The organism is Afipia sp. GW822-FHT03D08, from assembly GCF_058801645.1.
Map to the genome: position 1 here is coordinate 1 of NZ_JBXANK010000004.1, position 55,854 is coordinate 55,854.

Genomic DNA, 55,854 nt, shown 5'->3' on the forward strand with positions numbered 1-55,854 from the left:
GCATTCGCTGCGGCGAAGATGCGGAAGTGCGGGCCCTTGTCGGAGGGGTTTTCGACGCGGACCAGCCGAGCTTTGACGTTCAAGGTCAGGGTGCGGATGGTGCCCGTGAAGCCGTTGCCGTTCGAGGTGAAGGTGCCGATGTTAGCCATTGTCTCGTTCCCTTGTTTCAGGGCCGCGCCCATCGCGACCCGATGGCGGTCGTGAGGCCGGAGGCGATCGACCCGCACCCGAAGGGCTGCAACGCAGTGGAAGGCGGCCGGAGACGGCTTTTTTGTCTCGCGATGCAAAGCCGAAGGCGGCGGAAAAAAGTCGTCGCAGGACGTTGCGGGGACAAGATCGAGAGGACGCTTGCGTGCTCGTCCTTCGGTCAGACCAGGCCAATCGGGCTCGTGTTGGGGGTGGCTTTCGCAAACACCTCGGGAATGATGACAGGCTCACATATCGACACCGTTATCGCATTCGACGGCAACATCACGGTGCACTTGCCCCTTCAGGCCGGCGTCGATCGCGCCGACCGCAACCGTCTCCGGCAAGGGATCCGCGACCACCCGCCTTCGCGCGAATATCGTGGCACCGCGGCCGCCCGGCGCGCGAGGTCCGGTTCGCACGATTTCTCGGCCGTCCCACTCGACAATCCAGACTCCACACCCACAACACCTGACATGCTGGCCGGATGGCGAAGGCTGGCTCCTGCGTGTCGCTCTGACCCGCCACCTCTACACTTAATCGACGACGGGTCCGCCGAGAGGCGGGGCCTTCACCCGAGGGACGCAAGCGCTTCCTTCCGGATGCGGCAACACCCGGTGCCAGCGCCGACACAATAAGGAGCCTAAGTCACCTCCGCCTCGCGCTGCCGATGGTCGGCTTCGGTGAGCGCCTGAACAAGCCGCAGCTGCGTTTCGCGGCGCTCCCTGCGCGTCAGGATGCAGTGCGCAAGCTCAGCGCGGAGTTCTGCGATTTCGGCGTAGATGTCACGAATGTCTTCCATATGAACCTCCTTCGTCTCGATGACGGAGGCACGCACCAGGTGTTGGAGGGACGGGTCAGGGATTCCGAGGCGACCGGCAGAGCCGGCGCGTGGGGGTGCCGATTTTCTGACGGCGCCCAACGGGCGGCGGCGGAAAATTGGGGGCAACCGCGCGTCCTTGACGCGGCCCGACTGCCGGTATGATCGGCCACCAATGAGAGAGAGAGATGGCCGTGGCTCGACGTTATGGCTGGCCCATTCTTTCTTGGTTCTGCAGCGCGCTGCGGGATCGGCTCTGCCGATAGTCGAGGCGCCGCGCTGCTCGGCGCCAGCGCAACCGGCTCAGTGAGCCGGGCCGCGCTCGTAGGGGTCGAATTCGTGGATCAGTTCGAGATCGTCGGCGTCGTCGAGCTCGTCGGAGGGGAGGGCACCATAGGCATCGCCGGATTTGAAGAGCGTCACCGGGACCATGAGGGTGCGGGCAAGCTGGAACGCGTGATTCTGGGCAAGGGAAAGATCGTGCGACATCTCGAAGGCTCCATCCGGAGCGGGCCAATTCCCGCTCGATGGCTCCTCGATGGACCGCCTCCGGTCGCGATCACCGCGAAGGCGCAGCCGCAGCGGCGGCAGCTTGCTAGCCGACCCCTTGTGGGTTGATCGTGGAGGATCCGGAGGAGGGCCCAGGACGCCATCGCTGAAGAGCGAGATTGGTTCGCGGCGGGCGAGACGACCTGTGTGCTACGTCTTTTCCCTCGCCGGAAGCTGCTGGGAACGCCGCGGCTTCCCGCGATGGGCCGCCGTCCATACTCCGCAGCAATCACCGATCCAGATCGTCCCCGGCCAGCAGGCGGGCTGCCGATCCCAACCGGGCCGCGCGCGGCCAACGCGTTTCAGCCGGCGCTTTCGCGCCTTCGCACTTTAGAGCAGCGCGAGTTGCCCCTCAGAGATTCCGACCGCGTCTTCGAGCGAGGAGACCGTGACGCCGACGAGCCGGATGCCCTTCTCGACCGGAAACAATGGATCGAGCAACGCCCGCGACAGCTCGTCGACTTGCGCCGCGCTCTGAAACGGTTGCGAGACGGTACGGCTTCGCGATATCCGCTGGAAGTCGGCGTACTTCACCTTCAGCGTCACCGTGCGCGCCCGCAGTTGCTTCGCTTCGCAGAGACGCCAAACCTTCGCGACAAGAGCGCTGATTTCAGAATACACGCTCTCGCTGTCGAACAGGTCGGTCTCAAAAGTGTCTTCCGCGCCGATCGACTTGCGCGGCCGATCGGGCTCGACAGGCCGATTGTCGATTCCACGGACAATTCGATAGTACCAGCCTCCCGCTTTTCCGAAGTGTTGCTGCAGGAAGGCGAGCGGTTTCGCCTTGAGATCAGCGCCGGTGAGAATGCCAAGCCGCTCCATCTTCTCCGCCGTCGCAGGCCCAACGCCGTGGAATCTCTTCACCGGCAGCGCCTCGACGAAAGATGGGCCTTTGCTGGGTGTGATGACGGCCTGGCCGTTCGGCTTGTTGAGGTCGCTCGCCATCTTCGCAAGGAATTTGCAATATGAAATGCCGGCGGAGGCATTGAGGCCCGTGACCTCCTTGATGCGCGCGCGGATGATGGTCGCGATCTCGCTCGCGATCGCAATGCCGTGCTTGTTCTCCGACACGTCCAGATAGGCTTCGTCGAGTGAGAGCGGCTCGATCAGATCGGTATGTTCGGCGAAGATCTCGCGGATCTGTGCCGACACCGCGCGGTACACATCGAATCTTGGTGGCACGAAGATGAGGTCGGGACAACGGCGCTTGGCCGTTATCGACGCCATCGCCGAGCGAACACCTAAAGCACGCGCTTCGTAGCTCGCTGCCGCGACGACGCCACGCGCCTCCGACCCGCCGACGGCAATGGGTCGTCCGCGCAAGTGTGGATCGTCACGCTGTTCGACCGACGCATAAAAGGCATCCATGTCCACATGGATGATCTTGCGCGGGATGATGTCCGACTCCGTTGCCACGGCACAACGTCGTCAAAACGCGAGCATGGATTGGTCGCGGGCGTGGTGAAAACGAGAGACACGAGAGCTTCCGGCCGGCAGGGGACACAAGATGTCCGCCTCGGGTCGCATAGCATCGAGCCAGCCCATGCGCTCATTTCGACGTAGCACCGCCATCTGGCGGTCGTGATAGGGCGCGATATCGCCGTTCGATTCAATGGTGATAATCGCATAGGCCTCGGGCCAGTCGCGCGTCGCCGGCCGCCAAATTCCGGCAAAATAAAACCAGTCACCATTCGCAAGCCTGAAGCTGTAGTCCTTACCGTTGCTACGATGGCGAAACTCGGTGGCCGGGACGAGGCAGCGATGATTGGGAAAGGTTCGCCCCTCGCCGTGTACGACGGTGCAGGGGCGTGCGCCGGTCTCGCCCGGCTTCAGGCCCCACGGCAGTTCGACCATCTCGACCTGGTCGCCGGAGCGTCGAACGATGACGCGGCGTTCGTCGAGTGGTGCATCAGAATTGAAGGCCTTCACGGTCATGGCATTTTAGAACATAATAGGAACGCCACTCCGGTGCAATGCCAGGAAAGGGGGAGCGATGTGCAATGACTATCGGCTGATGGTGGATGTCGCCTCGATCGTCGAGGACTTCGCCGATCTCAAGATCAAAATCCGGTTCAGCGAAGGCTCGCCGAACATCGAGGCTCGCGAAGATATCAAGGTCACCGACATCGGTCCGATCATCCGCCCGGTCGAAGGCGCGAGCGACGAAGCCGACCTGGTGCAGCGCCGGTGGAGCTGGCCCGGCCAAAACAAGAGACCGGTCTATAATTTCCGCTCGGATGGTCGCGAGTTCACCAGCAACCGCTGTCTCATCGTTGCGGATGGGTTCTACGAGTTCACTGATCCGGCGGAAAAGGGAAAGAAGAAGAAGGACAAATGGCTGTTCACGAAGCGCGACGAGCCGATCTTCTGCATCGCTGGAATCTGGCGTGACACCAAGGATGTCGGCGAGGCCTACACGATGCTGACGATGGAGCCGGGGCCCGATATCAAGCCCTACCACGATCGGCAGATCGTCATTCTTGAGCGCTCCGCGTGGGCTGACTGGCTCAATCCCGCGATCTCGGCGAAGTCGCTGATCAAGCCGCTGCCTGCGGGGACATTGTCTGTCGCACAGGTTGGTTGACGACGCCTCAAGCGCGGACGGGCGTCACGCGCCGACGGGGCGCTGCGCGCCTCGCGGATGTCGTCGCATCCGCAAGCTCGATCCAGACGGGGGCGTGATCGCTGCTCTTTTCCCATCCGCGTACCGCAACGTCGACCTGAGCGTCGACGAGGCGTTCGGCAAGCGGCGGGCTGAGCAGCAGATGATCGATGCGCAGCCCGGCATTTCGTGCAAACGCATTTCGAAAATAATCCCAGAAGGTGTAGATGGCCTCGTCGGGATGGAGCGTACGGAGCGCGTCGGTCCAACCTTGTTCGAGTAGCCGGAAATAGGCTGCGCGCGCTTCGGGAGCGAAGAGAGCGTCGTCGAGCCAGCGCTCGGGCTTGTAGACGTCGAGATCGGTCGGCATCACGTTGAAGTCGCCTGCGAGCATCACCGGCTGGCCCGTGGCGAGAAGTTCGCCGGCATGCGCGATCAACCGGTCGAACCAGCGAAGTTTGTAATCGAATTTCGGACCGGGCTTTGGATTGCCATTCGGCAGATAGAGTCCGCCGATCAGGATGCCGTTGACGGCTGCCTCGATATAGCGGCTGTGGCTGTCGTCGGGATCGCCGGGAAGGCCGCGGCGGGTTTCGTGGATCTGTCCGACGCGGCTGAGAATGGCGACGCCATTCCAGCTCTTCTGCCCCTGCCAGATCGCGTCGTAGCCGAGATCGCGGATCGGTTTGTCCGGAAATTTCTCCTGCGGCGCCTTCAGCTCTTGGAGGCAGACGATATCGGGTTGCGATTCTGCGAGCCATCGCAGGAGAACGGGGAGGCGGCCATTGATGCCATTGACGTTGTAGGTCGCGATTTTCATGGATTAGATATCGGGCAAAACTTGTTCGGCACGGCCCCAGCCTGCCAGGGTTTTGGAGCTCGTGCGGCGCACCAGCTCCGGTGCATCGCCGATGTGAAAATGCGCCGGCGAGTCGATGGTCTTCATCTCGCCCCAGCTTATCGGCGCGGCAACCGAGGCGCCGGCGCGCGTGCGGGCGCTGTAGGGCATGACCGCTGTCGCGCCGCGCTGGTTGCGCAGATAGTCGACGAAGATGCGCCCCTTGCGCCGGGCCTTTGCAAGCGCCGCAGTGAAATGCTTCGGATCGTTCTGCGCGACCGCCTGCGCGAGGCGATAGGCGAAGTCCTTGACTTGCGGCCATTCGGCTTTCGGCGTGAGCGGCGCGATGACATGCACGCCCTTGCCGCCGGTCACCATCGGAAACGTCTCGAGGCCCATCGATTTCAGGATGTCGCGGAATTGGAAGGCAGCCTCGCGAACCGCCTCGAAATCGAGCCCTTCATCGGGGTCGAGATCGAAGATCAGCCGATCCGCCTTCTCGACATCTTCGATACGCGCGCCCCAGCCATGGAATTCGATCGTTCCCATCTGCACGCAGGTCATGAGCCCATCGGCATCGTCGATATAGAGATAGGGCTCTTCGTGGCCATCCTTCTCGACAATCCCGATGTGGTGAACCGCCTCGCCGAAGCTTCCGGCATCGTGCTTCTGGAAGAAACATTGCTTTGCGCGGCCCTGTGGGCAGCGGACAAGGCTGATCGGCCGGCTGCCGATCCAGGGCAGCATGATCTCGGCGACCGCCGCATAGTGGTCGGCGAGCTGGCCTTTGGTGATATTGGCTTCCGGATAAATGACGCGGTCGCGGCTTGTGATGACGACCGTGCTTGTCGCCGGCGCCGGCCGTTCAGCGGCGTGATGCTCAGTCTCGAGCACGACGGCCTCGGGCTTCTTGTCCTCGCGCAGCGCGAGATAGCTGGGGTGACGAAGCGTTCCCTCGTTGGTCATCTCGGTATAGGCGATCTCGGCCACGAGCCTCGGCCGCAGCCAATGCGCGCCGCGGACCTCGGCGCGTGGTGCCTCGACCGTCGCTGCCTTCTGTTCGAGTGGCGCCATGATCTTCATCAGGCGCGCGAGTTCGGCCGCATCGAAGCCGGTGCCGACCTTTCCGGCGTAGCGCAGCGTGCCGCCGTCATGGACGGCGAGAATGAGCGACCGGAAGGCGCGGCTCTTGTCGGACGGCGTCCAGCCGGCGATTACGAATTCTTGCCGCTTGATGCATTTGGTTTTCACCCAGCTGCCGGCGCGTGCGCCGACATATCGCGAGTTGGCGAGCTTAGAGACGACACCCTCGAGCCCGGCCGCACAAAAGCTCTTGAGCAGCTTCTCGCCGTTTCCCTGGATATGATCCGAGTAGCGAATGTGGGTGCCCTTCGCGGGAAGAATTCCCTTGAGCTTGGTTTTTCGCTCGAGAAGGGGAAGGCTGGTCAGATCATCCCCATTGAGTTCGAGCAGATCGAACGCGAAATAGTCGATGCTCGCCGGAGCGCCCTTCAGCGCGCCCTGCAGCTTCTGGAAGTTCGAGCGCCCCTCGGGATCGAGCACGACCGCCTCGCCGTCGATCAGGGCGGATTGGACCTTGAGTTGACGCGCATCGGCGAGAATCGAGGGAAAGCGGCCGGACCAGTCGAGGCCCGAACGGGTATAGGCACGCGCCTCGCCCCCACCGACGGCGACGAGCGTGCGATAGCCGTCATATTTCATCTCGTGAATCCAGCGGTCGCCGGCCGGAACCGCGTCGACCAGCGTAGCGAGCTGAACGGGACGGAATGCCGGCGCCACCGCGGATGTTCGCGCCGACGAAGACTTCGTCTCGCGTGCGGTCGATCTTGCTTTTGTTTTGGGCGCCGTCGCCATGATCGAACGACCTGTCCTTTGATCGCGCAACTGTCCTGGATGAACAGCCTTAGCCGCGCTGCGTTTATTTCTTCAGCTTTTCGGCGGCTGCGTTGAGTTTGTTGCGATCATTGCCGATCCGCTTGATCAGGCCCTCGGCTTGGTCCTTCGTGATGCCGTGCTTTTTAGCGAAATAACTGACTTCGTAGCCTTCGCCGCCGGCGACGCGCCGACGGTCGGCATTGCCTCGTTTCGATTTGTCGTCGGCCATTTGCATCTCCCTGGGGCTTGATCGGTCCGTCGAGTTGATTTCCGATCCTTATGGTAATTGCAGCGGTATTGTTGATCGGCCTTCGAATGCTTTCAACTGTGAAACGGGTTTAGTTTCGCGGCCGCCGCTAGTGGAAATTCCGCGTTTTCACCTTGATGGTGTCGATATGGAGGTCTGGCACATAGATGTCGCGCGTTCGCACCGCCCTCGGCGGCTGCTCGCGTGGATCGGGGGCCGAACCGCCTTTGCGGACCTGATCGCCGCGACCGTAAAGCAGCGGAAAGCTGGCCTCGCGCTCGCCGACGCTGGCCAGCTCTCCCGACAGGTCGACGATCCGCTGCGCGACCAGATGAACCACCTCGCCCTCGCGTTGGATGCGGCCGTGCACGGCGATCATGCTCGCCGCCATGATGGCGCGGCGATTGGTTTCGAAGACCTTCGGCCAGACGACGAGGTTGGCAATGCCTGTCTCGTCCTCCAATGTGATGAACATCACGCCCTTCGCTGACCCGGGCCGCTGGCGGACCAGGACGATGCCGGCTGCTTCGAGCCGGCGGCCGTCGCGCGATTCCATCGCCTCCGCGCAGGAGACGATGCGCCGACGATGCAGGTCGCTGCGAAGAAACGAGACCGGGTGACTGCGCAATGACAAGCCGACATGCCGGTAGTCTTCGACGACTTCGCCGCCCGTTTTCATCGATCGCAGCGCCACCGCGGGTTCGTTGAGCTCGGCGCTCGGTCCGTGATCGCGCGCCGCGGCGGCCACGAATAACGGCAAAGGTTCGTCCCTGAGAGCCTTGATCGCCCACAGCGCCTCGCGCCGGGCGAGACCGAGGGCCGGCCGAAACGCATCCGCCTCGGCCAGGAGAACGAGTGCGGCTTGCGGCACGTCGGAGCGGCGCCAGAGGTCGTCGACCGAGGCGAAGGGTTGATCGGCGCGGGCCGCAAGGATCCGGGCGGCGTGGCCATTGGCGAGACCGCGAACCATCCGCAGGCCGAGCCTGACCGCAAAGCGGCTTTCGTCGCGGGTTGGCTCCAGCGTGCAATCCCAGCGCGAGGCCGTGACGCAGACCGGGCGCACCTCAATGCTGTGCTCGATCGCGTCTCTTACGATTTGCGCCGGCGCATAAAAACCCATGGGCTGGCTGTTGAGCAAAGCAGCGCAGAAGACATCCGGATGCCAGCATTTAAGCCAAGCGCTGGCGTAGGCGATCAGGGCGAACGACGCGGCATGGCTTTCCGGGAATCCATACGAGCCAAACCCCTCCAATTGCCGAAATGTCTGCGCGGCGAAATCGCGCTCGTATCCGTTGGCGACCATGCCGTCTATCAATTTGGTCTTGAACGATGAGACCCCGCCCGTGAACTTGAACGTGGCCATCGATTTGCGCAGCATATCGGCTTCGCCGGGCGTGAAGCCCGCGCAGGTGATCGCCACCCGCATCGCTTGCTCTTGAAACAGGGGCACGCCCAAGGTTTTTCCGAGCACCTGCTCGAGCTCGGGCTTGGGGTAATGGACGGGCTCGCGTCCTTCGCGGCGGCGAAGATAGGGATGGACCATGTCGCCCTGGATCGGGCCAGGCCGAACGATCGCCACCTGGACGACGAGGTCGTAATAGGTCCTGGGCTTGAGACGGGGGAGCATCGACATCTGCGCGCGGCTTTCGATCTGAAACGTCCCGAGCGTATCGGCCTTCCTGATCATGGCGTAGGTACGAGGATCCTCGGCAGGAATCGTCGCAAGGTCGAGCTCGACGCCCTTGTGCTGCGCGAGCAGATCGAGACCCTTCTTCATGCAGGTGAGCATGCCCAAGGCGAGGACGTCGACCTTCATAAATCGCAACGCGTCGATATCGTCCTTGTCCCACTCGATGACCTGCCGGTCCTTCATGCTCGCCGGTTCGATCGGCACGAGATCGTCGAGCCGATCGTGGGTCAAGACAAAGCCGCCGGGGTGCTGTGAGAGATGTCGTGGCGCGCCCATGAGCTGGCGCGCGAGATCGAGCGTCAATCGCAGCCGTCGATCGGCCAGATTGAGATTGAGCTCCTCGACATGGCGATTTTCAACGCCTTCCTCGGACCAGCCCCAGACCTGGCCCGAGAGCGACGAAATCAGATCTTCGGGCAGGCCGAGCGCCTTGCCGACATCGCGCAATGCGCCTTTCGTGCGATAACGGATCACGGTCGAGCACAGAGCGGCATGATCGCGGCCGTAGGTCTCGAACACCCACTGCATGACGATCTCTCGCCTTTCGTGCTCAAAATCGACGTCGATGTCGGGCGGCTCGCGGCGCTCTTCGCTGACGAAGCGCTCGAACAACAGGTCGTTGCGTCCGGGATCGATCGAGGTGATGCCGAGAACGTAGCAGACGGCGGAATTCGCGGCCGAGCCGCGTCCCTGGCACAGGATGTCGCGTGAGCGCGCGAACCTGACGATGCTGTTGACCGTCAGGAAATACGGCGCGTAGTCGAGTTTGTTGATGAGGCGCAGCTCGTGCTGGAGGACAGCGCGCACCTCGTCGGGCAGCCCTTCGGGATAGCGCGTCGCCGCGCCCTCCCAGGTGAGCTTTTCAAGCGTCTCCTGCGGCGATAGCGAAGGATCGTCGCGTTCCTCCGGATATTGATAGGCGAGCTCGTCGAGCGAGAAACGGCAGCGATCGGCGATTTCAAGCGTGCGCGCCAAAGCGTCGGAGTAACGCGTGAAGAGGCGATGCATCTCCTCGGGCGGCTTGAGAAAGCGATCGGCATGACGCTCGCGCCGATCGCCGAGCGCGTCGATCGTGACGTTGTGCCGGATGCATGTGACGACGTCCTGCAGGATCCGGCGATCGGGCGCGTGGAAGAGGACGTCATTGGTCACGACGGTTCGGACCTTCGCGGCCGCAGCGGCGTTCGAGAGTGCGTGAAGCCGCAGTTGATCGTTCGGCCGGCGCCGGAGCGTGAGCGCCATATAGGCGCGATCGGCGAATGCGTCGTGCAGCTGGCGCAGGTGCAATCGGCAATCATCATCGGCCGTGTCCGGCACGAGCACCGCGATGAGGCCCTCGCCGTAAGCAACGACATCGGCCCATCCGAGGCTGCACTTGCCCTTGCCGGCGCGTCGCTTGCCTAGCGAGAGCAATCGGCAGAGCCGCGAATAAGCGGACCGGTCGCTCGGATAGACCAGGAGCGACATGCCGTCGGAGAGATCGAGGCGGCAGCCGACGATCAGGCGCACGCCGGTTGCCTTCGAAGCTTCGTGTGCGCGCACGATGCCGGCGAGGCTGTTGCGGTCGACGATCGCGAGCGCCTCGATGCCCTGCACCGCCGCCTGGGCGAAGAGCTCGTCGGCCGAGGAGGCTCCGCGCAGGAAGCTGAAGTGCGATGTCGTTTGAAACTCGACATAGCGATGGGTGCTCATCCGAACACCCCGTGCATGAACCAGCGATGCGATCCGGTCGCAGCGTCTTCGCCGTCGCCGGCGCGATACACCCAATATCGCTCGCCGGCCTCGTCCTCGAGCCGGAAATAGTCGCGCACCGCGACGAGTTCGGCATCACGCTTCCACCATTCGCCGAACACGCGCTCGGGCCCGTCGGCCCGTCGCACACGGCGGCGGATACCGCGCCAGGTAAAAGTGACCGGCGGATGGTCGGGCAAGAGCGCGACAGTCTCAATCGGCTCGGGGCGCGGCAGCAGGCGGGCCGGTCGCGGCCAATGGCCCGGCCAGGTGGCGCCGGTATCGGGCGCCATCGCAGGAATTCGAGCGACGGCCCGCTCGGGCACGTCGCTCGATAGCGGCGCCGCGCGGTAGACGGCGCGCTCACCGACGCGGTTGGCCAGCGTGTCGATCAGGTCGGACACATCGGGGATGGCCTCTTCGATGAGCGCGCTGACGGTCTGCTTGCGGACCAATGGTTCGGCGATGCTTGCGACGAGGGTCAGGACTTCAATGCCGAAGCCGGGATCGATCGTCTCGATCCTGTCGCACAAGAGGCGGGTGAGGCGCTTCGCGTCGCGAACGGGCACAGCCATGCCGACGCGGATTGCCTGGCGCTGGTTGTCGACGCGCCGCAGATGAAGATCTAGCCGTCGCGCACCGAGGTCCATTTCCTCAAGGCGTTCGCACAGCGCGACGACGAGCTTGCCGATGTAACGCGCGATGGTCTCGGCGGCGCCGATCGGTCCGGCAAAACTGCGCCGGACCTCGATGAGATCGGCCGGCCGAACCGGATCGATCGGCTCCGCCGCCGCGCCGATCGCCTGATCGAGCCGCCGCCCGAGCTCGGGACCGAAACGAAGCGTCAGCGGCGCACGCGGCTGCAATAGGAGGTCCCCGATCCACTCGAAGCCGAGCACACGCAGATCGTGGGTCGTGGCGGCGGGCAGGCGCAGCGCTTCCAGCGGCAATGGCGAGACCGTCGCCGGCCCATGCCCGGGTGCTGCCACGAAAGCTGGCTGCGCGAGATAGCGGGCGAAGGCGTGCGCAGCGCCCCAGCTGTCGGCGACGGCGGCGCGCGCGGAGATGCCGGACATGGCAAGGCGCCCGATCAGCGCATCGAGCATCGCCTCCTCACCGCCATGGAGATGGTCGGCGCCCGTGGTGTCGATCACGATGCCGTCGTCGCCATCCACCGCGACGATGGGGGCAAAACGTTGCAGCACCCATAAGGCGAGGCGCTCGAGCGCCTCGAAATCTGCGACCGGATCGGCATCCTGGATGAGCAGGTCCCGTACGAGGACCTGCGCCTTCGCGACCGCCATGCCAGGCCGCAGGCCGGCCGCTCGCGCGGCGGCATCCGCTGACACCACCACGCGCCGGCTTCCTTCCCGGCCGATCAGGATGAGCGGGGCCTCAAGCGGAGGCGCCGCGTCGCCGCCCTTCCGCCGCAGCCGGTCGGTCGACCAGCTCGGCAGGAAGAGCGAGACAACCCGTGTCATCGCAAGCCTCCAACTCGAAATCTGCACTCTCGCCCGCGCGGGCGCGGATCAATTCGACGAGCCATCGATGACGGCCCACACCGGGAACCGGAAGCGGCGACGAGGGCAACACCGAAATTCTCCAGCGCGTCACGGCTGCGGTCGGTTGCCCGAAATCGGCTGCCTCGGTCTGGCGCCGCCAGCGCCGGAGCGCGATACCGATCGTACCGGCTCCTTCAGCGGCGAGTTGGAGTCGCCGTGACGCAGTCATCGAGAGACGCGCGACCTCGCCAACGACGGCGCCCAGTCCGCCATGACGAAGACCCTCCTCCATGCAGGCGAGAAGCGACTTGTCGTCACCCGCCTCGACGTAGATCACCCTGTCGGGCGGCAAACCTGCCTGGGCAAGTGCGGGCGCGAAAAGGTCTGGGCGCGTGATGCACCACAGGACCTTGCCTTTCGTCCGCGCTGCGACGCCGCCGGCGAAGAGGGCTGCGGCCGCGCCGTCAACGGCGCCGAATCCGCCGCCCGCCACCTCGTGCAGAGCGCCGAGTGCCAGCCCTCCGCCGGGAAGTCGTGAGTCCACCTCGGCGATTCCGAATGGAAGCACCGATTTCGCGCGCGGGGTTCGACCCTCGATCTTCTCGATTTGCGCGCGCAACGACTCTATGGCGGGCTGCGGCCGCACGTTGATCCTTGACCTCCTGCGATGGCTCTTGCATCATGTTCTCTATTTGTTCTGTGTTGTTGGTGCGAGAGTCAAGAGCGGTTGAGCGAATCGCGTCTGAGGTGAGGCGATCGGGACGCGAGAAGGGCTTTGCCTTTGCGGGCGGGGCTGAGAAAATTGCCGGTGTTCGTTCATCCAGAAGCGTGATGCCGCCGCGGTTGCCCTACGATCTGCCTCGCAGCCTCCAACTGCCACCCCAGAAAAAGGGGTGATGATGCCGGCTCAGCCTTGCGGCAGCTCATCCGGCCATCTTTGGGCGCCGTGCAGGACGCGCAGAATTCGGATCGTCTCAGCGGTCACGGCGTAGGCTGCCACATAGGGCGTGCCGGTGATGACGAGCTCGCGCGTACCGGCGACGCGGCCGGGACGGCCGCTCTCCGGAAAGTCGACCAAGCGGCGCGCTGCGGTGGCGATCCGCTCGTCGACGGCGATCGCCGCGCGCGGATTGTCCGCTTCGATATGGGTGAAGATGCCGTCGCGATCGGCGAGCGCGAACGCCGACCAGACGAGTTTCACGATCCGCCGGCGGCCTTGCGCCGGGCGTCCGCGCGGCGAGCGGCGAAATGCGTCTCGGCCTGCTCGTCAGGCACGTCGGGGCGCGTATCCTGCAGCGCCTCCTGCACCTTCGTCCGGAACCAGGCGTCATGCGCCTCGCTGTTGGTGACGAGTTCCAGCGGAAGCGCGCCTTCATTGGCGGTTCGGGTGAGCAGGATGCGCACGGCGTCCGACACCGTGAGCCCTATGCCCTCGAGCACGGCGGACGCGCGGTCCCGTACGTCAGCGTCGATTCGGGTCTGGACAAGCGCATTTGTGGCCATGATCGCCTCCTTTCCAAGGAAATGTAATGCAATTGAATGACGAATGCCAGCCCCAGTCAAAGGCCGGAGCGGAGAGCATCAGGCCGCCTCCGGCACAGTCTCCGCCTGCGGCTGCAGACCATGCAGATAGGCGCAGGCCCGCTGCGCGTGCGCGGCGGCCGAGAAGATGAAGCGCTTGTCGTTGGCGAGGACCGCGAGCCAGGATGCGAGGTAGCTCGCATGGTCGGCGCGCGGCTCGAGCTCGGGGACGATTCCTAGATCGGCGCTGACGAAACAAGCGCCCAGATCGGCGATCAGCTCCTCGCGGGCGCGTTCGCTGCGATCGCTGTGATAGCGCGAGAGATCGCGGTTGAGCCGATGCTCCGCGCCAGCCCAATGCACGGTCTCATGCGCCAGCGTGGCGTAATAGCTCTCCGGGTCGCGGAACGACTCGAAGGGCGGCATCTGAATGAGATCGAGCAACGGCGCGAAGAACGCCTTGTCGCCGCCGTGCCGGATGACGGCGCCGGTGTTGGCAAAGAATGCGTCGGCATGGGCGATGCGCTGCGCCGCCGCTGCGGGCGCCGCCGGCCGGGCGTATAAGTGCTCCGGCAAGCCGTCGATCTGGTCGACGCAGAAGACCGAATAGGCGCGCAGGAACGGAATCGCGCGCTCCACCTCGTCGCCATGCTCGTCGGTCTCCGTTCTCGTGAGCCGATTGGCATAGACGACGGTCGTGCCGGTCTCACCCTTGCGGACATTGCCGCCGAGCTCAAGGGCCTGCTTGAACGTCATCCAGATCGGCGAGGCGAAGCCCCGCGCCACGGCCTCCGACCAGAGCAGCACGACATTGATGCCCTGATAGGGCAGGCCGTTGTGGCGCAGGGGCCGCGTGATGCGTCCGGCACCATTCGCAGCGCTCCACGGCTGTATCCACGGGCGAACACCGCGTTCCAGGTCGGCGACGATGCGATCTGTGATCCGCGCATAGATGTCGACGCGGGACTTTGTTTGCTTACCAGTCATGATCCGAACCTCCGTTGGAGGCCGCGCCGATCGCGGCCCGTCACGGCGGTCCGCCGCGGAGGCCCGCACGGCCGCGCATCCGGTTGAGGTTCATGAGCGAGATGACTGGCGACGCGCCGGACCGGAACGTCAGTGGAGGACGGCCACGCAGTTGCGCTGCCGCGCAGGCCGGAGCATGGACCGAAAGCCGAGACGGGCGGCGATCGCCGCCCGCATCTCTCCTTCTCCTGCCTTCTTTTCGCGTCCGCGCTGCGCGACATGAAAAAGGCCGGTCCCGAAGGACCGGCCGGAATTGGTCGGAGAGGAAGAAAGGCGGGGCCGAAGCCCCGCCGGCGGCATCACTCGAAGGCCGCCATCTGGACCTCGGCCGCCTTGCGGCTGACGGTCTCGCCGGGATGCTCGGGCTGACGCTCGAACGGCTTCCAGCTCTCGCCGACGACGTGCTCGTAAGCGGCGATCGCGCCTTCGGCCGCCATGCGCAGGGCGTGCGCCTGCACCCCGACTTCGGCGGCGAACTCGCGCTTGCGCTGGGCCGCGGAGTCGAAGCCGACGGGTCCGTCGAGGTCCTCGTCGCGGGCGTCGTTGGCCAATCGCGCCGTCGCCTCGCGGGCGTCGGTCACGGCCCGGCTGTAGAACTGCCCGGCGCCGTGGGCGGAGCCGACATAGGAGCCGACGATGCGCTGCAGGTGGATCTGCATGGCGCGTTCGCTGAGGCCCTCGCCGAGCGCGTCCGCAGTCTCGGTGATGAGCCGCTGATGCAGATCGCGGATGCCGTCGCTGTCGAGGATGGTGAGACCGAAGCTCTCGGCGATGCGGGTGGCTTGCGCGGCGTCGGGGCAGACGAGCCGGATCATTTCGACCGTGGTGCCGCGGCGAAGCTGGACAACGCGGGCGCTGGTGCGGGGTGCGCGAGCGGTCTTGGTCATGGGAGTGTCCTTTCCTGGTTGCACCGTCGGGGTCGATCCGGCCCCTGCCGGACCCCCTTCGGGTGCGGTCGCCCGGCGCCGCCGGCACGAGGGCCGCTTCAAGACCCGGGGGCCGCCAGGCGAGCGAGGTCCGGTTGCGGACAAGCGGGGCTAAAGCCCTGCGCAGGCCGCGGCCGGGCCTTGCCGAGATCGGCGGGCTCCGGCCGCTTGCGGCTTGGTCTTGAAGCGGACCGCCGGGGGCGCAGACCGCAGCAAACCCGAGGGGAGGGCCGACAGGGTGCGGGCCGGGTTGGCGATGCCGGAAAGGACGGACCTGGGCACACCGATCACCACGCTCACGCCACGCTCCGCCGTCCGCATGCGCCTGGCGGCGACGCTCGATGCGGCTAGATCAGACCGCCGCGCTGCTCTCCCGGTCGACAAGCGCGCCTGCCATCCTCGACAGCGGCGGCGTCTGCCGGCTGTGCCGGCCTTAACCCGCATGGCCCGGCGCCGCAGCGTTCGCGCAATGCCTCGATCGCCGCATCCTGCCGGGCGAGCTTACGCGACAGGGCGTCGATCTCCGGCTGGCGCTCGGCCGTGATGGCCGCGAGGTTCGAGCGGTAGCGCTCGAGGAACGCGCTCGGATCGGCGGGCTTGCCGCGGCGATATCCGACACGCTTGCGACCTAGCTGTGGAATCAGCGCCGTCATGCGACGGATGATCTGCCGGTCGATCATGTCGAGCTGGCGCTGCGTCTGGCGGCGCGCCTCCTCCATGCGCGAAAGCTGCGCGATGCGTTGCGGGGAAGGTGTCATCGCGCCCTCCCCTGCCAGCCGATGAAGCTGGACGGGCCGGAATAGTCCCGATGACGCGCCTCATCGACGACGAAGCCGAAGCGTCCGACCTGGTACTCGCCGGACGGCACGAGGAAGCGCCGTTCCTCGGTGCCTGCGCCGCGGCGTCCCCCGGGCGTGGCGACGACTTCGACGGAGCCCGGCTGCTGATCCGATGTGATCGCCGACACGACGATCCAGTCGTCGACGTGCCGCCGCTCGAAGGCGCGGCGATCTTTTTCAAGGGACTCACCGGGCTGGAGGATCGTGCCGAAGATCGCTTCCCAGGCGTCCGGCCAGCTATCCTTGATCGTGCGCTCGGCGCAGCGCCGCTCAAAACTGGTGAAGAGATGCGGGAAGGTGAGCGCGACGATCGCCCAGCCTGCATCTTCCTCGTACCAGCCGCCGCGCGACCGCAGCATAGAATGGACCTTGCGATTACGCTCGGCCGAGAGGTGGAAACCGCCGTGGCCGGCCGTCGAATGACAGACCACGCCCTCGGCATAGACGGTCGCGCCCTGCGAGGCGCCCCACGGCGTGTTCGCCGTGGAGCCGATCTCGCGGCGGCCGAGCGCGCGCTTCTCGCGCTGATGCTCCGCGTTTTCCGCGACCTTGGCGCGGAAGGCCGCCTCGTCGGCGAGCTCGCCGGCATGACCGTAGAAGTCGGAGCGCTTCCATTCGGCCATCGGCCGGCCGATGCGCCAGCCGGTGGTGAGATAGTGCCGGCCGTCGCGCGCCGGCAGCATCGCGAAGGCCGTGTCGGCGACACGGGCGACCAGAATGCCGTCTGCCGTGCGACCGAACGCGATCGGCGGAAATGCGGCCGCAGAATCCGCGATCATCGTGGTGGAGGGTGCGGTCGTGCTCATGCGGCCGTCCTCCCCTCCACGACGGCGGCGGCGACCTCGTCGGCCGAGATCTCGCGCAGGACGGCGTTCGGATAACCATGCCGCGTCAGCCATTCCTGCGCGTCGGCGCGATGGCTGGCGAGATAGACCAGCTCGCCGTCGTCGCCCGGCCGGTCGAGCACCTGGACCGAACCGACCTTCGGTCGTTCGGTCACGACGAACGTCAGGCTGCTGTCGACCGAAAACGTCCGGTGGACGCGGAGCACCACGACGCCGGCGCTGCCATAGTCGCCGGCATGCAAGGTGATGCTTGCGCCAATGACGGTATTGCCGACGCGGCGCTCGGCCTGCTTGCGGATGAGGCGACCGCCGCTGTTGCTGTTCTCCCAGGCGGAGAGCTTCCTGCGATGGCGTTCCGGCGGGCGCGGCGCACCGTCGGAGAAGCGAATGATCGAGCCAAGCAGCGCGAGGTCATAGATCAACTGTGCGGACATGATGTCCTCCTTTGCGGATGGTGGAAATGAAGCCGCCGCCGGCATGGGCCGGCGGCGGCGGTCGTTCGGGAGAGGAGAAGGCCGGCGCTATTCCGCGGCTTCGCGGAAGGCCTCGTCGTCAGCGGCTTCGCCGCCATCCTCGCTGTCGTCGATCGGCTCGTCGGACTCGTCGTCTTCGGCGACGGCGTTCGATGCGATCCAGCTCAGGAGCGCGGTCTTGTCCGGCGCGAACAACGCGGCCGGATGGACGAAGCGGCCGTCCTTGAAGTGCTCGACCAAGGCAGCCCGCGTGTCCTTCACCTTCTGGCGCGGCAGGACCGGCGTATCCTTGCACGAGCCCTCCAGAGCGCCGCGCGACAGGCACGACAGGAAGTCGTCACTGCCCATGTTCGGCAGGAAGTTGTCGGCGCCGACGACATCGCCGGCGACGCGCGCGACGATGCCGCTGTCAGTACGGTTCTCCCGGCACGACAGCACCTCGGCGAGGATCGACCGTGCCGCGACGCGGAGCGTATCCATGTCGAGGACGAGCTGGCCGTCCTGATCGAACAGGTTCACCGCATGGCGAGCGATCCGGCGATTGCCGTAATAGGCCCCGCTGGCGGCGGACGCGACGGAGACGTTCTGACCGGCAAAGGCGAGGATCAGCAGCGCCATCAGCGCGTCATCCTCGATCGGCGCACGGGCGAGCGCCTCGTGCAGCGCGTCGGTGCGGAAGTCGCCGACCATCTCGACGCCCTTGCGCGTCACGTCGGGACGCGGCTTGGAGATCGCGCCGGTCTCATCTGCCGCATCATTGGCGGCGGACGCGCCCTTGCCCTTCGGCTTCTTTGCCGCGGGCATGCGGTAATGCACCGTCTGCACCCGGCCGTCACGGTCGAGATACATGGCCGTGCAATCGCTCTTCGACGGCTTGCCATAGACCCGCTCCGCCTTCGGCGGCAGCTTGACCTCGCCATAGTTCGTCGCTTCGGCGATGATGCCCTTCTTGGGCAGGTTCGCCGCCATCCACTCCTGCTGGGCGCCGAGGAAGGCCTCGACGTCCGTGGTGTAGCGGCTGTCCTCGTCGGCCGGCGCGAACAAGTCCTCGACCCACTGGATGCCGTAGGCCTGCGCCAGGTCGTCGCCGAAGCTCGCATGACGTGCGTACATGCGGGCCTTGGTCAGCGCCTGCGCGACGCTCCACCACGACACCTGCGGATCGGCCTTGGACGGCTTGTGCTTCTTCCAGACCTCCTTCTGCTCGTCGGGCGAGGCCGACGCGATCGTGCGGAGCTGGCGCTCGTCGGGCATGTCGCCCTTGGCCATATGATCGAGCATCGCTGGCAGCACATTTGCGAGCAGGCGGAGCTTCCTGACCTGTCGCACCGGCAGCGTAAGGGCGACGCCGATCGCCTCTTCCGTCCAGCCGAGCGCGACAAGGCGTTCGATGGCGCGCCACTGATCGACCGGGTTCAGCGGCTCGCGCGCGATGTTCTCGACAAAGGAGCGCATGGCGCCGTTGTCGTTCGCGGCATCGTCGACGAGCACGTCGATTTCCTCGAGGCCCGCGGCGATGGCGAGGCGCACGCGGCGCCGGCCGGCGTTGATGAGGAAGCCGTTGCCGCCATCGGCCTGCTGCGACACGACGGGCGGCTGCACGATGCCGACGGCCTTGATCGACGCCAGCAACAGCGCGTCGGCCTGCGGCGTCGACTTGGTCTGGCGCGAATGGTCGGGATTCTCGACGAGCGCGCGCGGATCGACTTTCAAGAGATACATGGGATGCTCCTTTTCGGGGTTGGCGGACCGCGCCTCGCGGCCCTTCCTCGTCTTCTTTCCGAAGACACCCCCCGGCCCGCGGAGCGGTCGGGCCGGCACAACTGCGGCCGAGCAGCCCTGCACGGCCGGACGAGCGGCCCTGCACGGCCGGACGAGCGGGGCTAACAGCCCTGCGAAGGACGACGGGCCGGGCTCGCGCAGGCGGCGGTTGAGCTCAAGCGTTGCCGGCCTGGCCGATCTGCGAGCGGGCCTTTCTCATCATCCTTTTCCTCACGCCGCGGCGGCCTGCTCGCCGCCACCCTCGACATCGCTTGCCAAGGCTTCTTCCACCTCCGCCAATTGCCGGCGCTTTTCCGCCAGCTCACCGGCGAAGGCGAAATTGCCGTTGTCGCGCGACTGGTAAGAGGCGAGCCTGCGGCGGGCATCGGCGAGGCGCTGGCGGTAGCGCTCGCGCTCGCCTTCGAAATCGTCGAGCGCGTGCTCGAGACGCGAGATCGCGCCGAGCGGCGTGACCGTGACGGGCAGCTCGATCTCGTATTCCGATCCGGTGCGGAGCAGCATGGTGCTATAGCGATAGCCGTCGCGGCCGAAGCGCTCGCCGGAATATTCGAGGTCGAAGCCGCCGATCGACGCGATGATGCTCTCGCCCTCCTGCTGAAGCTGGACGAGGGTCAGGATTTCCTTCATCAGCGCGCGGCCGGCGTCCTTGCGCTCGACATGGCGCTTGCCGGCGATCGTCGCCGCGAAGGCCTCGCCGCTCGTCGGTGTGAGGCGCTCAATATCCTCGCCGATCTCGGCGATGCGACGGGTGCAGAATTCGATGTCGCGCTCGGCGTCGCGGAGCTGGCGGCGCACCGCATGCTGATCGTCGATATGCGCGGCGCGGAGCCGTTCGAGCCGCGCGATGTCGGCTTCGAGCCCGGCTTTGAGCATCAGACGCTGGTCGCCCGATGCGATCGCCTTCGCCATCGCGAACTGGTTGGCCTGGCCTTCGCCGAGGTCCTCCAGACGGCGGATCGAGGTGTCGCCCGAAAGCGCGGCCGCGATGAAGCGTGCCTTGCGCTCATTGTTCTGCCACATCGTGGCGTCGAGTGAGCCTTCGGTCGCATAGGCGAAGACGTCGATGACGTCGTGCTGATTGCCCTGGCGCTCGATCCGCCCCTCGCGCTGGGCGATCTGCGAGGGGAGCCAGGGCACGTCGAGGTGATGCAGCGCCTTCAGGCGGAGCTGCGCGTTGACGCCGGTGCCCATCGTATCGGAGGAGCCGATCAGGAAGCGAACCTTGCCGGCGCGCACGTCGCCGAACAGGCGCTGCTTCGCCTCCGACTTCTTGTAGTCCTGCATGAAGGCGATCTCGGACGCCGGCACGCCCATGCGGATCAGCTCGTCCCTGATCCAGCGATAGGCCGAGAAGCCGCGGCTCTTCTCCACGGAAATGGTCCCGAGATCGGAGAAGATCATCTGCGCGGCGCCGGGCAGCTCATAGGGCTTGCCGTCGGCACGCACATAGGCGTTGTCGGCCGTTTCCCGCCAGATGCGCAGCGCATTGCCGATCATCAGGTTCAGCTTGTTGTCCGCCTCGTCGTCATTGTCCGGATCGACAAGGCGAAGGTCGATCGCGGCATGGCGGCCGTCGGTGATGACGGAGAGCAGGATGTCGTCGCCTGGCTCCGGCGGACGGTCGCGCATCTCGATCGCCTTGATGCGCGCATCGAGCTGGACCTGGTAACGCTTGAAGGCGGCCGTCGGCTTCGCCGTCATGATCTGGCGCTTGCCGGTCGAGATCGCCGGAATCTTCACGTATCGGCGCAGGTCCTCCGCCATGACCACGTCGGCGAAGGACCGGAACATGGCGATCAGCTCGGGGACATTGACGAAGGTCGCGAAGCGCGTGACCGGCTTGTATCTGCCGGAGGGCTGAAGCTCGAGCTCGGTCGAGACGTCGCCGAAGGTTGAGGCCCAGGCGTCGAACTCGTGCAAGCCCCGCTCGCGGAGGGCGGCGTAGCCGAGATAGCGCTGCACCGAATACATCTCGCCGAGCGTGTTGGTGATCGGCGTGCCAGACGCCAGCACGAGCGCGCGGCCGGGATTCTTCGTTTCGATGAATCGGGACTTCACATAGAGGTCCCAGGCACGCTGCGAGCCGTTGGGATCGACGCCCTTCAGCGTCGACATATTCGTGGCGAAGGACAGCTTGCGGAATTCCTGCGCCTCGTCGACGATGATCTGGTCGACGCCGATCTCCGAGATGGTGAGGAGATCATCCTTGCGCGTGGCGAGCGACTCCAGGCGCTCTTTCAGACCCTCCTTCAGCCGTTCGAGGCGCTTGCGCGAGACGCGATCGTCGCTTTCGACCTTGGTCAACAGCGTCTCGTAGAGCTCCAGCTCGTCCTGGATCATCTGCTGCTCGAAAGCCGACGGCACGCCGATGAAGCGGAAGGCCGAGTGCGTGATGATGATCGCGTCCCAGGTCGCGGTCGCCGCCCGCGATGAGAAGCGCTGCCGCTTGTCCTTGCTGAAGTTGGTCTCGTCGGCGACGAGGATGCGGGCGTTCGGATAGAGCGCCAGAAATTCGCGCGCGGCCTGCGCCAGGCAATGACCGGGCACCACAAGCATCGCCTTGGCGATCAGGCCAAGCCGGCGCTGCTCCATGATGGCGGCCGCCATCGTCATGGTTTTGCCGGCGCCGACGGCGTGGGCGAGGTAGGTCGCGCCCGCGGCGATGATGCGCCAGATGCCGCGCTTCTGGTGATCGTAGAGCACGAAGGCGCCGGATGCGCCCGGCAGCTTCAGATGCGAGCCGTCGAAGGCGCGCGGCACGATGTTGTTGAAGCGGTCGTTATAGACCCGCGCCAGCCGATCGGTGCGATCGGGGTCGGTCCAGATCCAGGTCTGGAACGCGGTCTTGATCTTCTGCAGCTTCTCTTTCGCCGCCTCGGTGTCGACGACGTTGAGGACGCGGCGCTCGCTGTCGCCGTCTTTGATCGTGTCGAAGATCTGCGGCACGGACGAATTGAGCGCGTCGGAGAGAAGCTGGCCGGCGTGCCGCCGCTCGGTGCCCCATTCCGACGTGCCGGCGGCGATCCAGCCGAGCTGGCGGGCCTCGACCGTCCACGAGGCCAGTTCCGGCATGTGGTGGATCTTGATGTCCGCGCCCATCGTCTCCTTGACGAAGGCGATGATGTCGTCGGCCGGAATCCACGGCGCGCCGAGCCGCGCCGTGATGTCCGAGGGCCTGAGATCGGCGGGCTGCACATCGCGCAGCGCCGCGACATTGCGCTCGTAGGCTGGATCGAGAGCTACCGCGGCCTCGGCCGCGACGAGCTTTGAGCGGACCGCGCCGGAGAGATAGGCGTCGGCGCTCTGCCAGGAGCCGTCCGACGGATCGCGGAAGATGGCGCTGCCGAGCTCGGCGATCACGTCCTCGACATCGCGATGCAGCAGCTCCGCGATGTGGTCGGGATCGACATGGCCGCGCTCGTTGAGCACGACGGCCAGCGCGTCGACCGCGCTGGTGATGACGGGCGGCGCCGGCGGCGCGATCACGCGCTCGGTGAAGATCGGGCCGGGACGCGCTGTGTCGGATTCGAGGTCGTAATCCTCGATCGAGGCCACGAGCCAGCAATCGGGATCGTCGAGGAAGGGCTGTAGATTCGGACGGCGATGCGTCTCCCGCACCTCGCCGGCTTCCGGGTCCTCGATCGTGGAGACGACGGTCGTGTTGATCGGACCGAAGCTGCGCACGAAATTCGACCAGGCGATCCGCAGCCTGACCTGCGCGTCCTTCCACGGCCGGTCGAACTCCTGGCATTTCAGGACCTCGCGCACGGCCTCGCGGATCGGGATCAGCTTGCTGATAATCCGGACGTGCTTTTCCGGAATCCCGTCGGCGCTGCGGCCCTTGCGGATGGTGACGGCGACGGGACTGCCGTCGAGGACCTGCATCAGGCCGTGGCGGGTATCGAGGAGGTAGCTCCCCTCCCGCGCCGTATGGCTTCCGCCGCCGGCCGCCTGCGCTGAGGGCGCCTCGTCCTCCGCATCGAAGTCGACCGGCTCCGGCTCGCCGTCATAGTGGTCATCCGGAAGAGAAGTGATCGCAGCGGCGAGCGCGGATTCGAGATCCGCGCCGGCATTGGGTAGGCAAGTGTAGGTCTCGCCGAACGGACCGGAGGTCAGCGCGTGTGCGCCGAGCACCATGTCGGTATGGCGGGCGAACCAGCGATTGACGCGGATGGCGCCCTCGTCCGCGGTCGCGGCGCGCACCTCATCGAGATCGAGCCAGGAGAGGTCGCCCTCCGCTTCGCCATGCTTGCGCCGGCGGAAGAACAGCACGTCGACCACGACGTCGGTGCCGGCGTCGGCGCGGAAGCTGCCCTCGGGCAGGCGGATCGCGCCGATGAGATCGGCGTGCTTCGCGATCTCCTCGCGCGCGCCGCTATCGGCCTTGTCCATCGTGCCGTGCGAGGTGACGAAGGCCGCGAGCGCGCCCGGCTTCAGCAGCCGGATAGCCTTGACGATGAAATAGTCGTGGAGGCGCAGGCCGAGGGAGCGCAGCGCGCGATCCGAGCGCACGGTGCGATTGGAGAACGGCGGGTTGCCGACGACAAGATCGAACCGCGCCGGCAGCTCCGTGCGCGCGAAGTCGCCGGTGACGATCCGCGCGCGCGGCTGCAGAAGTCGGGCGATACGCGCGGTGACGGGATCGAGCTCAACGCCGGTGACATGGCTGAGGTCACGCAGCTCCTCCGGCATGAGCGCGGGAAACAGGCCGGTGCCGATGCCAGGCTCGAGCACGCGGCCGCCACGCCAGCCGAACCGCTGCACGCCCGCCCAGATGGCGCGGACGATGAACTCCGGCGTGAAATGGGCATACTGCGTGCAGCGCGCCAGCGAGGCGTAGTCGGCATCGTCGACGGCATCCTGCAGCTCGGCGCCGATCTCGTCCCAGCCTTTCGCGAAGGCGGTCTCGCCCGGGTGGCGGAAGACGCCATTGGCGAGCTCGGAGGCGCCGAAGCCGGTGAAGCGGATCAGCCGCTCCTGCTCATCGCGGGTGGCGGGCCGTTCAGCGGCCTCGATCTCTGCGGCGAGGCGCACCGCCACGATGCTGTCGCGGGCGCGCTGCTTCCAGCCCCTCGCGAGGCCGCGGTCGCCGGCGAGATGAAAATTGGCGCCCCGATTGCGTGAACCGGATCGAGCGGGCCGCGCCGGTGCGGCCGCCGGCGCCGCAGGGGACAGCGGCGGCGGATCGTCGTCGGGATCGTCATCGCCGGTGATGTCGGCGGCGAAGGCGGTGACGCCGAGGCCGAGGCCCGACGACAGCGCCGTGTTTCCGAAGAGGTCGAGGGTGAAGGGGTCGTCCTGCGCCATTGGGAAAGTCCTTTTGCTGGGCGCGCGCGACCGCGCCGCCGACGCGGAGCGCGGCGGACGGGGCGGCGTTGCGGGATTGACGGGAGGGGCCGGCGCGAGCGGCCGGCTGCGGAAATGCGGAGCCCGGCGCGCGGCCGGGCTGTTCGCAGGTCGAGGGTGGCGGCGCGGGGCTAAGCCGCGATCGTCTCGGGCAGATGCCGGAGCTGAACCGGCAGCTTCGCCGCGATCTCGGCGTCGCTGAGCTCGTCGAGCAGCTTCAGCACGGTGCCGTGCCGGCCGGCATAGACGAGCATGGTGCGGCGGCCGCGCATGGCGGCGGGCCAGCGTTCGCCGGCATAGCCGCGATAGTCGTCATGCGTGCTCGACCAGATGTGCTCGAGCCGTTCTTCGCGCGTCATGGCGCGGACCGGCCGCGACTCGCGCTCGATGATCGCGGCCTTCATCCGGTCGGGCGACGCGCGGTCGGAGAGGTCGCAATAGCCGTGAAACCAGCGAAGGCGACCGTCGATGACAAGCGCGAAGAAGATGCTGGTCACGCTGTCCGTCATGAACTCGCGCAGCGCGAACAGATCGGCGCGCATGAACAGCGGCGGCAGGATCTCGAGCATGTAGTCGTGCTCGGCTTCGGCGATCTCGAACCACTCTCCAGCGAAGAGCTGTGCGCATTCACCTGCGCCATAGGCGGGATCGCCGCGATGGCGGTTGAACATGCGGTACATCTCATGGCGCGTGGCGACGCCCTGGAAGACCTTGCGGATTGTCGGGACGGCGTGCATGGTGGCTCCTTTCAGCCTTGCGGGCCGAAGCGCGAGCGATCGCCTGATCCCTCATCATTTCAGCCCTTCATCACGCCTTCCCGCGGGCCGCCTCTCCGGTCCGGCGGGTCAAGGGCCGCGGCACGCGGGCGAAGCCTCCCTTGACGCGCCGGCCGGGCATGCGGCATCGCGCCTTCATTCCTCTTCTTTCCTCCCTTCTTTTTCCTCCTCCGCGAGACGCCGCTCGGCATTGCCGATCGCGCCGAGCGCGGCCTTGAAGAGCGCCGAGCCTCGTTCCTCCGCGAGATCCGTGGCGGCCACGGCGGCGAGGCTCGCGGCGTGGATGTCGTCGTCGCTCACCGCATCCGGCGACAGGCGCGTCAGCGCACCGTCATAGGCGATGACCTCGCCGATCATCGTGCGCACTTCGGCTTCGTCGAAACGCAGGAGCACATGACTGGGCGGCGCGGCCGCCGCGGCGGCTTCGTCGCGGAATTGCGTGATCATCTCGTCGGTCGCGCAGGATCGGATCGCGTCGGCGGTGATGAGGGTGGCCATGCCGCCGAATCCGTCCGGACGCATCCGCGAGCAGGTGAACGCCGACGTCACGACGATTTCCCCGAGCGTTGGCGATCGCCGCACGATGTCCTGGAAGATCGTCGCCCATGACGTCATGGATAGGTCGAGCTCGATGTGGGTGTCGGCATCGGCGGTCTCCGCCAGGCGCTCTGCGGCGATGGAGTCGAGAACGCAGTCGACGCCGGCCGAATCCCGGTGCGCGGCGCGCAGCTCGGCTGGGTCGACCTCGATGCACTCGGCGGGGCTTTCCTCGGCGAAGAAATAGAGCCCGTCGCCGTCAGGCTCGGCCTCGAAGATGTGCGAGAGCACGAGCCGCTCGAGCGGCGTCATGTCGGGGTTGGAAATCGTCGTCTGCAAGACGGTCGGCACGAAGTAGCTGGCCATGTCGGCCTCCTGAAAATGACAAAGCCCGGCAGGGCCGGGCGTGATTGCGGGGATGGTGGATGCCGGCGCCGGATCAGTCCGGATCGCGGGCGCCGGCGAGGATGGCTTCGGCCTTGGCGATCGCGGACACGGCGCGGTCCTGCCAATAGGCGCGATCCGACGCCTCGGCGCCGCTCAGCACCTTCACCAGGCCGAGCAGCACCTCGAAGTGATCGGCCTTGCGCTGCACGGTCTCGCGATAGTGCGATGGGACCGGCACGGACGGGCCCCTATAGGCGCTATCGCGGCCTTCCCAGACGCCGGTGACATAGGTCTCGCCGGCGGTCTCGTAGTCGTGCTTCTCGTTGTCCCAGTCGTCGTCCTCGACGGCGAGCCGGCAGGCCTCGGCGAGGCTCTCCGCCTCGTAATTGCGCTGCCGATAGACCGGCAGGCGATAGGTGGTTTCGATCGTGAAGATGGGCATCGGAGTCGTCCTTCCCTTCGGGTGTTGAAGACACCCTCGGGGCGGCCGCCTCTCCGGTCCGGCGGGTCAAGGGCCGCTGGCCAAGCGGGCGAAGCCCCCCTTGACGCGCCGGCCGGGCATGCGGCAGCGACGCCATTCCCTCTTTCCGCCGATACCCTCTTGCCCGCTTCGTCGACCCTTCGAGCGGTAGGGTTGAGAGCGGGTCGTCAGCCGGCGGCCGCAAGCGGCTCAGCGAGCCGGGCGAGCAGCAAGTTCAGGTCCTCGTTCCAATCGCCGGCGCGCGGTCGCGCGCGTGCATAGGTCGCGCTCGTCTGGGCCGCGATCGCCTGGACGCGCTCGGCATAGACATCACCCTGGCGATTGTTGTCGGTCGCCGCGACGAGATGCGTGTTCGGTCGTGCCGCCAAGCGGCGGATCGAATCCTCACTTGCAGGAGACCAGCCGCCGCCGGTGCTGACGTAGAGCGTATCGTGCCGCATGACCTGGATCGCGGCGAGACTCATGGCATCGATCGCCGCTTCAGTGATGCAGACGCGCGCGGCGGCCGACGGGCCGAGCCGGAACAGCTCTTTGGCCCCGCCGGTCGCATATCCGCGCCATTGGGGGCCGCGCTCCTCCCAGCCGACCACGATGCCGTTCTCGCTGCGATGAGCCGCCCACATGCTGCCATGCGGCCCCTCGCGGACCATGCCTTGGCCGACCGCCACGGCGACGATCGTATCGGGAAGCCCGCGTGTCTCGGTGAGATAGCGCCAGGTCGCCGAGCCTGACCGCGGCAGACTCCGACGCGCCCAGCGGTCGGCGATGGAGCTAAGCGGGGAGGACCGGACCTCGCGCTGCCACGCGAGCGGGGTGGGCACGAACCCGACCAGGGACGCGACCCATGCGCAGGCTTCGGGAAAGCCCTGCGCACCGAGATGCTCGGCGAGATCAAACACGTCGCCTTTCGCGGTCGACAACGGGTCAAACCAGCCGCGATCGTTGTGAATGACGATAATGATATTGGCATCGCGGCGGAATTTCACGGCGCGCCGCGTGCTCTCCTTTAGATCGATTTTCCAGCCGTCCTGTTGAAGCAGCGCGGCGCAACCGACCTTGCTTCGCAGTTCTTCGATTTCCCTTTTCTCCATCGCCTTCACCGGGCGCGCATCGCACATACCCCGGTCCCTTCTTCGGTTGACCTGCCTCGCCTTATCCCGAGGGCACGGCGCCCGTCTGCCGCGAAGCGTGCCGGATGCAAGGGCGCGCTGGCAAGCCGTCGCGGCCCGAGATCTCGACCGCGGCGAAGCCTCCCTTGCATCCAGCAACGCGCCAGCGGCATCGATCACCAATTCGACAAAACGGGCACCACGTACTTTGCCGGCAACCTGCGCTCTGGTCGGAATTGGCATGCGGAATGAGAAGCCGAGATCAGCGAAGCCCGGCGGCCTTTTGGGTGGAGGCGAGCGAACGGGCGTCTGGTGTGGTGACGAAGTCGGCGAACGCGGTAGGTCCGCGGCCTATATTCGCCCTCGCTCGCCAGCGGCGGCGACGGAGATCACACACAATCGACGAATTCAAGCTTCAGACTCATCGGACGACGCGAGCGCTCCTTGCCTGGCAATCGATGGTTTACCGAAATTGATCTAGAAGCCGAGCGAACGAACGGTTATGAGTCGAGTGGGGCAGTACGCGCTGCCCTGGGGCGTCGAAACCCCTGCTAGCGGTTGGTGCCGGCCGACACGGCACCGCACTCCTTGACCTTATGGTCGGGGAGCCTGTGGCGTATGCAACAGGTTCACCCGAACTAAAGGCCACAGGGCCGTCTAGCACGGTTTCGAACTCCCCGATCACCAAGAGTCAGAGAGGGTTCGTTTGCGGGGGCGTACCGCAGGCACCTCCCCACGGAGGATCGAGTGATCAGGGCCAAGGCGCGAGGGCGCACTTCTCTTGAATCGCGCACGATTGAGGCTCATCGCGCCTATGTGCAGGCGTTGGTGGAGTGGGAACGGGTTTTTCACCTCGGCACCTGCTCGGTCTGCCGCCCCGAGGGTCTCACCGACGAAGAGCACGGCATTCAGTGCGAATTGGCCGAGGCGCAAAAGGAGCGGCGGCGGATGACTTTTCGGGAACGCTGCGACGAATTGGGCTACATGCCGTCAGGGGCAAAAACCTCGCTTCCTCTTCACGCGTCTTGTGGAGCGGTTCCGCGAAGACGAAAAAATTGATTGGCGCAAAGAACCGGGCCGTGGTGCAAAATCTGGTTTTGCGATGCCCCGGCGTAGCGTTATTGGCTAGCGCCGTGTTTATTCGGCGGGTTTCAGGGTCAAAATCTTAGCACGACCAGAAGCGGATCAAGAACAAAGGCAGATGACCTGGCGACCTTTATAGCGATGATAGTGTCGCCGCGATCGCACCTGAGCTAAGTCCGCCGAAGAGTTGCCGTACTAATAGGCGTTTCGTTTTTTCACTTATTGAAATATCTCCAAGAACGGACAACGCGCGCGCTAGTCTGATTGCAATGGACCTTTGTGCCCATACCGCGCTGGCGATGGACATGACCAACTCGGCTCTGTCATCTGGTCGAGGTGCATTTCATGCTGATGGTCATTCCAGGCTCGGACGTCGGTCGATACGAGACATTGATGGACCGCGCCTTTCGGTTTCGGCATTCAATTTTTGTCGAAGAAAAGGGCTGGGAGGAACTGCGCCAGCCGGGCGGTCGCGAGCGCGATCGATTCGACGATCGGCATGCAATCCATCACATCTGTCTGCGCGACGAGGAGATCGTCGGCTATCAGCGGCTGTTACCAACCACTCGCCCGCATTTATTGAGCGATGTGTTGACGGATCTGTGCCGGCACACGCCGCCACGCGGCGAACATGTGTTCGAGTGGACACGCTTCAGCGTTGCGCGTAGCTATCGCGAACACCGACCGCGAGGTGACAGTCCCTTTCTCGAACTCGCCCAAGGCGTCGTCGAATGGGGCATTGAGCATCAGGTTGACACAGTCACGGTCGCGATCGACTGGCGGTTGATGCTAATCGCGATGCAATTGCGGTTCTTCGTCCGATCACTCGGTTTTCCCCAGCGTATTGGCCGCGACGAAGTTGTTGCCCTGCGCATGTCCTTCAACCGCGAGACCCTTGAAACAATCCGGGCCGCGCGAGGCTCCAACGAGTCGGTGCTGCCGATGTCTAACTGGCCGTCAGTTGCCTGATGGTCCGTATCAGCATGGAGTTATTCTATGATAAGAACTGCGGATACCAAGATCATCGCTCACGAACTTCACGCCCGCTATGAACATTCGCGGGCAGTGACGCTGATCGGTCGCACCTTGCAAAAAGCTCTGTTCGCCGGGCGCTCCGACGAGGTTGTGTTTTGGGCCCTGGTTCATGCTCATTATCGTGGCGGAGATCTCTGTTCGTCGACCGAGGAGGAACTCAATTATTTTGCTCCCTGGATCATCCGCGACCCTTCCGAGAAAAACTGATTTGGGCGGTACCTAGACGTCTGTCGGATTGACGATGATCGACGCTGTCGATGGCGGTGGCGGATTGGCGGCTATACCGGTCGAGGTCGGAAAATCGCCCGGCCCGGTCGGCGTCTGCTGGCAAACCGCCGACTGGTCTCCGGTGAAGCAGGAGGCGTCATATCCGGCGCCGCGGATGAGGTAGCTGCATACGCTTACCCCGTTGCCATCCTTGACGTTGCGGGCATTGCAATCGCCGCTCGCAGCGTAGTTTGCGAGCTTCCCGCGCTGGCCGCAGCCGAACTGGCAGGCCATGAGGATGGAAGATTGGTCGATCGTGGCGCAGCGGCCGCCGTAACATACCTGCTGTCCGATCAGCGAGGTCATGCCGTTACTCTGCGCCTTCGACCACTCATTCTGTTCGTACCGGGTCCAGGCGGCGACTTGGGCGGAGGGGTCGTTGAGAAAGCTTTGCGCGCTGCCGCTGTAATAGCGTTCGAAGGTGCCGGGGCAAAATTGGAATGCTCCGAGGCAGCCGAACTGATTTGTGGTGCCGAAATTTCCTTCGCTGCTGGACACTTTCGCAGCGAAATCCGCACAGTTCGACGGGATGCCCGCCGCAGTAAGATTGGCGGCTGATTCTCCGGCGAACGCTGCCGCCCCCGACAGACACAGCAGGAGACCCGCATCGGCCAGGATGCCGCGAACGGCGCGCGCTGTCATGGCTTGCCCTCCGGAATCGCAAAGGTGAAATCGCCGTTGACGAGCGTCTTCCCGTCGTCGGTCAACGCGAAGGGACGCTGTGCGAACGCCGCCTGCGCCTGGTCGGCGGCCATCGCGGCGAAGCGCGGATCATCAGGAGGCACGATCTGATGCATCATATCGTTGACCAGGACGGTCGGCTGCTGATGGGGGGCGACGCGCACAAGGCGGGTAGGGCAGGTGCCGGATGTGCAGTCGTCGTTCCAAATCTGCGAGATCAAGAAGTCGCCGCGCGGCGTGCGCAATTCATATTCGTGAATGGTCACGGTGCCGGACGAGCCGGCCGCGAGCGCATCACCCGTCCAGACCTTGTCGGGGTCCTGGGTCACGTTGCGATACGAGGTCTTGTATCTGAAAGCCGCGTCGGCCGCGGCTGCTGGCACCGCGCCGACAAGGGCGGTCGCAGCAAGCAGACAGATCATCCGAGAGTGCATTTTCTATTGTTCTCCTCAATCCGCGTCGCGGCGGTTCAGCGGCACATCCAGCGAGCAGCCGTCGACAGCCTTATGGTTGACGATCATGCCCGTCTTCAACGTCCGGTTCGGAACGTCGTAGGATGCATAGGCCGCGGACACCGTCGGATCAGGCGATGCGCCTGGCTCAAGCTCAAGGAAGCAAGCGCGGCCGCCCTCGAGAGTGCGCACCTGGATCCCCTCGTAAATCGCAATCCGCATGGGGCAGAGCTTCACCGTCGCACGCGCCTGCGGCACCGCGGTCTTGATCGTGCATCCAATCGCCGTGTTGAGGATACTGAGGACAACGGAACGACCGCGGCTCCAGATGACGAAATGGGCTTCGGTGACGGGCGCATTGCCGCCCGCGAAGCGATGATCCCCACGCTGCCGATAGCCTTGGTTGTTGCGTTCGATCGCGTCCTTCCAGATGTCGGTGTAGGTGGCGGTCGCGCGAGAGGGCAGCTGAAGATCCGCATATGCCATCGGTCGCCACGTCCCCGGATCGGGCGTCACCGTTTGCGCGCGGGCTTGGGTGTTCATCATCCCTGCGATCTCAATCGCCAGGACAAAAATGGCAGAGCTGCGAAAGGCCGGCGATGTACCTTTAATACAACATCTAATATAATGACTCAACTGCCTTGCCGCGCTCATTGTGCCGCCTGCTATTCGTAGCGGTCGCGGCCGGGCAGCCACCGCCAGAAATCCTTCGGCGAACGCTCCCGATTGCGCCATGGCACCACGCTGCGCGGCGGGTAGACGGGCTGCATGTTCCAGACGTCGCCGTAGTAATAGAAATTTACCGCTTCGCGGCGAAGGCGACGGCCACTGCCGTCCAGAAAATCCGTCGCGCAATGGACGACGGGACCACGGTAGCGGATCACACGGGCGGTTTGTTCGTCCAGCGCGCCCGGCTTGCACCCGAACAGCCACACCGATGCGGGGAAGTTGCCTTCCCTGGCAGAGCCGGCGAGAAGCCGACGATAGGCCGCGTTCGCCTCCGGCTGGGTCGGATAGGGAAAACGCTCGGTAAGGATGGGGGCAAACGTCGACCGATCGGGGGCATATTCCAGACGGCCGGGCTTGACGGCGGCGGGCGTGTACATCGGTTCGCGCGCGGGCGGCCCATAGTCCGTCACCGGCCATGGCTGCGGCGCGGCGCAGGCTGACAGCACGAGCATGATGGGAAGAGAGAGAACGACGGCGATACGGCTCATGGCGTTGTCTCGAACCGGGCGAGCGGCGGCGCGGCCGGGCGTTTGGCACGCCACTCCCAGGGCATCTGGAATGTGCTCGACCAGAGCCCCCGATAGGCTTTGCGCGCGTCCTGCTCGGCTTGGACGTAGGCACGGATCGCCGGGTCCCTGTCCGTTCCGGGGAGCGCTACGGCGATGCCGGCGCGCAACATATCGGCAGCGATGTCGGGATGGCCCGCCGTGGCGCACCGCACCAGGTGCTCTGACGCCTCGTCCCGCAATGTCCTGCAGGCGAGCCAGGCGTTGAGGGTCGCCGTGACGAGCCACGATGTCGCCATCGTGCCGCACGGCCAGCGCTGCCTGCCCAAGCGCGCGGTCTGCTCCGGCGCGCAGGTATCAATGCCGTAGAGCCGGTAGGCCGCGCCCGTCTCGATATCGCGGAACCGCACCCCATCGATGACCTCGACCCGCAGCGGCGGCGATTGAAGCGGCAGCTGCGGCGCGTAAATGCCCTCGTTCCGATCGGCCGGCTGCGCGCCAGCCTCGGTTGTCGTCGCGGTCGCCAGGAGCGAGATGGCGAGAAACACGGTGTCACGCCGCGGCATCGTCGCGCGCACCGAGATCGAGCTTGTGGAAGACGTTGGCGATGATGTCGGTCGTATAGATCGTCTCGCCGTCCTTCTTGTAGGAGCCGTCGGCGATGCGGCATTCGGCATAGACCGGATCGCCTTTCGCGACATTGGCGATGACCCAGGCCGCGGCTTTTTCATTGAGGATGCTGACCGTTACCCAGTCGGTCTCCTCGTGCCGCTCGCCCTTGGCGTCAGTCCACCCGCGGTCGGTCGCGATGTGGACCTTGGCGGCTTTGTTAAACGCCTTCGGCGCCTGCCCGACAAAGCCACGGACGATGAAGAGATTTGTGGTTCGCATGGTCGCTCCTCGTGCTGACGTTGATCCTATGGGGTCGCTGGGTTTGCTCCTGGCATCCCGGACGCGGGAGCAGGCGAAGCCTGCCGCAGGGCGCGCAGAATGATCGCGTTCGGATCGGGGAGGTCGGCGAACGCCCACAATCCCGCCTTGGATCTCTGGGCTACGAGCTGGGCCACGAAGTACGGCGCGTGAACCGGCTGGCCGTCCGGTTTGAGCGCGGCGAAGGCGAAGCCGGTTGAAATCAGAGCTGTGCCGAGATCGATGCGTGAGCCCGCCGCGGCGCCCTTGCTCGGGCTGGCCAGGCAGAACACGAAGACGGTTCGCAGCTGCGGCGATTCGGCCGCGTCGTAGCACTGCGGTCTGAGATCGCGAACCAGTGCGACAAGCATGGCGAGCGAAGCCTCGCCGCAGTCGCGCTTGAGGCCGTGGCCGTTGGTGAAGCTCGTGTCACGCAGGCAGGCCTGGACGCCATAAAGACGATAGGTCACGTCGCCGGCCGACCAGCTGTCGCCTGTCAGATAGATGGCGTCCGCTGGAACTGGAAACCAGGGCGACGCGGATTGCGCCGTCACCATTGTTGCGGTGAGTGGCAGGGCCAGAATCGTGGCCATCAGCCATGCCCGGCCCATTCTAGTAGCCCTGCAGCGAGAAATAGAAGCGCTGCACGCCGTTGGCCGAGCTGATGTCGACGTAGTAGGGCTCGCTGCGGCGCTGGCGCGGCGTCGTCGGATAGGTCGTCGTGCAACCGCCATCGCTTCCTGAGCACACGCGCTCGGGCTTGGACAGATCGGCGCACAACTCTCCGCTGGCGGATGGCGATGTTTCTCCGCCCGGCAAGCCTGCGACCGGTGTTAGGCCTACCGGACAGGCTTCGTAAGGCTCATAGCCCGGGCCGCTGGCATGCCCTTCAGAACAGGTCGGCCAGCCGCCGCCGCGGGCGAGCCGGCGAAACAATTCCTGCATGACCGGCACGCAGTAGGGGATGCTGGACCATCCCGGATTGCTGGCCGCCGCGCACAGCAAGACCTTACACCCGAACGAAGCGTCCTGCGCCGCCGCAGGTGGGGCGGGTTGCACGAGGCCGAGGCTGAGGCCGGCCAGCAGGACTGAGCAGCGTTTCATTCCATCCCTCCGGATCGAGCTGGGGACGTCATTCACTAACCTGTTGCCAAGGTAACAACATCTAATATATTGTCTATTGAAAAGTGGAGAGCCTAGGGGCATGTCAAAGCGAATCGCGGCGATCGGATTGGGGATGATGGTGGCCTGCGCCGGCGCAAACGCTCAGGACGCAGCGAACGTTTCGCACCTCGCGACCGTCGATGCCTCCGGCCGCGTCATTCCACTGGACACGCCGCGATTCCGCCTCGACGCGAATGAAGCGGCGCGGCCGTGCGGCGGCGCGAAGGCGATGGCGCCCGACGACGCGCGAGCGCTGGTGGCACGCATCGCCACAGAGGAGAAGTTCTCGCCCGAATTCGCTCAGTCGGTGGCGAAGAGCGAAAGCCAGTACAACTCGATGGCGCTCTCCGGAAAGGGGGCGTTCGGCCTGATGCAGCTGCTTCCGCAGACCGCGCAGCGCTTCAACGTCGACCTCTGCAGCCCCGCCGATAACGTGCGCGGCGGCATCCGCTTCCTGCGCAGCCTCCAAGACAAATACAAGAACCCGTTCTTTATCCTCGCCGCCTACAACGCCGGCGAGGAAGCCGTCGCCAAGAGCCGTGGTGTTCCTCCCTATCCCGAGACCGTCCGGTTCGTCGCCCAAGTCATCAACGATTTCTACAGCTGGCCGGATCCTCGCGGCGCTGGCGCTCTCGCGTCCGCCCAGCCTGACGTCGTCGAACTCGCCACGCGGCCCGATGCGGCGCGTCCCCAAGCCGGAAGGCATTGGAACGATGGTTTCGTCATGCACGTCGATTGACAGGGAGGACTAGATGACTCGATGGATTTCGCGCACGCCCCTCGCTCTGAGCCTTGTGGCGCTCAGCGTCGTCGACGCCGCGGCACAGTCGGGCGGGACGCTGCAACCCGTGCAATCCACGCTCACGCAGTTGGTTCAGGCTTTGACAGGCCCGATCGCCACCGCGCTGGCGACACTGGCCGTCATCGCGTGCGGTCTGTTCGCCTGGTCCGGCCGTCTGACGTGGGGCATCGCCGGTAGCGTCATTTTCGGCATCGTTCTGGTGTTCGGCTCGGCGCAAATCGTCCAATTCTTCCAGTCGGCGGTCGGCCAATGACCGAAGCCGAGCTCGATGATCCGCTTATCACCCCGCTGGTCAAAGCCCTCACTCGCGCGCCGACGCTGATGGGCGTGCCGTATATGTACTTCATGTTCAACGGCGTGGTCTCGAGCGTGTGCTTCCTTGTCACCCACAATCTCTTCATGCTGCTGGTCGCGATTCCGCTCCATCTGTTCGGCTACGTGATGACTCTTCGCGACGACCGTATCTTCGAGATCCTGTTCGTCCGCTCGACAAGATGTCCGCCCCGCTCGCGCTCCTTCTGGGGCGCCGACAGCTACGCCCCGTGAGGCTGCCATGGTCGCCCGCGCCCTTCTCGACGAGCTCACCTTCGGCGCCGTGTCCCGCCGTGAGCGACCGGTGGCGTCGCACATTCCCTATACCCGCCACGTCGACGATCACATCCTCAAGACGCGAGACGGCCTGCTCCTCACGGTGTTGAAGCTCGACGGCTACTCGTTCGAGACATCCGACATGAGCGAGGTCAACGCCCGTCTGCTCGGCCGCAACGACATCGTCCGCACACTCGCCAACTCGCGCTTCGCGCTCGCCGCGCACATCATCCGGCGCGAGGTGCAACCACGGATCGCGTCGACCTTCGACAACGCGTTGTGCCGCGAGATCGACGAGCGCTACGACGCCTCCCTGTCGAAGCGTCGAATGTTCGTCAACGACATCTATCTCACGATCGTGCGCCGGCCGCTCCAGGGCCAGGCCGGAACCTTCGACGTCCTGATGACGAAGGCTCTCGGCCGCAAGGACGAGGCCGGCGAGTCGGTGGCCATTCAGACCGCCCTCAACGAGCTGCGCGATGCCGCGACGGCGGTTCGCGAGAACCTGGCCGCCTATGGCGCGCGGCAACTCGGCGTGGTCCGGCGCGACGGCATCTGGTTCTCCGAGCCGCTGGAATTCCTCGTGCAGATCGTGAACGGCGGCCTACCGCGGCCGATGCATCTGCCCCGCATGGACCTTGCGGACGCGCTCTCGACGAAGCGTCTCTTCTTCGGCCGCAACGCCATCGAGATCCGCGGCGCCAGCCGCGACGACACGCGCTTCGGCGCGATGATCTCGATCCGCGAATATCCGGCGCAAAGTGGTCCCGGTTCGTTCGACAATCTCCTGCGGGTGCCGCACGAATTTATCGCCACCCAGACCTTCGCCATCGTCGATCGGCCGGTCGCCGCCAAGCAGATCGATCGCGTGTCGCGGCAAGTCGATATGTCCGACGAGGCCGGTTCGATCGTCGCGGAGCATCTTGACGAGGCCCGGGACGAATTGCTGGCTTCCGAGGCGATCTATGGCGAGCACCACATGACGGTGATGTGCCTCGGCCGCGATCTCGCCGAGGTAGGCGCGGCCGTGACAGCGGCCGGTGCCGCGCTGACGGATCGGTCGGTGATCTGGGTGCGCGAAGACCTCAATTGCGAACCGGCGTTCTGGTCGCAGCTGCCGGGCAATTTCGCCTATATCGCCCGCAAGGCTGTGATCTCGTCGAAAAACTTCGCCGGCTTCGCCTCGCTGCACAACTATCCGAGCGGGCGCCCCGACGGCAACCACTGGGGCCCCGCAATCTCGGTCTTCGAGACAACGTCGCAGACGGCCTACTATTACAATCACCACGTTCGTGACATCGGCAACTTCACCGTCGTCGGGCCGACCGGTTCGGGCAAGACCGTGTTTCTATCGTTCATCGCGGCGCAGACGCAGCGCATCCAGCCGCGCCCCAAACTCGTCTTCGTCGACAAGGATCGTGGCGCTGAGATCTTTATTCGCGCTCTCGGCGGTCAATATGAAGCGCTCATTCCCGGCGAGCCCACCGGGTTCAATCCGCTGTCGCTGCCCGACTCGGCAGCGAACCGCGAGTTTCTGTACCAGCTGTTCGCCTTCATGCTGCGTCCGGCCAAGGGCGGCGATCTCAGCGCTTCCGAAGAGCAGGTGATCCGAAACGCAATCGCAGCGGCGCTTTCAGCGGGTCCGGACGGGCGGACGCTGAAGGCGTTCTCGACCTTGCTGCGCGGTCGCATCCGGGCGGGGGAGGGGGATCTCCTCGCGCGCTTGGAAAGCTGGATGCGGCCGGATCAGCGGGGCTGGCTGTTCAACAACGATGAGGACCAGTTCTCGATTTCGAGCATCTTCGGCTTCGACATGACGCGGGTCCTCGACGATCCCGTCATCCGCACCGCCGCGCTCATGTACATCTTCCACCGCACCGAGGAGTTGCTCACGGGCGATCCGGTGATGATCTTTCTTGATGAAGGCTGGCGGCTGCTCGACGACGAGGTCTTTGCCTTCTTCATCCGCGATAAGCTGAAGACGATCCGCAAGCAGAACGGCATCATCGGCTTCGGCACGCAATCTGCGGCCGATATCGTCCGCTCACGCGCGTCCAACACGCTGATCGAGCAGACCAGCACCAACATCTTCTTTCCGAATCCCAAAGCCGACGACGAGAGCTATCGTCAGGCTTTCCGCCTTTCGGGCCGCGAGGTCGACTGGATTCGCAGCACCGTCCCCGAAAGTCGGTCCTTCCTGATCAAGCACGGCCGGGACAGCGTCGTGGCCCGGCTGAACCTGTCGAGCATGCCCGACCTTATCAAGGTGCTGTCCGGTCGGACCGAGACCGTGGCGGAGCTCGACGCGCTGCGCGCGCGCGTTGGCGACGATCCAGCGGTGTGGCTGCCGATCTTCCTGGGGAGAGACCCTTCATGAAGACCATCCTGATCAGTCTCGCCGCGGCGGCGGCGGCGGCTTTGGCCACCCAGGCGCACGCGGCCATCCCGGTCGACGACGCAGCACAGCTCAGCCAACATTCGCTGACAGCCAGCACGACGGTCAAACTCGTACCGGTGACGACGCAGCGCAAGGACGCCAATAGCGGCGTCAAATGCGCGGTGACCACGGGCAAGAAGGCCAACGTCACCGATCCGACCGTGAAGCCGCAGGCGGGCGCCGGCAGCCAGGCCATTCGCTCCTATGCGCCGGACATGCCCGCCGCTCCCGATCCTGGGGCGCAAGGCGGCGCGTTGAACAGCCAGACATTGTTTCAGTCGAGCGGCAATGTGGTTGCCGGTCTCGATGCCAGTCGCTCGACGCTTGGCGCCGCGCAGTCAGGGTTTCAGGTCGCGGGCCAGCAGGTCGGCACGGGCTCGACCGTGATGGCGGCGATGGACATGAACAGCGCGGGGCGGCTGCAGAACAACCTTGCCTGGAACGGCGTCATCGATTCGACGAACCTTTGGGTCACCGCCCTGAACGCGCTCAACCTCGCCAGAACGAGCGACATGAGCCGGGCGGCCGGGGGCATGCGGGCGGCGACGGTGACGGGAGGACGGCCCGCCTCCGGTCCGGTCTGTCCCGTGGGCATGATCGGGACCGGCTCGCCGACTGACCCTTGCCGGACGCCGACGGGATGCTCGACCACACCGCCGGGCACGAACCCCGACCCTGGATGCGTCAGCGCCCGCTACGTCGACACCGACGGCAACGTCATCTTTTACCTCGCACAGGCGCAAGGCACACCGACGAACGACGGCGCTTCGACCGGGCCCGGCTTGACCGTGGCCGACGTCGCCGCGGCGCTGGCCGCGATCAACAACGACACCCGCTAGGGAGGATTTTCATGCGCACCATCCTTGCCCTCATCGCCATCATCGTGACCGCCCAATTGTCGCCAGCGTTGGCGCAAGTCCCGGTAATCGACAACGCCAACCTGCAAAAGGCCCAGGAGATCGCAACCAGCACCCAGAAGATCCTGACCGCCGATCAGCAGATCATGCAGTTCACCCAGAAGACGCTGCAAGCGGTGACGGGCGATCGCTCGTCCCAGGCGCAAGGAACGCTCGCACAAATGGCCCTCGGCGGCGGCTTCTCCATGGCGCAGGCGCCCTCCCTCGGATCGGTGATCTCGGGCGGGGCGCTGTCTTTCGCCGGCATGGGCTCGAACTCGCAGAACATCGTGTCGACTCTGATCAATGGCCTGCAGCTCGTACAGACGATCACCGGTCTCACCAGCGGCCAGAGCCACCCCGTGGACACGGCTTACAAGAGTTCCGTGAACGTCGCCGCTACGCTCTCGGGGCTCATCAACTCGACACAGAGCGCGGTGCAGCAGCGATCGAGCGCTTTCAAGCAGGGCGGCCAGCAGATCGGCCAAGCGCAGGATCTGAAAGGCAGCATCGATCAGAATACCCAGGTGCAGGTTCAGACCGGCCTGACGATCAATGAACTGAACGGGGTTGCGAACAATGCAGCCGCTGCGGCGAACCAGGCCAATCTCGATCGCATCGCGGCGGAGTCGGCCGCGGCGCGCGCCATGAAATTCACTCAGTAGCGGAGCGGGCGGCGAGCCGCGAAAAGCTTTCGCGCACGCCGCGCGGGACGGCGCAACACAACATCTGGGGCCCCCCATGTCGAAGGCCATTGTCATCGCGACAGCCGTGGTTGCGCTCGCCGTGGGCGTCGCGGTCGGACGCTACGCGCTCCGTCCATCCTCATGGCCGGCGACGGGCACCGCTGAAACGTCCCCCAACCGGAACGATGCCGCGGAATCCGCCTCGCGGGCCATGACATTCACGCAACCCAAGGCGCCGCCGCAGTGAGATCGGTATCGCTCCTCATGGCCAGCGCACTACTCACACTCGCGCTCGGCGGCTGTGCCTATAAGCCGCTGAAAGCGCCGTGTTCACCCGACGAGGGCGGCGCGCCGCTGGCCTACGCGCAGCTCCCTCCCGCGCCGCCCGCTCGAGCCGCGGTTGAGGCCGTTGACGCCTGCGGCCCGATGCGGCCGATCTGAGGAGCGCGATGGCCAACAATTTCAATATCACTTCGCTACTGCAATCCGTCGACCAGCTTGGCCAGAATTACGTTTCGACGGCATATCAGGCCCTCGCGAACGCGGCGACATCGGGCGGGACAACCGGCGTCGCCGGTCTACTCCTGACGCTTTACGTAATCTTCTGGGGCGTCGGGATCTGGCAGGGCACGGCCAGCGGCGGCCCGACGGATCATGCCTTCCGGCTCTTTCGCGCGATGATGATCTATGTCCTGGCGACCCGCTGGGGAGAATTCCAAACCTTCGTGTATACGATACTGAATGACGGTCCTTCCGCCATCGGCAACGCGCTGCTGAGCGCCGTCACTTCCGCCAACAATACCGGCACCTCGGCCAATCTCACCTCGGTCAACGCCGTCCAGTCGGCCTTGCAGAACATGTGGGACACGACCAATAGCGCGACCGAGGCGTTTCTACAGAATGCCGGCATTACCAATTGGGGACCCTACATCTTCGCCGCCGTTTTCTACGTTGTCATGGCGATCCTGATCGGTTTCGCCATCTTCCTGATCGTGTTGTCGAAGATGTTCATGTGGCTTCTGCTTGCCCTGGCGCCGCTATTCATCATCCTGCTTATGTTCGGCGTCACGTCGCGGTTCTTCAGCGGCTGGATGAGCTCACTCGCGCAGTATTTCCTTGTGCAGGTGCTCGTATACGCCTTCCTCGCCTTCTATGTCTCGCTGATCCAGCAATCGATCGACACGCTGAACGGCGTCGCCAACAGCAAGTCTGCCACATGGGCAACAATCGGACCGGTGGTGCTGCTCGCCATCATCGGCATCCTCCTGCTGAGCCAGATCAATAACATGGCGGCCGCTATCGCAGGTGGCGTCCCGATCTTCGCGCCCCGGCTCGGCGCGGTCCTGGCCACGGCCTCCGGCTACCGGATGGGGGCGGCCGCCAACCGAGCGCGCCTCGCCTTCCGCAATCCGTTCAACCCCGCTTCGATGTCGCGGCGGGAGGAGCTGGCCGCGCGGCAGAGAGCGCGCGTCGGCCTCCGCGCCGCGAGCTGGACGCAGTCCGCAGAGTTCCGTCGGCTCGCCGACCAACTCCGCAACTCCGGCGCACCGCCGGCGCAGGGCGGGGGAGGAAGACCGTGACGGATACCACGACCCAGTCCGACCGGGTTGATCCGCGCTATTATGCCGACGGCGCAACCTGGGAGCATGATATCGCCCGGCGCAACCGCAACTCGCGCGCGCTAGCCTGGATCGTCGCCACCGTGATGACCGTGGTTGCCGTCACCGCGCTCGCCGTGCTGGCGCTCCTCGTGCCACTCAAGACCTACGAGCCTTATATGGTCGTCGTCGACAAAACGACGGGGTTCGTCGAGGTCAAGCGACCGACCGCGGAGGGACCGCTGACGCAGGACGAGGCGGTGACGATGTTCAATGTCGTGCGCTACATCAAAGCGCGCGAGACCTACGATCCGAAGGCGCTGAAGGATAATTTTGATCTCGCCCAACTCCTCGCCGCCGGAGACGCGGCGCGCGAGCTCACCGAGATTTACTCGCCCGCCAATCCCAATAACCCGGTGAAGATCTACGGGACGAACACCGAGGTCAGCGTCACCATCAAGTCGGTGACTTTTCCGAACAACCGCACCGCTCTGGTCCGCTTCTCCACCGACGAAAAGTCGGCCACCAACATCGTGACTCGGCACTGGGTTTCTCTGGTGCGCTTCCGTTACACGTCCGCGCCCATGCGCAACGAATGGCGTTTCGACAATCCGCTGGGCTTCCAGGTGCTCGAATATCGGCGTGACCAGGAATCGGCGCCATCTCCGCGCAGCGTGGGGCAGCAGCCATGATGCGGCCGTCCGCTCTTGCGCTTCTTACCCTCTTACTGTCGACGGGCGCGGCGCTTGCCGAATCGACGCCGCGTCCCGGCCGCCTCGACCCGCGTGTGCGCGACGTCGTCTACAGCCGGGACAACGTCACCGCAATCGACGCCACCTACGGCACGTCGACGATGATCCAGCTGCAGCCTGACGAAAAGATCGAGACGTTGGCGCTCGGCGATTCCATTGCCTGGCGCGTCGAGCCGAACCGAAAAGGCGACATCATCTTCATCAAACCCGTGGAGAAGAACGCGCAATCCAATCTCAACGTCGTGACCGACAAGCGAGTCTACTCGTTCCTGCTGCGCTCGAACACGCGCCCGCCATCGAATCAGATCTACGCCGTGCGGTTTCGCTTCCCGGATGACGAAGCCAGCGCCCGGCTGCTTGCCGAAGCCAAGGAGCGCGCCGCCAATCCGAACTTGAAAGCGCTCAACATCGCGAACGCCAACAGCAACTACGGCTACAAGGGGTCTTCCACTAACAAGCCGGTCGCCGTCTTCGACGACGGCACCAAGACCTGGTTTCGGTTCGAGGGCGAGACGCCGGCGATCTTCATCGTCGACGCGGATCGCAATGAGAGCCTCGTCAATTTCCGGACAGAGGGACCCTATGTCGTCGTCGACAAGGTCTCCGCGCAATGGACCCTGCGCAACGGCCAGGAATCGACCTGCATCTTCAACCGCCGTCTGACCAACGTGCATGAGCCGACAGGCCTTGAGCCTTACGCGCCGCAGCGCGTGGGCGCGGCCACCGCCTCGGGAGGTTGAGCGCGCATGCCGACGGCCGACGATTATCGTTCACTGGAGCTCGAGGCGGCCGCCGCCAGCTCTGTCGCCCGGGGGCGAACCGCTGTCGGCGGTTTCTTGAAGATCGCCATACCGCTTGGGGCGCTGGCGATTGCCGCCTGGCTCATCTACGGATCGCTGGCCCGCCGGACTCCCACGTTGACGACGCCGGACAAAGAAGAATTCACGACCACCCAGTTTCCGGCGCCGTCGCTTTCGACGCCCCGTCCGCAAACCGATCAGGGCACGATCGTCGTGCCGCCGGCGCCGCCCGAACCCGCTCCGCCTGCTCCTCCGGTCGCACCGCCCCTGGCGCTGCCGCCGCCGCCGGCACCGGAACCGCCCCTTGTCGCGGCACCGCCCAACGATGACGAGGCGCGGCGGCTCGCGGAGCTCGAGCGGCAACGCCAGGAGGAAGAGCGACGGCGCTGGGAGCGGCTGCGCGCGCCACAGGTGATCGCTGATAACGCCTCGGCGGCCGCCGCTACGAATGGCGAGGACGGACCTCGTGGTGCGGCAGGCAACGAAGACGATCCCAATAGGCGCTTCCTCGCATCGGTCTCCGCCGCAGGGGTCGAAGTGGCCCGCGCATCAAAGAACGACCGCATCGACGCGCTGGTGGCGCAGGGCACGCTGATCCGCGGCGTGCTGGAAACGGCCGTACAGAGCGATCTGCCCGGCATGGTGCGGGCTGTCGTGACCGAGAATGTCTGGTCGTTCGACGGCCGACGCGTGCTTATTCCGTCGGGCAGCCGCCTGATCGGCGAGTATCGGTCCGGCATCGCCCAGGGCCAGACCCGGGTCTTCATCGTCTGGACCCGGATGTTGCGGTCCGACGGCGTGTCGGTGCAACTCGGTTCGAACGGCGCCGACGAGCTCGGCCGTGCCGGCAACGCTGGCTTCGTCGACAATCATTATCTCGAGCGCTTCGGCTCGGCGATCGTGCTGTCGCTGGTCGGCGGGGGAGCACAATTCCTCAGCGCATACGGACAGAACACCGACGGCTATGGCAACGGCACGGTCATCACGACCACCGACCCCGTGACCGGCGTCGTGACGCAGACCCAAACCGGCGTGAACCAGAACCAGCTTTCCCTGCAGGCCCGTCAGATCGCCGCACAGAACATCTCCCAAACTTTGACCAACATCGCTCAGGAGGCCCTGCGCAACTCGATCAACATTCCACCGACGATCTACCTCGACCAGGGAACGCGGATCATCGTGTTCGTGCGGCGCGATCTCGATTTCTCGGCATTGTATCCCGATCCGGTCAAGGAAGCCCTCAGGGAGCTGAAGCGTGAGCGTAGTGGCGCGAAGCCTGACGGTCTTCATTGATCGCGCGCTGGAGCCGATCCGACCTTGGCTCGAGGACGATCAGGTCGTCGAGATCTGCGCCAATGGGCCTGGGGAAGTCTGGGTCGAACGGTTTGGACAATCGGCGATGGAAAGGCACGAGGTGCCAGCGCTCAGCGAACACGCGATCCGCCACTTGGCCGAGCGCGTCGCGGGTCATTCGGGGCAAAGCGTCAACGAAGAACATCCGCTTCTGTCCGCGGCCTTGCCAACGGGGGAGCGCTTCCAAGGCGTCATTCCCCCAGCGACGACCTCGGGCGGTGCGTTTGCCATCCGCAAGCAGGTCATCAAGGAGATGCGGCTCGACGATTATCGCCGCATGGGATCGTTCGACAAGGTCGCGATGGCCGAAGAGGGCGCCTTGTCCGACGTCGATCGCCGCCTGTGCGAGCATCTCGACGCAGGCCGCATCGAGGACTTTATCAAGCTGGCCGTTGTCAGTCGATATTCGATCCTGCTTTCGGGAGGGACAAGCTCCGGAAAGACGACGTTCCTGAACGCGATACTCAAGGAAGTGCCGGCCGACGAGCGCATCATCACGATCGAGGACACGCGTGAGGTCAATCCGATCCAGAAGAACTACCTTCCCTTGGTGGCCTCGAAGGGGGACCAGGGCGAAGCGCGAGTTACGGTCGAAATGCTCCTGCAGGCTTCCATGCGGCTGCGTCCGGACCGCATTTTTCTCGGCGAGATCCGCGGCGCCGAAGCCTATTCGTTTCTGCGCGCGATCAATACGGGACATCCCGGCAGCATCACGACGGTCCATGCCGACAGTTCGGCCGGCGCCTTCGAACAGCTGGCGCTGATGGTGATGCAGGCCGGGCTTGGTCTGCGGCGTGACGAGATCATCGCGTACATCAAGTCCGTTCTTCCGATCGTGGTTCAACAAACCAAGGTTGGCGGCTGGCGCGGCACATCCGAGATCTATTTCTCGCGCATGCCCGACTGGCGACGCGAGCACGCCGCGAGGTATGACCGATGAGCCGCATCATCGCATTCCGCATTGGCATCGGGCTTCTCGTGCTTCTGGCGTTCTGCTTGTTCTGGAGCCTGGCGTATGAGGTGGTGGTCGCGCTGCGCTGGGCGCCCCACCGGTTCCCGAGCGAGGGCGCCGGCCGCTGGGCGCTGTTCGCGATGCAGAATGCCGACCGCTCCGCCGACTTTTTTCTGGTGGCATGGCGCCATTTTTATGAGCGGCTGGTCTATCCGCCGACGCGCGCCGAGGCACTCATCCGTGCCGGATACGCCGCCGCCGCAGTGGTCGCCCTTGGCCTCGCCGGCGCGCTCTTCGCCTACATCAACCGTCGACAGATGCCGTACGGAGCGGCTCGCTTCGGCAATCTGATGGAAGCGGCGAAGCGGGGTTTGACCAGCAAACGTGGAATCGTCCTCGGATTGCTCAGTGGTGTCACCATCCGTTCCGACGAACCTGCGCATATCCTCGTGGTCGGACCATCGCGGTCCGGCAAAGGGACGGGCTTCGTCCTGCCCAATGGTTATGTGTGGCAAGGTTCGGCAGTCTTCTTCGACCCGAAGCGCGAGAACTTCGAGGCCCTCGCCAACCATCGCACGGCGATGGGCAATAAGGTTTTCATGTTCTCGCCGGGATCGAACGACACACACCGCTACAATCCTCTCGACTTCGTGCGCCGCGACGAGCGCATGGCTACCGACTGTCTCGTGGTCGCCTCCTTCGTCATTCCAGAAAAGGCCGACGACACTTGGGCCGGCGCCGGTCGGCTCTTGCTCTCCGCCCTGATCGGCTATGTGCTTTCCTCGCCGCTGATCGAGGGCGCTCAGCACATGCGCACGGTGGCCCGTATGACGACCACCGGGAAGGACATCTCGACGGTGCTGCGGGCCATCGTCCGCACCGAGCGACAAAATCTGCCGACATGGGTGGTCGACAGCTTCAATCAATACATCGCGCTCGAGCCGGAGACGCGCAACAGCGCGGTCTTCAACGTCAACATGGCGATGAGCCTTTGGAACAACGGTCTCATCTCGGCCGCGACGGAAACCTCGGACTTCGACATCCGGGAGCTGCGGCGCACGCCGATGACAATCTTCATCGGATGCACGATCGCCGAGCTTTCAATCTTCCGGCCGCTCATTCGCATCTTGTTCCAGCAAATCCACGACCTTCTAATGGTCAAGATTCCCGGCGACGACGAGCCGCATCAGGTTCTGCTGATGCTCGACGAGTTCTATCACGTCGGCCGAATGGATTCGCTGATTTCCAAGATCACGATCAGCGCCGGATATGGCTTCCGGATGGCAATCGTCATGCAGGACCTCGCGCAGCTCGACGAGCTTTACGGCAAGAACACCCGCATCACCACAGTCTCTGGCTCGCAGATCAAGCTGTTCATCCAGATCAACGATCTTGAGACTTCGGACTTCGTTTCCAAAATGCTTGGTGAGACCACGCAGGTCTATAAGACGCCGATCCAGCGGCCGGGCCAGGGCATCTTCGCGCCGCGAGTCTGGTCGCCGCACTACACGCCGCGCCCCCTGCGCAGCCCGCTCGAGCTACGGGAAATGTCGGCGCGCCTGTCCATCCTGATGGTAAAAAATTCCCCGTCGTTCGAGCTGACCAAGATCAGGCACTACTTGGACAAGCCATATCGCGGTTATTACGAGCGCGCGAGAAGCGTCCCGCCGCCTCTGCCCAGATTGCGGGTCTGGCAGGATGAATCCCTTCAGGGAGCGATTAACCCCGGCCCCGACACGTCACATCTGGAGCCAACGGAGGCGGCCGCTGCCCGCGCACCGGCGCGATCTGGCAAAGCCTCGCCCCGCCGGCCGGCTCAAACCAGTGCGCCGAAGGCGAAGAGGCCCAGCGCCGCCGCAAAGGAAGCCCGTGCGCCCCTTGTTCTGACCACGGCGCCGGCGCCGCCGCCGCAGCCCCGCAAGGGTCTCGAGCTCGGCGCTGGACCCCCCGCTCCCTCAGGAGAGACCTGCAATGTGCGGGACATTCTTGCTGCGGCGAGGCGGGACGAGGCTGACGATTTCGCGGCAATGATCAATATCGTATTAGATGCACCTGGACCCAGACTTCGCCAGGCAGCGCAGACCCTTAAAGATCTAGATAGTGAGTTCGGAGAAGAGCGCTGAGGCTTTGAGGCGGCTAGAGAGCGCACCGCGAGGGAAGCTAGATGCTTTTCTAAGAGCCCGCGCAGCTACAGTCTCAAAAGCTCCCTTACGTCGCTAAATTCATTTCGCTGAGCCGTGCGTCTTATCAATTCTCAGACGCTGCCATGAGTTTACGCGAGGAGTTTGATTCGGATCGCCGTCGCAATGGCGTGCGCCTTATTTACCGCTCCGAGCTTCTCGCGCGCGGCGGCAACGTGCTTCAAAACCGTTGCGCGGGAGATGCCTAGAATAACCGAAATCTCCCAATCCGTTTTTCCTTCCCCCGCCCATAAAAGACAGTCGGACTCTCGGGGGGTCAAAGCTGCGGAGAGTCGTCTGCGTGCGATTCGGTGATGGAGATAGCTCCCAACCGCGTAGCTTGCAGCGAAATTAAGCGCAGCAACCTCGCTAGGCTCGATAGCGTTCGCCGGACCTCCGAAAGAAACGGCGACAAGGTCACCTTCGATCGTTGGAATTGGAACGACGTAGCCGTCCCGGAGCCCAAACTCTGTCGCCTCTCCGCTAATCAGTTTGACGTTCTCCCGTTCTCTATCAGTCCTGTAGGCATCAGACCATGCAAACGGCGCCCGATCATACAGTAACCGCAAGACGATGGGGTCACGTAGTACATAGCCGCTATCGTTGTATCGCTCCGCCCAACCTTCCGGAAATCGCTGAAACAAAATGCGTTTTGGCATTTCGTCTAGCGGGACCGGCCGCAACGGAACGATGCCGCCGAACACAGATGTGAAACCAAGGGTCGCAGCAAATGCGAGTAGACACGCTTCGACTTCTATCGCGCTCTGCGCTTTCTCGACTGCTTCGATAAAGCCCACTGTTTGGTTGAATCGGTCGGGCACCTTCCGCTCCTCCTTTTTTTCATGCGTCTCCCTTGGGGATAGCTCGATCCATTCTGAATGGAGGAACTCGCAAGAGGTCGGTTTCGGTCGATCAAATCGGTAAGGCGTGCGACCTCGCGTCGAGAGAACGTGGTTTGAGCTGCGCGCAGACCCCTCCGATAGGAAGCCATGTCCATCTTCGGGAGTTTCCAGAGGGACCTCGGCGCCGGCCTTGGACGTCGTGCTCGATGTCCCACGGTGATTGGGATCCACGAAGGTCGATCACCTGCATGGAAAGATTCTGGGCTTGCGATTGCTACCGAGCCTACCGAGGGCGCCCAGGAACCTTCGCTTTTTGACACTTTCGTCGCACTCACGTTTCCGATAAGCGGAGAGCGGGATGTGCATATCCGCTCTCCGCTTACTCATTGGATTGCGTCAGGGAGCAATGGTGATGCGGTTGTCCACCTTCGTCACACCAGGTGCGCGCCAGGCGGCCCGCTCAGCCTCCTGGCGTTCGGCCCACGAGCGAACCGCGCCCGTGAGCGTCACCTCGCCGCCATTTGCGGTCACAACGATCCGATTGGCGTCAATCTCGGCGCTCCGCTTGAACGCATCCTCGATCTTCGACTTGATTTCGGACGGCGCGACGCGGGGCTTCAGCGTGATCAGGTTACTGATACCCTTTATGCCTTTCAGTGCCCGGACCGCACGTTCAGCGCGCGTGCGCTGGTAGTCCCATTCGACGGTGCCCTCAAGCGTTGCCCAGCCAGTCTTCACCAGCACCTTGATATTTTCGTGCGCGTAGGGGAGCTCGGTCTTGATCGCGGCAACGGCGTCGCGCGCCAGCTCTGGATCCGTACGCTGACTCTCGGTGGGAAGCCGCACTTCGATGTCGTTCGCCAGCCCGAGAACTCCGGACACACGCTTTGCGGCCCGCTCTGCTTCGTACTTTTGCAGATAGCTGCGGACGAAACCCGTGAGCGTCACGACGCCGGACTTGACCGCAACGCCGATGTCGGTGGCGTCGATGTCGGGGTCCCACTTCAGCTCGAATTCCACGTCGCGCTTGATGTCACTGTCAGATCTCATTGTTCTATTTCCTTCTGCCAATTGAGCATGGCCGCGCTGCGAGGCCCCTGGTCGGTCCTCCGCAACTTACGGCGTAACCACGCTACGCCGGGCATGGTGGCGCGCGCTGACAGGCGTCAGTTTTCGATGTGGACGCAGATTCAGCACGAAGCTGCTCTCGCGACGAACCGCCACTTGGCAGGAAAACAAACGTCCGACCTTCAGGGGCAGGCCGGCTGCAACCCGTGGAGCGCCCCCTGTCACGCCGCGTGAGCGGGCCTTCGGAAACAGCTGTCCGCGCTTCGAGCGCCGTATCTCGCGAAAAACTGTCGATTGTCAGTGTCGGTCGGAGGCGGAGTTGCCATCAATGCTCTTTGTCTGCCGACAGCTCCGCGGCGCTTGCCCGCCAAGAGAAAGGGCCCGTGAGCTGGACCTGACGCATCAGGTTGAGGCCGATGTGCAGATCCGTAGCGATTGCCGGTGCAACCCTGAGCCCGCGCTGATTCAACCACGCTGCAACAAGGGAGATCATCAATGACAACCAATCTTAAAAGTATACTGCTTTCCGCGGCGGCGCTGAGCCTGGTCGCCGCACATGGGGTTCCAGCCCGTGGGCAGGAACAGTCCCAGTCTCAGGCGAACCCGGCGCAGGAGCAATCGCCGACGGCGAAGTCAGCACAACCCGAAGTGGATGCTGGCGTCGCCAAACGGGCAGACGAAGAACGCAAGAAGATCGTCGTCGACGCCGAGACAGCGCTCGACCAAACGAAGAAGGCATTGGCGCTGCTCGGCGACAAGAAGACACAAGAGGCCCTCGAGGCGCTTGAAGTCGCTACCGGGAAGCTCGAACTTATCCTGGCGCGGGACCCCAAGCTCGCACTAGCGCCGGTGGACACCGGGGTCGTCATCCGCGATCTATACGCGGATCCCAATGCCGTAAAAGACGCGATCAAGGAGGCGCGGAGACTGCTCGGCGACGGAGAAGTTCAAAAGGCACGCCCGTTGGTCAGTAACCTCGCCAGCGAGGTGGTGTTCCAGACCACGAATTTGCCACTCGCTGCCTATCCTACGGCGATCAAGTCCGCGGCCGGCCTCATCGCCAAGAGCAAGGTGGATGAAGCAAAAGACACCCTTCAGGCGGCGCTGAACACGCTGGTCATTACGGAGGTGGCCGTGCCACTGCCCGTACTGCGCGCGCAGGTTCTTTTAAAAGATGCTGAAAAGCTCGCGGAAGACGATAAGCGCTCGGAAGAGGGCAACAAATCGCTCGCCGCGCAACTCGACGAAGCCCGGAAGCAGATCAGAATGGCGGAGGCTTTGGGTTACGGCAAGAAGGCGGACTTCGAGCCGATATTCGAGCAGATCAAAGAGATCGAACAGAAGTCAAGTGGTGGGAAGAGCGGCAAGGGTTGGTTCGACAGGATCAAGAAGCAGGTCTCAGACCTGTTTTGATGCAACGTCGGCTCGGCAGACCGGGGCGCCTCCACCCGTCCGCAAATTCGTACATGGCTCGGCCGCCAGCAGCTTGAGCAGCACTTCGCTCGGACTCTGGCTCCGGGTGGAACGAGACCTCCCAATAGCTTCGAGCGGCAAACACTGCTCGAAGCGGAGGAGGTGGCGGAGCTGCATGCGAGGACCGAGTGGACCCATCCGCGGGATGTACTCTGGAACTAGCGGCAATACGGCCGGCCAAGCGACTCCCACTCCCCGCGGATGCGGCAACCCCGCGCAGAGTCTTGGCTAAACCCACCGGGGAAACCTCAGGACGATCCAAAAAAGGAAATCGACATGAACCAAGACACGCTTCCCCTGCCTGCAACAGGAGTTCTGATCTGCACGTTGCAAAAAAACTGGTGGGTCTTTGTACTCCGCGGAGCTTTGGCTTTAATCATCGCCGTAATCGCTTTCGTAATGCCGGCAGACTCTCTGCTCGCGCTGACGCTCGTATTCGGTGCGTACTCCTTCGTCGACGGCGCGTTCGAACTCGTCTCCGCCATTCGACGGATCCGTAAGGAGGAACGATGGGGATGGCTTGCCTTCAGCGGCGCGCTTGGCGTCTTGACCGGCATTATCGTGGTGGTATCGCCATTTGTCGCCACGCTGGTGCTTGCAACGTTTCTATGGGTGAGCATTGCGTTCTGGTCGATGCTCTCCGGTGTGTTTGAAATAGCTGCTGCCATTCGCTTGAGAAACGAGATTAAGGGCGAGGTCTGGCTGTTTATCAGCGGCCTTCTTTCCGTCGCGCTCAGCATACTCGTCATTTGGCTTCTGGTAACGCGGCCGTTTGAGACCTTCCTCGCACTGGGCTGGCTGCTCGGCATCTATGCCGCGATCCTTGGGGTCGTCCTCATCGCGCTCGGACTGAAGCTGCGAAAGTCATCGGGGGCATCTACGTCTGGACGCGAAGAAGCGGCACTATTCTGAATCGCGGGCGCCGGCGGGGTGACTGGGCTTGTCAAGTATCGCCGACCGCTCCCTGAGGCTCCCCGACAAGCCAGTCGACGAAGCTGGCAGCATGCTTCCCGCTTTCGGCCTGCTGCGGGATGATTGAGACATAACCGGTCCTCGGGAAGAGGATATCCGGCAGCGGCGTCGTCAGCCGTCGACTGGCGATGTCGATCGCCAGCGTCGGTAGCGGGCCGACCCCGATGCCGAGCCCGTCTTCCACTGCCTGGCGCGTGGATCGGTCAAATATCTTGCGCGGGCGTCGGACAAGATGCGGGAGCGCCGGCACGAGCCTGTTCGCCCAATCGCCGGGGCGGGTTTCGCTTGCGAGCAGAGTATGCCGCTCGATATCGGCGGGCTTCAGGATCGGCCGCTTCGCGAACAGCGCGGGCTCATAACCAGCGTGTCGACATCAACCAGCACCGGCACGACGCGATGTTGGCGCCACCCATCCTCCCTAACGACGCCCCGTCGGATCGATACATCGACGCCACCTCGCAATTCCTCAACGACGCACGAAATCGTCGTGACCGCCATTTCGACATGCGGATGGTCGGCACGGTAACGACCAAGCCGTGCCAGCGCATCGCCAAAGTGGTCGGGGCGCTCATCAACATCTCGTCGGCCTCGCCCCGGCTCGAAGTCCGAACGAATATGTGGACTACGCCGCCTCGAAGGCTGCCCTTCGAGAGGTTCACAACCGGCCTTGCCACGGAGGTCGCTCGGGACGGCATACGCGTCAACTGCATCGGACTGGGGCCCGTCTACACTGAGATGCATGCCAGCGGGGGAGAGCCGGGACTAGGATCGAGACAAAGATCGATCCCCATGGGGCACGGGCGGGCAGTCCGAAGAGGTTGCGCGAGCGATCCTTGGCTAGCAAGCGCCGAGGCCTCCTTCAGCACCGGCACATTTCTCGATGTCACAGGCGGCAAGTGATCAACGGATGCGGCGATACAGGCTGCGCTTTGTAGGACCGCTTGCACGCCGCCATCCGGCGCGGCCCGGCAACTGTTACGGTCGGCGTTTGTTGTTTTTGTCGTCGACTTCCTCAAAGTCAGCATCGATGACCTCATCGCTGGACTTGCTCTCTGCACCTGGGCCGCCGGCGGCACTCTCGTGGACCTTCGCTCCGAGGTTCGATGTCGCCGTCCGCAGCGCCTTCGTCTTAGCTTCGATATCCGCAACCGAGTCCGCGCCGACCGCAGACTTCAGGTCTTCAATCGCTTTCTCAAGCGCGCTCGCATCGGCGGCGGGGGTCTTGTCCCTGGAGTCACCTAGGACTTTCTGGCTCGCAGCAATCTCAGTTTCCGCCAGGTTCTTCGCCTCAACCAGGACCCGCCTCTTCTTATCGCTTTCCGCGTTCGCCTCTGCCTCCTTGACCATGCGTTCAATGTCAGCTTGTGACAGGCCGCCGGACGCTTGGATGCGAATCTGTTGTTCTTTGCCCGTCGCCTTGTCCTTAGCCGAGACGTTGACAATTCCGTTGGCGTCGATGTCGAAAGTGACCTCGACTTGCGGGAGGCCGCGAGGCGCCGGGGGGAGGCCGACGAGATCGAACTGGCCGAGCAGCTTGTTGTCGGCTGCCATTTCGCGCTCGCCCTGGAAGACACGGATCGTGACCGCAGTCTGGTTGTCCTCGGCGGTGGAGAAGATCTGGCTTTTCTTAGCCGGAATGGTGGTGTTGCGTTCGATGAGACGCGTGAACACACCCCCCAATGTTTCGATGCCAAGCGACAGCGGGGTCACGTCGAGAAGCAGCACATCCTTGACATCGCCCTGCAGCACGCCGGCCTGAACGGCGGCGCCGATCGCCACCACCTCGTCGGGATTCACGCCCTTGTGCGGCTCCTTGCCGAAGATATCGGCCACTGTCTCCTGGACCTTCGGCATGCGGGTCATACCGCCCACGAGCACGACCTCATCGATTTTCTCGGCCTTAATTTTCGCATCCTTCATTGCGTCCCGACATGGCTTTTCGGTGCGCTGAATCAGCTCATCGACCAACTCTTCCAGCTTGGCCCGCCGGAGCTTGATCTCAAGATGCTTTGGGCCGTTTTGATCAGCCGTGACGAACGGCAGGCTAATGGTGGTTTCCAGGGCCGATGAGAGTTCGATCTTTGCCTTCTCCGCCGCTTCACGTAGACGCTGAAGCGCAAGGCGGTCGTTGCGCAGATCAATTCCCTGATCCTTCTTGAATTCGCTCGCGAGCCAATCAATGATCCGCTGGTCGAAATCCTCGCCGCCGAGAAACGTATCGCCGTTGGTGGCTTTCACTTCGAACACGCCGTCGCCGATCTCCAGCAGCGAGATGTCGAACGTACCGCCCCCGAGATCGTAAACCGCAATCGTGCCTGATTTCTTTTTGTCGAGACCATACGCGAGCGCAGCGGCGGTCGGTTCGTTAATGATGCGCAGAACATCGAGTCCGGCGATCTTGCCAGCGTCTTTGGTTGCTTGGCGCTGGCTATCATTGAAATACGCGGGAACGGTGATGACCGCCTTCTCGACCTTTTCGCCGAGATATGCTTCGGCCGTCTCCTTCATTTTCACGAGTATGTAAGAACTGATCTGGCTGGGGCTATACTTCTTTCCCTGCACCTCCACCCAGGCGTCGCCGTTATCCGCCCGAACGATCTTATATGGAACCAGCTTCTTGTCCTTCTCGACCATGGGGTCGTCGTAGCGACGGCCGATCAGGCGTTTGATCGCAAAGATGGTGTTTTCGGGATTTGTGACGGCCTGACGCTTGGCCGGCTGCCCTACGAGGATCTCACCCTCCTTCGAAAAGGCCACAACGGAGGGCGTGGTGCGACCACCCTCGGCATTTTCGATGACCTTGGTCTGCGAGCCCTCCATGATTGCCACACAGGAATTGGTTGTACCCAGGTCAATACCAATCACCTTGCCTGCCATACTATGTCTCCTTAGCTCGAGAACCTCGGTCTAATCCGTGCTGAGAATTATGATCTTACCCGAGACCATCGACGTTGACGGACGTCAGTCTTGCGGCACTCTCGCCATGCAGGGACAATAGTCAGGTCGACGGCGACGGCGTGCTTTCGCGGGCCGACGGCAAAATGCGCTCGCACCGCGGGAACTGACAGCTGGCAACCGGCCGATTGCTGCCTCTCCTATTCGGTGGGAACGCATCGGCCCTGTCTGGCGGATGTGTCTTCTGCCCTATGAACAGGTTCGCACTTTGGCGCTTCGGGAGCCCGGTCTCCTAACCCCGCACGTCCTTTTCGAGCCAGGGGTCCGGGTGGACATTCGCAAGCGGAACGTCCTCGAGGCGCTTCGCGATATCTATCTCATGGACACGAATCGCTTCAGCGCCAAACTTTGCTAGGATTTCCTGCGCTTCCGCTTCCTTTTCGGCCGTTCGCACGCGCACCCAGAGCACAATTCCCCCTGACATCAGCTGGAGATCGAGTTCCTCCGCCTGCCTTTTTCCGAGCAGCCGCACCGCTGCCGCGCCGACACCCGCTCCAACCGTCCCGGCGGCCATCGCAGCCGCTGCTATAACCGCGAGGCTTCCTCCGGAAGCGACGATAGACAT

Annotated in this window: 58 protein-coding genes (1 of these 58 only partly in view); 21 read left to right on the plus strand and 37 right to left on the minus strand. The window is 64.4% G+C overall.

From position 1 onward, the window contains the following. From AC1RM7_RS22825 to AC1RM7_RS22845, 5 genes are all read right to left on the minus strand, one after another. On the minus strand, nt 1–149 hold a 149-nt coding region (locus AC1RM7_RS22825), incomplete at its 3' end, for a DUF736 domain-containing protein (RefSeq protein ID WP_393986292.1). A 680-nt stretch (nt 150–829) separates the two neighbouring features. Next, nucleotides 830–988: a hypothetical protein gene (locus AC1RM7_RS22830; RefSeq protein WP_006023672.1), complete on the minus strand. Its 159-nt coding sequence runs from the start codon at nt 986–988 to the stop codon at nt 830–832. A gap of 321 nt (nt 989–1,309) precedes the next feature. Continuing rightward, on the minus strand, nt 1,310–1,495 hold the full coding sequence (locus AC1RM7_RS22835) for a hypothetical protein (RefSeq protein ID WP_006023673.1): 186 nt from the start codon (nt 1,493–1,495) through the stop codon (nt 1,310–1,312). A gap of 390 nt (nt 1,496–1,885) precedes the next feature. After that, the gene (gene dinB / locus AC1RM7_RS22840; RefSeq protein WP_393986224.1) at nt 1,886–2,971 is read right to left on the minus strand and encodes a DNA polymerase IV; all 1,086 of its coding nucleotides are present in this window, start codon (nt 2,969–2,971) and stop codon (nt 1,886–1,888) included. A 12-nt stretch (nt 2,972–2,983) separates the two neighbouring features. After that, entirely contained in the window at nt 2,984–3,490 is a 507-nt protein-coding gene (locus AC1RM7_RS22845; protein ID WP_393986225.1) for an SOS response-associated peptidase family protein, read from the minus strand. Between the two features lie 58 nt (nt 3,491–3,548). Between AC1RM7_RS22845 and AC1RM7_RS22850 the strand changes: the two genes are divergently transcribed. Next, nucleotides 3,549–4,139, plus strand: coding sequence for an SOS response-associated peptidase family protein (locus AC1RM7_RS22850; RefSeq protein ID WP_393986226.1), 591 nt, complete (start codon nt 3,549–3,551; stop codon nt 4,137–4,139). Between the two features lie 7 nt (nt 4,140–4,146). On the opposite strand, the gene xth is transcribed toward AC1RM7_RS22850, so the two are convergent. The 19 genes from xth to AC1RM7_RS22945 form a co-directional block, all read right to left on the minus strand. After that, nucleotides 4,147–4,977: an exodeoxyribonuclease III gene (gene xth / locus AC1RM7_RS22855; RefSeq protein ID WP_393986227.1), complete on the minus strand. Its 831-nt coding sequence runs from the start codon at nt 4,975–4,977 to the stop codon at nt 4,147–4,149. A 3-nt stretch (nt 4,978–4,980) separates the two neighbouring features. Further along, entirely contained in the window at nt 4,981–6,870 is a 1,890-nt protein-coding gene (ligD, locus tag AC1RM7_RS22860; protein ID WP_393986228.1) for a DNA ligase D, read from the minus strand. Nucleotides 6,871–6,934: 64 nt separating this feature from the next. After that, nucleotides 6,935–7,120: a DUF3606 domain-containing protein gene (locus tag AC1RM7_RS22865; protein ID WP_006023679.1), complete on the minus strand. Its 186-nt coding sequence runs from the start codon at nt 7,118–7,120 to the stop codon at nt 6,935–6,937. Nucleotides 7,121–7,247: 127 nt separating this feature from the next. Further along, nucleotides 7,248–10,520, minus strand: a complete 3,273-nt coding sequence (locus AC1RM7_RS22870; RefSeq protein ID WP_393986229.1) for an error-prone DNA polymerase — start codon at nt 10,518–10,520, stop codon at nt 7,248–7,250. After that, on the minus strand, nt 10,517–12,040 hold the full coding sequence (locus tag AC1RM7_RS22875) for a Y-family DNA polymerase (RefSeq protein ID WP_393986230.1): 1,524 nt from the start codon (nt 12,038–12,040) through the stop codon (nt 10,517–10,519). The genes AC1RM7_RS22870 and AC1RM7_RS22875 overlap by 4 nt, the downstream gene beginning before the upstream one ends. After that, a complete protein-coding gene (locus AC1RM7_RS22880) occupies nt 11,955–12,707 on the minus strand; it encodes an ImuA family protein (RefSeq protein ID WP_137902075.1) in 753 nt (250 codons plus the stop codon). Before AC1RM7_RS22880 ends, AC1RM7_RS22875 begins: the two co-directional genes overlap by 86 nt. A gap of 261 nt (nt 12,708–12,968) precedes the next feature. Next, nucleotides 12,969–13,262, minus strand: coding sequence for a type II toxin-antitoxin system RelE/ParE family toxin (locus tag AC1RM7_RS22885; RefSeq protein ID WP_006023691.1), 294 nt, complete (start codon nt 13,260–13,262; stop codon nt 12,969–12,971). Beyond that, a complete protein-coding gene (locus tag AC1RM7_RS22890) occupies nt 13,259–13,564 on the minus strand; it encodes a type II toxin-antitoxin system RelB/DinJ family antitoxin (protein ID WP_137902074.1) in 306 nt (101 codons plus the stop codon). Before AC1RM7_RS22890 ends, AC1RM7_RS22885 begins: the two co-directional genes overlap by 4 nt. Nucleotides 13,565–13,642: 78 nt before the next feature. Further along, nucleotides 13,643–14,569, minus strand: a complete 927-nt coding sequence (locus tag AC1RM7_RS22895) for an ArdC family protein (RefSeq protein ID WP_137902100.1) — start codon at nt 14,567–14,569, stop codon at nt 13,643–13,645. A gap of 338 nt (nt 14,570–14,907) precedes the next feature. Further along, nucleotides 14,908–15,495, minus strand: a complete 588-nt coding sequence (locus AC1RM7_RS22900; protein ID WP_137902073.1) for a hypothetical protein — start codon at nt 15,493–15,495, stop codon at nt 14,908–14,910. 386 nt (nt 15,496–15,881) lie between these two features. Continuing rightward, nucleotides 15,882–16,292 (minus strand): hypothetical protein, encoded by a 411-nt coding sequence (locus AC1RM7_RS22905; RefSeq protein WP_137902072.1) that lies wholly within the window; start codon nt 16,290–16,292, stop codon nt 15,882–15,884. Further along, nucleotides 16,289–17,179, minus strand: a complete 891-nt coding sequence (locus AC1RM7_RS22910) for a DUF7007 domain-containing protein (protein WP_393986232.1) — start codon at nt 17,177–17,179, stop codon at nt 16,289–16,291. The genes AC1RM7_RS22905 and AC1RM7_RS22910 overlap by 4 nt, the downstream gene beginning before the upstream one ends. Next, nucleotides 17,176–17,652 (minus strand): UCP036055 family protein, encoded by a 477-nt coding sequence (locus AC1RM7_RS22915; protein WP_137902070.1) that lies wholly within the window; start codon nt 17,650–17,652, stop codon nt 17,176–17,178. The genes AC1RM7_RS22910 and AC1RM7_RS22915 overlap by 4 nt, the downstream gene beginning before the upstream one ends. An 87-nt stretch (nt 17,653–17,739) precedes the next feature. Then, nucleotides 17,740–19,413 carry a ParB/RepB/Spo0J family partition protein gene (locus AC1RM7_RS22920; RefSeq protein ID WP_137902069.1) on the minus strand — a complete coding sequence of 558 codons (1,674 nt, stop codon included), beginning with the start codon at nt 19,411–19,413 and terminating at the stop codon, nt 17,740–17,742. A 270-nt stretch (nt 19,414–19,683) separates the two neighbouring features. Then, nucleotides 19,684–24,780, minus strand: coding sequence for a helicase-like domain-containing protein (locus tag AC1RM7_RS22925; protein WP_393986233.1), 5,097 nt, complete (start codon nt 24,778–24,780; stop codon nt 19,684–19,686). Between the two features lie 170 nt (nt 24,781–24,950). Continuing rightward, nucleotides 24,951–25,556, minus strand: coding sequence for a DUF1419 domain-containing protein (locus AC1RM7_RS22930; protein WP_393986234.1), 606 nt, complete (start codon nt 25,554–25,556; stop codon nt 24,951–24,953). A gap of 174 nt (nt 25,557–25,730) precedes the next feature. Then, nucleotides 25,731–26,498, minus strand: coding sequence for a hypothetical protein (locus AC1RM7_RS22935; protein WP_393986235.1), 768 nt, complete (start codon nt 26,496–26,498; stop codon nt 25,731–25,733). A 73-nt stretch (nt 26,499–26,571) separates the two neighbouring features. Then, nucleotides 26,572–26,961 carry a hypothetical protein gene (locus AC1RM7_RS22940; protein ID WP_137901530.1) on the minus strand — a complete coding sequence of 130 codons (390 nt, stop codon included), beginning with the start codon at nt 26,959–26,961 and terminating at the stop codon, nt 26,572–26,574. A gap of 206 nt (nt 26,962–27,167) precedes the next feature. After that, complete coding sequence (locus AC1RM7_RS22945) at nt 27,168–28,091, minus strand: DUF3991 and toprim domain-containing protein (protein ID WP_137901607.1); 924 nt, start codon at nt 28,089–28,091, stop codon at nt 27,168–27,170. Nucleotides 28,092–28,856: 765 nt separating this feature from the next. Here AC1RM7_RS22945 and AC1RM7_RS22950 point away from each other — a divergent pair. The 3 genes from AC1RM7_RS22950 to AC1RM7_RS22960 all read left to right on the plus strand — a co-directional run bounded on the left by AC1RM7_RS22950 (nt 28,857) and on the right by AC1RM7_RS22960 (nt 30,434). Further along, nucleotides 28,857–29,168: a transcriptional repressor TraM gene (locus tag AC1RM7_RS22950; RefSeq protein WP_081758552.1), complete on the plus strand. Its 312-nt coding sequence runs from the start codon at nt 28,857–28,859 to the stop codon at nt 29,166–29,168. Nucleotides 29,169–29,537: 369 nt separating this feature from the next. Next, nucleotides 29,538–30,161 (plus strand): acyl-homoserine-lactone synthase, encoded by a 624-nt coding sequence (locus tag AC1RM7_RS22955; RefSeq protein WP_137901531.1) that lies wholly within the window; start codon nt 29,538–29,540, stop codon nt 30,159–30,161. A gap of 27 nt (nt 30,162–30,188) precedes the next feature. Further along, a complete protein-coding gene (locus AC1RM7_RS22960; RefSeq protein ID WP_024921636.1) occupies nt 30,189–30,434 on the plus strand; it encodes a hypothetical protein in 246 nt (81 codons plus the stop codon). 12 nt (nt 30,435–30,446) lie between these two features. Here the strand turns inward: AC1RM7_RS22960 and AC1RM7_RS22965 are convergent, their stop codons facing one another. The 8 genes from AC1RM7_RS22965 to AC1RM7_RS23000 are packed head-to-tail and all read right to left on the minus strand — an operon-like array spanning nt 30,447 to nt 34,875. Next, nucleotides 30,447–31,136 (minus strand): acyltransferase, encoded by a 690-nt coding sequence (locus AC1RM7_RS22965; RefSeq protein WP_137901532.1) that lies wholly within the window; start codon nt 31,134–31,136, stop codon nt 30,447–30,449. Beyond that, nucleotides 31,133–31,609: a hypothetical protein gene (locus tag AC1RM7_RS22970; RefSeq protein WP_492839525.1), complete on the minus strand. Its 477-nt coding sequence runs from the start codon at nt 31,607–31,609 to the stop codon at nt 31,133–31,135. The genes AC1RM7_RS22965 and AC1RM7_RS22970 overlap by 4 nt, the downstream gene beginning before the upstream one ends. Nucleotides 31,610–31,624: 15 nt before the next feature. Next, nucleotides 31,625–32,281, minus strand: coding sequence for a hypothetical protein (locus AC1RM7_RS22975; protein ID WP_492839523.1), 657 nt, complete (start codon nt 32,279–32,281; stop codon nt 31,625–31,627). A gap of 11 nt (nt 32,282–32,292) precedes the next feature. After that, the gene (locus AC1RM7_RS22980; RefSeq protein WP_137901535.1) at nt 32,293–32,844 is read right to left on the minus strand and encodes a hypothetical protein; all 552 of its coding nucleotides are present in this window, start codon (nt 32,842–32,844) and stop codon (nt 32,293–32,295) included. Next, nucleotides 32,841–33,410 (minus strand): thermonuclease family protein, encoded by a 570-nt coding sequence (locus tag AC1RM7_RS22985; protein ID WP_393986238.1) that lies wholly within the window; start codon nt 33,408–33,410, stop codon nt 32,841–32,843. Before AC1RM7_RS22985 ends, AC1RM7_RS22980 begins: the two co-directional genes overlap by 4 nt. 4 nt (nt 33,411–33,414) lie before the next feature. Further along, nucleotides 33,415–33,753 (minus strand): single-stranded DNA-binding protein, encoded by a 339-nt coding sequence (locus AC1RM7_RS22990; protein ID WP_137901537.1) that lies wholly within the window; start codon nt 33,751–33,753, stop codon nt 33,415–33,417. Between the two features lie 26 nt (nt 33,754–33,779). Further along, complete coding sequence (locus AC1RM7_RS22995; protein ID WP_393986239.1) at nt 33,780–34,382, minus strand: thermonuclease family protein; 603 nt, start codon at nt 34,380–34,382, stop codon at nt 33,780–33,782. 1 nt (nt 34,383) lies between these two features. Continuing rightward, nucleotides 34,384–34,875, minus strand: coding sequence for a hypothetical protein (locus AC1RM7_RS23000; RefSeq protein ID WP_137901539.1), 492 nt, complete (start codon nt 34,873–34,875; stop codon nt 34,384–34,386). Nucleotides 34,876–35,008: 133 nt separating this feature from the next. Between AC1RM7_RS23000 and AC1RM7_RS23005 the strand changes: the two genes are divergently transcribed. The 14 genes from AC1RM7_RS23005 to AC1RM7_RS23070 all read left to right on the plus strand — a co-directional run bounded on the left by AC1RM7_RS23005 (nt 35,009) and on the right by AC1RM7_RS23070 (nt 47,922). After that, nucleotides 35,009–35,674, plus strand: coding sequence for a lytic transglycosylase domain-containing protein (locus AC1RM7_RS23005; RefSeq protein ID WP_441931908.1), 666 nt, complete (start codon nt 35,009–35,011; stop codon nt 35,672–35,674). 13 nt (nt 35,675–35,687) lie between these two features. Continuing rightward, a complete protein-coding gene (locus AC1RM7_RS23010) occupies nt 35,688–35,990 on the plus strand; it encodes a TrbC/VirB2 family type IV secretion system protein (RefSeq protein ID WP_006023715.1) in 303 nt (100 codons plus the stop codon). Then, nucleotides 35,987–36,283 carry a VirB3 family type IV secretion system protein gene (locus AC1RM7_RS23015; protein WP_006023716.1) on the plus strand — a complete coding sequence of 99 codons (297 nt, stop codon included), beginning with the start codon at nt 35,987–35,989 and terminating at the stop codon, nt 36,281–36,283. Before AC1RM7_RS23010 ends, AC1RM7_RS23015 begins: the two co-directional genes overlap by 4 nt. Nucleotides 36,284–36,290: 7 nt before the next feature. Then, on the plus strand, nt 36,291–38,702 hold the full coding sequence (locus AC1RM7_RS23020) for a VirB4 family type IV secretion/conjugal transfer ATPase (protein WP_137901541.1): 2,412 nt from the start codon (nt 36,291–36,293) through the stop codon (nt 38,700–38,702). Then, nucleotides 38,699–39,601, plus strand: coding sequence for a hypothetical protein (locus tag AC1RM7_RS23025; protein WP_137901542.1), 903 nt, complete (start codon nt 38,699–38,701; stop codon nt 39,599–39,601). The genes AC1RM7_RS23020 and AC1RM7_RS23025 overlap by 4 nt, the downstream gene beginning before the upstream one ends. An 11-nt stretch (nt 39,602–39,612) precedes the next feature. After that, nucleotides 39,613–40,323: a type IV secretion system protein gene (locus tag AC1RM7_RS23030; RefSeq protein WP_137901543.1), complete on the plus strand. Its 711-nt coding sequence runs from the start codon at nt 39,613–39,615 to the stop codon at nt 40,321–40,323. A gap of 76 nt (nt 40,324–40,399) precedes the next feature. Then, nucleotides 40,400–40,591: a hypothetical protein gene (locus AC1RM7_RS23035; protein ID WP_137901544.1), complete on the plus strand. Its 192-nt coding sequence runs from the start codon at nt 40,400–40,402 to the stop codon at nt 40,589–40,591. 17 nt (nt 40,592–40,608) lie between these two features. After that, nucleotides 40,609–40,785, plus strand: coding sequence for a hypothetical protein (locus AC1RM7_RS23040; protein ID WP_492839516.1), 177 nt, complete (start codon nt 40,609–40,611; stop codon nt 40,783–40,785). 8 nt (nt 40,786–40,793) lie between these two features. After that, nucleotides 40,794–41,924: a TrbL/VirB6 family protein gene (locus AC1RM7_RS23045; protein ID WP_137901545.1), complete on the plus strand. Its 1,131-nt coding sequence runs from the start codon at nt 40,794–40,796 to the stop codon at nt 41,922–41,924. Further along, a complete protein-coding gene (locus AC1RM7_RS23050) occupies nt 41,921–42,634 on the plus strand; it encodes a VirB8 family type IV secretion system protein (RefSeq protein WP_137901546.1) in 714 nt (237 codons plus the stop codon). The genes AC1RM7_RS23045 and AC1RM7_RS23050 overlap by 4 nt, the downstream gene beginning before the upstream one ends. Beyond that, nucleotides 42,631–43,434, plus strand: coding sequence for a P-type conjugative transfer protein VirB9 (virB9, locus tag AC1RM7_RS23055; RefSeq protein WP_137901547.1), 804 nt, complete (start codon nt 42,631–42,633; stop codon nt 43,432–43,434). The genes AC1RM7_RS23050 and virB9 overlap by 4 nt, the downstream gene beginning before the upstream one ends. A gap of 6 nt (nt 43,435–43,440) precedes the next feature. Next, the gene (gene virB10, locus AC1RM7_RS23060; RefSeq protein ID WP_137901548.1) at nt 43,441–44,787 is read left to right on the plus strand and encodes a type IV secretion system protein VirB10; all 1,347 of its coding nucleotides are present in this window, start codon (nt 43,441–43,443) and stop codon (nt 44,785–44,787) included. Then, nucleotides 44,750–45,787, plus strand: a complete 1,038-nt coding sequence (virB11, locus tag AC1RM7_RS23065; protein WP_137901549.1) for a P-type DNA transfer ATPase VirB11 — start codon at nt 44,750–44,752, stop codon at nt 45,785–45,787. The genes virB10 and virB11 overlap by 38 nt, the downstream gene beginning before the upstream one ends. Beyond that, nucleotides 45,784–47,922, plus strand: coding sequence for a type IV secretory system conjugative DNA transfer family protein (locus tag AC1RM7_RS23070; protein ID WP_393986240.1), 2,139 nt, complete (start codon nt 45,784–45,786; stop codon nt 47,920–47,922). The genes virB11 and AC1RM7_RS23070 overlap by 4 nt, the downstream gene beginning before the upstream one ends. A 149-nt stretch (nt 47,923–48,071) precedes the next feature. Here AC1RM7_RS23070 and AC1RM7_RS23075 read toward each other — a convergent pair whose 3' ends face one another. Together AC1RM7_RS23075 and AC1RM7_RS23080 are read right to left on the minus strand one after the other, a co-directional pair. Beyond that, the gene (locus AC1RM7_RS23075; protein ID WP_393986241.1) at nt 48,072–48,800 is read right to left on the minus strand and encodes a LuxR family transcriptional regulator; all 729 of its coding nucleotides are present in this window, start codon (nt 48,798–48,800) and stop codon (nt 48,072–48,074) included. A 417-nt stretch (nt 48,801–49,217) separates the two neighbouring features. Next, the gene (locus tag AC1RM7_RS23080; RefSeq protein WP_281807078.1) at nt 49,218–49,871 is read right to left on the minus strand and encodes a BON domain-containing protein; all 654 of its coding nucleotides are present in this window, start codon (nt 49,869–49,871) and stop codon (nt 49,218–49,220) included. 513 nt (nt 49,872–50,384) lie between these two features. Here AC1RM7_RS23080 and AC1RM7_RS23085 point away from each other — a divergent pair. Both AC1RM7_RS23085 and AC1RM7_RS23090 read left to right on the plus strand, forming a co-directional pair. After that, nucleotides 50,385–51,302 carry a YfdX family protein gene (locus AC1RM7_RS23085; RefSeq protein ID WP_393986242.1) on the plus strand — a complete coding sequence of 306 codons (918 nt, stop codon included), beginning with the start codon at nt 50,385–50,387 and terminating at the stop codon, nt 51,300–51,302. Nucleotides 51,303–51,638: 336 nt separating this feature from the next. Further along, entirely contained in the window at nt 51,639–52,274 is a 636-nt protein-coding gene (locus AC1RM7_RS23090) for an HdeD family acid-resistance protein (RefSeq protein WP_393986243.1), read from the plus strand. Nucleotides 52,275–52,305: 31 nt separating this feature from the next. On the opposite strand, the gene AC1RM7_RS23095 is transcribed toward AC1RM7_RS23090, so the two are convergent. Beyond that, nucleotides 52,306–52,680, minus strand: a complete 375-nt coding sequence (locus tag AC1RM7_RS23095) for a LysR substrate-binding domain-containing protein (protein WP_393986293.1) — start codon at nt 52,678–52,680, stop codon at nt 52,306–52,308. Nucleotides 52,681–52,844: 164 nt separating this feature from the next. Here AC1RM7_RS23095 and AC1RM7_RS23100 point away from each other — a divergent pair, with 164 nt between their 5' ends. Then, nucleotides 52,845–53,234, plus strand: coding sequence for an SDR family oxidoreductase (locus tag AC1RM7_RS23100; RefSeq protein ID WP_393986294.1), 390 nt, complete (start codon nt 52,845–52,847; stop codon nt 53,232–53,234). Nucleotides 53,235–53,309: 75 nt separating this feature from the next. Here the strand turns inward: AC1RM7_RS23100 and dnaK are convergent, their stop codons facing one another. Both dnaK and AC1RM7_RS23110 read right to left on the minus strand, forming a co-directional pair. Then, nucleotides 53,310–55,211, minus strand: coding sequence for a molecular chaperone DnaK (dnaK, locus tag AC1RM7_RS23105; RefSeq protein WP_393986244.1), 1,902 nt, complete (start codon nt 55,209–55,211; stop codon nt 53,310–53,312). 310 nt (nt 55,212–55,521) lie between these two features. Next, nucleotides 55,522–55,854 carry the 3' portion of a hypothetical protein gene (locus AC1RM7_RS23110; protein ID WP_137901556.1) on the minus strand. Its footprint extends 315 nt past the window's final position, so only the last 333 of its 648 coding nucleotides appear in the window; its start codon lies beyond the right edge, outside the window — the gene reads right to left on this strand; its stop codon occupies nt 55,522–55,524.

Excerpts from the sequence above, each read along its gene's own strand:
- AC1RM7_RS22900 (WP_137902073.1), bottom strand. The coding sequence starts at position 15,495 with ATGACCAAGACCGCTCGCGCACCCCGCACCAGCGCCCGCGTTGTCCAG.
- AC1RM7_RS23070 (WP_393986240.1), top strand. The coding sequence starts at position 45,784 with ATGAGCCGCATCATCGCATTCCGCATTGGCATCGGGCTTCTCGTGCTT.
- AC1RM7_RS22925 (WP_393986233.1), bottom strand. The coding sequence starts at position 24,780 with ATGGCGCAGGACGACCCCTTCACCCTCGACCTCTTCGGAAACACGGCG.
- AC1RM7_RS22910 (WP_393986232.1), bottom strand. The coding sequence starts at position 17,179 with ATGAGCACGACCGCACCCTCCACCACGATGATCGCGGATTCTGCGGCC.
- AC1RM7_RS23000 (WP_137901539.1), bottom strand. The coding sequence starts at position 34,875 with ATGAAACGCTGCTCAGTCCTGCTGGCCGGCCTCAGCCTCGGCCTCGTG.
- AC1RM7_RS22875 (WP_393986230.1), bottom strand. The coding sequence starts at position 12,040 with ATGACACGGGTTGTCTCGCTCTTCCTGCCGAGCTGGTCGACCGACCGG.
- AC1RM7_RS22920 (WP_137902069.1), bottom strand. The coding sequence starts at position 19,413 with ATGTATCTCTTGAAAGTCGATCCGCGCGCGCTCGTCGAGAATCCCGAC.
- AC1RM7_RS22960 (WP_024921636.1), top strand. The coding sequence starts at position 30,189 with ATGATAAGAACTGCGGATACCAAGATCATCGCTCACGAACTTCACGCC.
- AC1RM7_RS22850 (WP_393986226.1), top strand. The coding sequence starts at position 3,549 with ATGTGCAATGACTATCGGCTGATGGTGGATGTCGCCTCGATCGTCGAG.
- AC1RM7_RS22975 (WP_492839523.1), bottom strand. The coding sequence starts at position 32,281 with ATGAGCGCGGCAAGGCAGTTGAGTCATTATATTAGATGTTGTATTAAA.
- AC1RM7_RS22890 (WP_137902074.1), bottom strand. The coding sequence starts at position 13,564 with ATGGCCACAAATGCGCTTGTCCAGACCCGAATCGACGCTGACGTACGG.
- AC1RM7_RS23025 (WP_137901542.1), top strand. The coding sequence starts at position 38,699 with ATGAAGACCATCCTGATCAGTCTCGCCGCGGCGGCGGCGGCGGCTTTG.
- AC1RM7_RS22915 (WP_137902070.1), bottom strand. The coding sequence starts at position 17,652 with ATGTCCGCACAGTTGATCTATGACCTCGCGCTGCTTGGCTCGATCATT.
- AC1RM7_RS23020 (WP_137901541.1), top strand. The coding sequence starts at position 36,291 with ATGGTCGCCCGCGCCCTTCTCGACGAGCTCACCTTCGGCGCCGTGTCC.
- AC1RM7_RS22935 (WP_393986235.1), bottom strand. The coding sequence starts at position 26,498 with ATGGCCAGCTACTTCGTGCCGACCGTCTTGCAGACGACGATTTCCAAC.
- AC1RM7_RS22990 (WP_137901537.1), bottom strand. The coding sequence starts at position 33,753 with ATGCGAACCACAAATCTCTTCATCGTCCGTGGCTTTGTCGGGCAGGCG.
- AC1RM7_RS23045 (WP_137901545.1), top strand. The coding sequence starts at position 40,794 with ATGGCCAACAATTTCAATATCACTTCGCTACTGCAATCCGTCGACCAG.
- AC1RM7_RS23080 (WP_281807078.1), bottom strand. The coding sequence starts at position 49,871 with ATGAGATCTGACAGTGACATCAAGCGCGACGTGGAATTCGAGCTGAAG.
- AC1RM7_RS22940 (WP_137901530.1), bottom strand. The coding sequence starts at position 26,961 with ATGCCCATCTTCACGATCGAAACCACCTATCGCCTGCCGGTCTATCGG.
- AC1RM7_RS23085 (WP_393986242.1), top strand. The coding sequence starts at position 50,385 with ATGACAACCAATCTTAAAAGTATACTGCTTTCCGCGGCGGCGCTGAGC.
- AC1RM7_RS23030 (WP_137901543.1), top strand. The coding sequence starts at position 39,613 with ATGCGCACCATCCTTGCCCTCATCGCCATCATCGTGACCGCCCAATTG.
- AC1RM7_RS22865 (WP_006023679.1), bottom strand. The coding sequence starts at position 7,120 with ATGGCCGACGACAAATCGAAACGAGGCAATGCCGACCGTCGGCGCGTC.
- virB10 (WP_137901548.1), top strand. The coding sequence starts at position 43,441 with ATGCCGACGGCCGACGATTATCGTTCACTGGAGCTCGAGGCGGCCGCC.
- AC1RM7_RS23090 (WP_393986243.1), top strand. The coding sequence starts at position 51,639 with ATGAACCAAGACACGCTTCCCCTGCCTGCAACAGGAGTTCTGATCTGC.
- xth (WP_393986227.1), bottom strand. The coding sequence starts at position 4,977 with ATGAAAATCGCGACCTACAACGTCAATGGCATCAATGGCCGCCTCCCC.
- AC1RM7_RS23005 (WP_441931908.1), top strand. The coding sequence starts at position 35,009 with ATGATGGTGGCCTGCGCCGGCGCAAACGCTCAGGACGCAGCGAACGTT.
- AC1RM7_RS22830 (WP_006023672.1), bottom strand. The coding sequence starts at position 988 with ATGGAAGACATTCGTGACATCTACGCCGAAATCGCAGAACTCCGCGCT.
- AC1RM7_RS23015 (WP_006023716.1), top strand. The coding sequence starts at position 35,987 with ATGACCGAAGCCGAGCTCGATGATCCGCTTATCACCCCGCTGGTCAAA.
- AC1RM7_RS22895 (WP_137902100.1), bottom strand. The coding sequence starts at position 14,569 with ATGACTGGTAAGCAAACAAAGTCCCGCGTCGACATCTATGCGCGGATC.
- AC1RM7_RS22870 (WP_393986229.1), bottom strand. The coding sequence starts at position 10,520 with ATGAGCACCCATCGCTATGTCGAGTTTCAAACGACATCGCACTTCAGC.
- AC1RM7_RS22930 (WP_393986234.1), bottom strand. The coding sequence starts at position 25,556 with ATGCACGCCGTCCCGACAATCCGCAAGGTCTTCCAGGGCGTCGCCACG.
- AC1RM7_RS22905 (WP_137902072.1), bottom strand. The coding sequence starts at position 16,292 with ATGACACCTTCCCCGCAACGCATCGCGCAGCTTTCGCGCATGGAGGAG.
- AC1RM7_RS23040 (WP_492839516.1), top strand. The coding sequence starts at position 40,609 with ATGGCCAGCGCACTACTCACACTCGCGCTCGGCGGCTGTGCCTATAAG.
- AC1RM7_RS23035 (WP_137901544.1), top strand. The coding sequence starts at position 40,400 with ATGTCGAAGGCCATTGTCATCGCGACAGCCGTGGTTGCGCTCGCCGTG.
- AC1RM7_RS22955 (WP_137901531.1), top strand. The coding sequence starts at position 29,538 with ATGCTGATGGTCATTCCAGGCTCGGACGTCGGTCGATACGAGACATTG.
- AC1RM7_RS23100 (WP_393986294.1), top strand. The coding sequence starts at position 52,845 with ATGGTCGGCACGGTAACGACCAAGCCGTGCCAGCGCATCGCCAAAGTG.
- AC1RM7_RS23010 (WP_006023715.1), top strand. The coding sequence starts at position 35,688 with ATGACTCGATGGATTTCGCGCACGCCCCTCGCTCTGAGCCTTGTGGCG.
- AC1RM7_RS22980 (WP_137901535.1), bottom strand. The coding sequence starts at position 32,844 with ATGAGCCGTATCGCCGTCGTTCTCTCTCTTCCCATCATGCTCGTGCTG.
- AC1RM7_RS22995 (WP_393986239.1), bottom strand. The coding sequence starts at position 34,382 with ATGGGCCGGGCATGGCTGATGGCCACGATTCTGGCCCTGCCACTCACC.
- dnaK (WP_393986244.1), bottom strand. The coding sequence starts at position 55,211 with ATGGCAGGCAAGGTGATTGGTATTGACCTGGGTACAACCAATTCCTGT.
- AC1RM7_RS22835 (WP_006023673.1), bottom strand. The coding sequence starts at position 1,495 with ATGTCGCACGATCTTTCCCTTGCCCAGAATCACGCGTTCCAGCTTGCC.
- AC1RM7_RS22970 (WP_492839525.1), bottom strand. The coding sequence starts at position 31,609 with ATGCACTCTCGGATGATCTGTCTGCTTGCTGCGACCGCCCTTGTCGGC.
- AC1RM7_RS22845 (WP_393986225.1), bottom strand. The coding sequence starts at position 3,490 with ATGACCGTGAAGGCCTTCAATTCTGATGCACCACTCGACGAACGCCGC.
- ligD (WP_393986228.1), bottom strand. The coding sequence starts at position 6,870 with ATGGCGACGGCGCCCAAAACAAAAGCAAGATCGACCGCACGCGAGACG.
- virB9 (WP_137901547.1), top strand. The coding sequence starts at position 42,631 with ATGATGCGGCCGTCCGCTCTTGCGCTTCTTACCCTCTTACTGTCGACG.
- AC1RM7_RS22945 (WP_137901607.1), bottom strand. The coding sequence starts at position 28,091 with ATGGAGAAAAGGGAAATCGAAGAACTGCGAAGCAAGGTCGGTTGCGCC.
- AC1RM7_RS22965 (WP_137901532.1), bottom strand. The coding sequence starts at position 31,136 with ATGACAGCGCGCGCCGTTCGCGGCATCCTGGCCGATGCGGGTCTCCTG.